Raw genomic sequence first — 57671 nt, 5'->3', positions numbered from 1 at the left:
CAGGCGCAAATCCAATTTCCCAGCTGGCTTTCACACTCGCAAATGGTTTTACGTATGTGGAATATTACTTAAGCCGCGGAATGGATATTAATGCGTTTGCACCAAACCTATCCTTCTTTTTCTCAAACGGGCTTGACCCGGAATATACCGTTATTGGCCGTGTGGCACGCCGCATCTGGTCGACGGTAATGAGGGACAAGTACGGAGCAAATGAGCGCAGCCAGAAGCTGAAATATCATATTCAAACCTCCGGCCGCTCACTTCATGCACAGGAAATTGATTTCAATGATATCCGCACGACACTGCAGGCGTTGATGGCGCTGCAGGATAATTGCAACTCGCTTCACACTAATGCCTATGATGAAGCCATTACCACGCCGACAGAGGAATCGGTCCGACGTGCAATGGCAATTCAAATGATCATTACAAAAGAACATGGCCTCAGTAAAAATGAAAATCCGCTTCAGGGCTCATTTATCGTCGAAGAGCTGACTGATCTTGTTGAGGAAATGGTGCTGCAGGAATTTGACCGCATCGATGACCGCGGCGGTGTTCTCGGGGCGATGGAAACGCAGTATCAACGCGGAAAAATTCAGGAAGAGTCCATGTATTACGAAATGAAAAAGCATACAGGAGAGCTTCCAATCATCGGCGTTAATACGTACCTAAATCCTACCCCGCCATCTGAGGAACAAATGGACAGCATGGAGCTTGCGCGTGCCACCAAAGAAGAAAAAGAAACACAAATAGAAAATTTGAGAAGCTTCCAGAATACACACAAGGACGAAACAGAGGAAGCCTTAAATCGATTAAAGAAATCAGCCGTTTCCGGAGGCAATCTTTTTGCTGAGCTAATGGAAACAGTGAAGGTCGCTAGTCTTGGACAGATTACTCATGCGCTTTATGAAGTAGGCGGACAGTACCGCCGTAATATGTAAACGGGAATTGCCTGACGTAAAAGCATTTGCGTCAGGCGATTCTTTTTCGGTTATACTAGAAATACATAAACCTTAACCGACAGGATGTGGCACGATGGCGAAGACACTTTTTTTATATGGAACACTTATTTTGATGATCGTCATCACCTTTGTCCTCTATAATAGAATGCTTGGCGCAATTCCACTTCTCCTCGTGTCGCTTGTTTTATACTATTTAGCTTACAGAGAAACACAAAAAGAAAAAGAGAAGCAAAATCCGTCGAGAGACTAATTCAGAAATTAAAAGGTCAGGTATGGCATTTTAACGGATACTTTGGTTATAATGGATAATATGCTTTCACATAGGAAATTAGAGGCTTTTACGATAACGGTTTTTACACTTAGAAAATCTGAAGCGTAACAATCACATTTTGATAGAGTCCTTTACGATAATCGGAAGTATACGCTCATATTTGAAAAAAAGGAGTGCAAAGAATGGAACTTAAGAATCTTTCAAAAGAAGAGCTTCGCGAGTATTCTTTCATCGAAATCTCACATCATCTGCTTGTTGACCGTCATGCAACGATGACATTTAACGAGATGCTTGGCGAATGGAAGAAGCTTCTTGGCTTAACAGATAAAGAATTAAAGGCGCGCATGGTGCAATTTTACACAGACCTGAACATGGATGGACGTTTTATCTCTATTGGGGAAGACCAGTGGGGACTTCGTACATGGTACCCGCTTGATCAGGTTGAGGACGAGCATGTAACAAGTGAGATTCAAACCAAGAAAAAATCAAAAGCCAAGTCTAAAAAGAAAAAGCTGGCAGATGAGGATCTTGATTTTGATGATCTTGATGACGAAGAAGACGATCTGGCTTACGATGAGCTCGATGAGGACATTGAGGACATCGATGATCTTGACGATGATGATGAGGATGAAGACTTCGATGAAGAATTAATCGAAGATGATGACTTTGATCTCGATGAAGATGAAGAAGAAGAAGACGAAGATGAAGATTTAGAGGACGAAGAAGACAAATAATTCATTGAAAAACGGCAGGGCGCCAGTTGGTGCTTCTGCCGTTTTTTTATCAGTTTCGATAAAAAAGCAGAATCCTGGAGTGTTTAAATTTGGTAGAACTACATCAAATTTTTAGGATTTGATTGAAGCGGGAGCTTGAGATCCACTTGTGTTAGCAAGTTAGCGAAGGACCCCGCCCCGTATAAAGCATGCCCCTGCAGCGGAAATCAACACGCCACATTAAGGGTTTTTTGAATCCTTAACTTCAAAGGCAATTACCATCCCATTGTTAAGATCTGGATTGCTCTAAAATTCCGACAAATTCCCCCTTTAGAGTTTCTTCTTGACTATTTTTAGAATGATGGTAGTATTTTATTTGGGCTCCTTGAAAAAGGAACAATCGCAGATATTCGCGCTCCCTTGCGTTTTTAAACGTAGGAGGGGGCGCTTTTTGTTTTTTATAAACTCGATTTTTGTCAAATCAGTTTGATACAAAAAGGAATAAAACTCCCGCACTTAAGAAAGGCTTATAGCTTATAAGCCTGATCTAAAAATAGAGTGGCACCATCGAAAGGAGAAAAGAGCATGACAAAGTATATTTTCGTTACAGGCGGAGTAGTGTCATCACTTGGAAAAGGGATCACTGCAGCTTCACTTGGCCGTCTTTTAAAAAACAGAGGGTTAAGTGTTACCATTCAAAAATTTGATCCTTACATCAACGTAGACCCGGGAACGATGAGCCCGTATCAGCACGGAGAGGTTTTCGTTACAGGAGACGGCGCTGAAACAGATCTTGACCTCGGTCACTACGAGCGTTTTATTGATATTAACTTAAATAAATACAGCAACGTAACAACAGGAAAAATCTACTCAACGGTATTAAAGAAAGAACGCCGCGGAGATTATCTTGGCGGAACGGTTCAGGTTATCCCTCATATTACAAACGAGCTTAAAGAACGCGTTTTCCGCGCTGGCCGTGAAACAAATGCTGATGTCGTTATTACTGAAATCGGCGGAACAGTAGGGGATATCGAATCACTTCCTTTCCTTGAAGCGATCCGCCAGATTAAAAGTGATGTGGGCCGTGACAATGTCATGTATATCCACTGTACGCTAGTTCCTTACATTAAAGCCGCTGGTGAAATGAAAACTAAACCGACTCAGCACAGTGTGAAAGAACTGCGCAGTCTTGGTATTCAGCCAAATATCATCGTTGTGCGCACTGAAATGCCAATTTCTCAGGACATGAAGGATAAAATTGCGCTTTTCTGTGACATCGACGAGCGATCCGTTATTGAAGCAGCAGATGCTGATACACTTTATGCTGTTCCTCTTGCACTTCAGGCGCAAAGAATGGACAGCATTGTCTGTGAGCATTTAAAGCTTGATGCACCGGAACCTGACATGACAGAATGGAACGAGCTTGTGAACCGGGTTCGCAATCTTTCCGGCAAAACAAAAATTGCTCTAGTCGGAAAATATGTTGAGCTGCAGGATGCCTACATTTCAGTAGTAGAATCCTTAAGACACGCAGGCTACCAGTTTGATGTTGAGGTAGAAGTGAAATGGCTGAATTCTGAATTGCTGACAGCAGATAATATTGAAGAAGAACTGAATGACGTTGACGGAATTTTAATTCCAGGTGGATTTGGCGATCGCGGAATTGAAGGGAAAATTGAAGCGATCCGTTATGCACGTGAAAAGAAGAAGCCTTTCTTTGGTATTTGCCTCGGCATGCAGCTTGCGTCTGTTGAGTACGCGCGTAATGTGCTTGGCCTGACCCATGCGCATTCAGCAGAGATCATGCCGACTACACCTGACCCAATCATTGACCTTCTTCCTGAGCAAAAGGATATTGAAGACCTTGGCGGAACCCTTCGTCTTGGACTGTATCCATGTAAGCTTGACGGAGGTACAAAAGCACGTGAAGCCTACAGCTCTGAAGTGGTTTATGAGCGGCACCGACACCGCTTTGAATTCAATAATCAATACCGTGAGCAAATGGAGAAGGAAGGGTTCCTATTCTCAGGTACAAGCCCAGACGGACGTTTAGTTGAAATCATTGAGCTTGCTGACCACCCTTGGTTTGTCGCATGTCAGTTCCACCCAGAATTTACATCACGACCAACACGTCCACAGCCATTGTTCAGAGATTTTGTAAAAGCTACATTAGAAAAGTAAATTTAGTGAGTTAAAAAAAGGTCGTTTAAACGACAAAAAAGGACAAGCCGAGGCTTGTCCTTTTTTATTCTTCATCGAGCATTTCGTCGAGTGTAAATTTTATTCCGTGATATAAATACAGAGCAGCCAGCAGAGAAGGAAAGCCATAACGGTTCCCTTCATCATCAGGAAGCAATCCTTTAACTACCTGTGTATTTAAGTTTATGTCTGCACTCTCCATAATATCGCCTTCTGCATCCTTTACCTTTCCGCAAACCACAACAAAAGGAATATTTTTTTCAGCCAGCTTCTGTCCAAGACTAATTGCCTCTGCATCGGTTGAGCGCCTTGCAAAAATAAGTGCGCGATCAGCCTGATCAAGAATCTCCGGCTCGTTAAGCTCAAGAGCACCCTTAAGCGGCTCCTCGCCATAGAGCGCCTCAATGACAGCTCCCTGCATTTCACCAAATCCCTTTAGATAAATATGCCCTTCCCCTGCAATTGCCTGGGCAAGTAAACGTGCAGCATCCTCAATAGCCATTTCCTCCTTGCTGTGAAGACGGGAAAATAAGCCTGTCAGCTGGGTTGTAAACATTTTTAGCACGTGATCAAATCCTTTCCATTAAAAAGTGTAACAGCCTTTTGTCGAATAATGTAATACGGTTTTTGACTCTATTCGCACCAATAAGAAGGAACTGTACATTATTTGTAGAATGTACCATAATACAGAGAGAAAATTAAAATTATTTCTATTAAAAATAAAACAGGAATCAAGCTAAAGAGGTGGAGACTGTGGAAGAAAAGATATTGATCGTTGACGACCAATTCGGTATCCGTATTTTGTTAAATGAGGTGCTGAACAAAGAAGGGTATAAAACATTTCAGGCAGCAAATGGGTATGAGGCTCTTTCTCTACTTAATGAAGATCCCGATCTGGTTTTGCTGGATATGAAGATTCCTGGTATGGACGGCATTGAAATCCTGAAAAGAATGAAGAAGCAGCGCGAGGATATCCGTGTTGTGATCATGACAGCCTACGGTGAGCTGGACATGATCCAGGAAGCGAAAAATTTGGGAGCGCTTACGCATATTGCAAAGCCTTTTGACATCGAGGATATCAGGCAGGTCGTCCGGAAATATTTGCAGCTCTCCTAATCTATAGTAGGAATAGCATGAATTGTGTTTCTTTTCACAACGAAGCAACAACCATAGTCAAATGGTGTTTCTTTTGATATGATACTAGTGAAAATAGTTGCCGGAGTGGATATACCTTTTTATATCCATGATGTACCCTGTGTACTTTACCGCACAATTCTAAGGAGGAGTTACGATTATGCCTTTAGTTTCTATGACAGATATGTTAAACACAGCAAAAGAGCAAGGTTATGCTGTAGGGCAATTTAACCTAAATAACCTTGAGTTTACTCAAGCGATTCTTCAAGCAGCCGAAGAAGAAAAATCACCAGTTATCCTTGGTGTTTCTGAAGGTGCAGCACGATACATGAGCGGTTTTAAAACCGTTGTAAAAATGGTGGAAGGTCTTTTAGAAGACTTAAATATCACAGTTCCAGTTGCCATTCACCTTGACCACGGTTCAAGCTTTGAAAAATGTAAAGAAGCAATCGATGCAGGATTTACTTCTGTAATGATCGACGCTTCTCACGGTCCTTTCGAAGATAACGTTGAGACTACTTCTAAAGTAGTTGAATACGCACACTCTAAAGGTGTATCAGTTGAAGCTGAGCTTGGAGTAGTAGGCGGACAGGAAGATGACGTTATCGCTGATGGCGTAATCTATGCTGATCCAATCGAGTGTAAAGAGCTTGTTGAGCGTACTGGTATTGACACGCTTGCACCTGCACTTGGATCTGTTCACGGCCCTTACAAAGGTGAACCAAACCTTGGCTTTAAAGAAATGGAGCAAATCGGAAGCGAAGCTGGCGTTCCAATCGTACTTCACGGCGGAACTGGAATTCCTACTAAGGATATTCAAAAAGCAATCTCTTACGGTACGGCAAAAATCAATGTAAACACTGAAAACCAAATCGCATCTGCGAAAGCGGTTCGTGAAGTGCTTGCAAACGATTCAGAAGTATACGATCCACGTAAGTATCTTGGACCTGCACGTGAGGCAATCAAGCAAACTGTTGCCGGAAAAATGCGTGAATTCGGTTCTTCAAACAAAGCATAATTTATTCGTCTCACTTTCTTAGTTAAATGAGGAAAAGAGTCAAATGACAAAAGGCTGGCTCAAGGACAGGGTGTTCAACAGAAGGGAAAACCTTTTGTTAAATATGCCTGTTTTGGGTCAGTCCTTTCTTTTAATTATTGAATTTAGAAAATTTGAATAATCACACGAACAGGGAGATGGATTATATGAAATTTTTTATCGATACTGCTAATATGGATGAAATTGTTGAAGCGCACAGCTGGGGGATTATTTCAGGGGTAACGACAAATCCTTCGCTTGTAGCAAAAGAAAATATTTCATTTCATGACCGCCTAAAAGAAATCACCGATCTTGTAGAAGGGTCCGTAAGTGCAGAGGTTATCTCACTTGATGCGGCCGGCATGATCGAAGAGGGTTTAAAGCTTGCTGAAATTGCCCCAAATATCACCGTAAAAGTCCCCATGACACCGGACGGCTTAAAAGCAACTGCAGCATTCGCCAAAAAAGGAATCAAGACAAATGTCACACTGATTTTTAATGCAAACCAGGCGCTGATTGCTGCAAGAGCCGGAGCTTCCTATGTGTCACCTTTCCTTGGAAGATTAGACGATATCGGTCATGACGGCATGGATCTAATCCAAACGATCTCGACTATTTTTGAACTTCACAGCATTGATACTGAAATCATTGCTGCGTCGATTCGTCATCCTCAACACGTAACCCAGGCAGCGCTGAATGGTGCACATATTGCCACCTGTCCGCAAAAAGTATTGAAGCAATTATTTAGTCATCCTCTGACCGATGCAGGGATTGAAGCATTCTTAAACGATTGGAACAAACAGAGATAAAAAATTTACCTATTCTCACATTTCTTTCACATGATTAGAAAGAAGAGTGCGCACACTAACATAAAAGTCATCTGAGATCAGGTGCCACAAAAAGCGCTGTAAAAAGAACTGATAATACAGCGCTTTTCGTGGAATAGGGGAAGGAGCATCTACGATGGAAAAGCTTAAGATTGAAGGGGGCCACCCTCTGACAGGAAGAATAAAAGTGAGTGGAGCAAAAAACAGTGCAGTGGCGCTTATTCCAGCAACTATTTTAGCTGACTCACCTACTGTAATAGAAGGATTGCCCGATATTTCTGATGTACAAACCTTAAAGGAATTACTGGAGGAAATCGGGGGGAGTGTGGAATTTCACGACGGAGAAATGCATGTTTCACCTGAAGGAATGGTCGCCATGCCATTGCCAAACGGCCGGGTTAAAAAGCTGCGCGCCTCCTACTATTTAATGGGAGCCATGCTTGGACGGTTTAAAAAAGCAGCGATTGGCCTTCCGGGAGGGTGTTATTTGGGTCCCCGTCCGATCGATCAGCATATTAAGGGTTTTGAAGCGCTCGGAGCAAAGGTAACAAATGAGCAGGGAGCCATTTATCTTCGTGCAGATGAATTGATTGGCGCCCGCATCTATCTGGATGTAGCAAGTGTTGGTGCAACCATTAACATCATGCTTGCAGCCGTTCGTGCAAAAGGGCAGACGATTATTGAAAATGCAGCGAAAGAGCCTGAAATTATTGATGTTGCGACGCTGTTAAACAATATGGGTGCCAAAATTAAGGGTGCTGGAACCAATGTCATTCGTATTGAAGGGGTAGAGTCATTAAGCGGAACTCGTCACACCATTATTCCTGACCGCATCGAAGCAGGTACATACATGATTTTAGGTGCAGCTGCAGGCGGCGGAATTACTGTTGAAAACGTTATTCCGTTTCACATGGAATCCCTCACCTCCAAGCTTCGTGAAATGGGCGTGCCGATTGAAGTCGGTGACGAGGAGATTTACATCGGCAAAGCGGACAAACTTAATTCAGTGGATGTTAAAACGCTTGTTTACCCGGGCTTCCCAACCGATCTTCAGCAGCCATTAACCACCCTGCTGACAAAAGCAGAAGGGACAGCTCTCATCACAGATACCATTTATACAGCACGCTTTAAGCATATCGATGAATTAAGAAGAATGAATGCCAATATTAAAACCGAAGGAAGTTCAGCAATTATTTATGGTCCGGCAACACTTCAGGGCACGCGGGTAAAGGCTTCTGATTTACGGGCCGGTGCAGCTCTTGTTATTGCAGGAGTGATGGCAGAAGGCATTACAGAAGTAACTGGACTTGAGCATATCGATCGAGGCTATAGCGATCTGATTGAAAAATTAACGGGTCTTGGCGCTGTTATTTGGCGGGAAGAGATGTCTGAGTCAGAGCTTGAGCAGGTTAAAAATCAATAATTGTTAAGTAGTAGCCGTACTAGAGGTTAAATGCTTAAAGAAAAAGCCAAGCCTTGTCATGCGGAAAATTTACCCGCAGGAAATAGGTAAATAATTCATTTATATTTCATTCAGTATGCCAAAAAGCCTGATCTAATCGTATTTCAGGGGGCTGAGAGCTTCGAGTTTGTAGGATCTATACAATCGGGGCTCTTTTCATTTTCGATTAGGAATTGCTTGTAAACAAAATAACAGGTAAAATAGGATTGGCTCAAACGATCTTCAGTTTTTTTCAACGTTTTCCCATTCAACCTCTTTTCTTCTAGCAACATGCCCTTACCCATTAATCATTCAACCAAATAGACAGTATGGCTAGAGAACAGAAAATATAAAAAGTGTGGTGTATTTATGGAAGAGTTAAAAATGTCTTCACTTGATAATATGAAGCTTAAAGAATTATATGAGCTAGCGAAGCAATATCGGGTGTCTTATTATAGTAAACTGACGAAAAAGGAATTAATTTTTTCAATCTTAAAATCTCGTGCAGAACAGGAAGGCTTCTTTTTTATGGAAGGCGTTCTTGAAATTATTCAATCGGAGGGCTTCGGCTTCCTTCGCCCAATCAATTATTCTCCAAGCTCGGAGGATATTTATATTTCAGCATCCCAAATCCGCCGCTTTGATCTTCGTAATGGAGACAAGGTGTCAGGAAAAGTACGTCCGCCTAAAGAAAACGAACGCTACTTCGGTCTTTTGCATGTTGAAGCAGTAAATGGCGACGACCCTGAGACGTCAAAGGAAAGAGTCCACTTTCCTGCCTTAACACCGCTTTATCCTGACCGCCAGATCAAGCTTGAAACAGAGCCTAAATCACTTTCTACTAGAATTATGGATCTTGTTTCGCCTGTAGGATTTGGACAGCGGGGATTAATCGTAGCACCGCCGAAAGCCGGTAAAACGATGCTCCTTAAAGAAATTGCCAATTCGGTAACAACGAACCATCCTGAAGCGGAGCTGATTGTTCTTTTGATCGATGAGCGCCCTGAGGAAGTAACAGATATTGAACGCTCCGTGCAGGCTGATGTTGTCAGCTCCACTTTTGATGAGGTGCCTGAAAACCATATTAAAGTGGCAGAGCTTGTCCTTGAACGCGCCATGCGTCTTGTTGAGCACAAGCGTGACGTAATCATCCTGATGGACAGCATTACCCGTCTGGCAAGAGCTTATAACCTTGTGATTCCGCCAAGCGGCCGTACACTCTCCGGAGGGATTGACCCGGCAGCCTTCCACCGTCCTAAGCGCTTCTTTGGAGCAGCCCGTAATATTGAAGAAGGGGGAAGCCTGACAATTTTGGCAACAGCCCTTGTTGATACAGGCTCCCGTATGGATGAAGTCATTTATGAGGAATTTAAAGGGACCGGAAACATGGAGCTTCACCTTGACCGTGCCCTTGCAGAACGCCGCATCTTCCCGGCTATTGATATCCGCCGGAGCGGTACACGTAAAGAAGAGCTACTTGTACCGGCAGGCCATCTGGACAAGCTATGGGCGATTCGCCGTGCGCTGTCTGATTCACATGACTTTGCTGATCGTTTCCTTCGCAAGCTTCGTCAGTCAAAAACGAATAATGAATTTTTTGAGAATCTGACAGAGGAAATGAAAACGCACCAAAACGGCTCAAGAAATAAATAAGCTGACACATATTGATTAACATCTGAGAGCCTGCTATAATGTAAGCATTGTGCTTGTATAGCACTTTAAGGCATGATACTATTAGTAATGTACTTACTCTGTTCCAGATGGTTCAGGGCGGAAGGAGATGAAATAGATGAGAGCAGCAATTCATCCAAATTACAAACTTGCAAAGGTTTCTTGTACTTGCGGTAATGAATTTGAAACTGGTTCTGTGAAAGAAGACATTCGCGTAGAGGTTTGTTCTGAGTGTCACCCATTCTACACAGGCCGTCAGAAATTCGCAGCAGCGGATGGCCGTGTTGATCGTTTCAACAAAAAATACGGTCTTAAGCAACAGTAATAACAGAACAGGCAAGATTATCTTGCCTGTTTTTTTACGGCTAAAATAGGGTAAAGTAAGACGGAAATTGTCAAATCATGACCTTTTTTGCTCTTGTCCCATTTTGCTTAATGACGTAAAATAAATGGCATATCACAAATGATAAAACGAATGACTCCGATGCCTAATGAGTGACAAGGAGATCATTCTTTTCTTTTTTACATAGACAGGGATAAATGGATCAATACTTTATAAAACGTAAGAGGGCCCTGTTCCCTTTATAGAGGCAAAACAAAAGCAACTGCAGGAAGGAGCTGGGTTTCCGGTGTACGTTATGAAACAAACAGGTTGGGTTGAGGTAATATGCGGAAGCATGTTTTCAGGGAAATCGGAGGAGCTGATCAGGCGTGTGCGCCGTGCACAATTTGCCAGACAGCATATCATGGTATTTAAGCCAAAGCTTGATGACCGATATAGTGAGGAAGCAATTGTTTCTCATAATGGAGCGTCCGTCATTGCCGTACCGGTTGAATCATCAGCTGAAATACTTGGTCAGGTAACCGCTCAGGCTGACTTAATTGCAATAGATGAAGTACAATTCTTTGATAATGGTATTGTCGACGTCGTCACACAGCTTGCTGACCGTGGCTACCGCGTTGTCGTTGCGGGACTTGACCAGGATTTTAAAGGGGAGCCATTCGGCCCCGTTCCTCATTTAATGGCCCTGGCTGAGCAAGTAACAAAGCTTCAGGCGGTGTGTGCAGTATGCGGCTCACCTGCCAGCAGAACCCAGCGCCTCATTGAAGGACGCCCGGCAGGCTACGACGACCCCGTCATTCTTGTAGGCGCATCAGAAGCGTACGAGCCCCGCTGCCGCCACCACCACGAGGTTCCAACCGGCGTCACGGTTACCGCTGAAAAAAGCACAACAAAATAAAGCAAATAAACAGAGGGCATTCCGTATTTGCGGGATGCCTTTTTTGTGTATCCAATTATAAAAGTATAAGAAAACACGTACATTTTTGGTTAGGAAAAAACATAAGGGTTTGTTTCATATTATTATATTCGATTTTCACTATCTTATATTTCATAAGGTTTGAAAACGCTTTAACATATAACATAAGAATAAAAAATTTATAGCTCCTGTTCAGTGTAGATAAAAAACATAAGTCCTTGAATGTTTTTCAAGCTCCTGTAATGAATGTCAAACTCTAACGAAAGAAGTGTGATGAAAATGAAAAAGTTCCCACCGATCAGTGCAAAAATCCCTTCCATGCTCCATGGGGCAGACTACAATCCTGAGCAGTGGCTAAGCTATCCGGAGGTTCTAGAAGAGGATATCCGTCTGATGAAGCTTGCCAAGTGTAATGTCATGTCAGTCGGTATTTTTTCCTGGGTTTCCTTGGAGCCTGAAGAAGGGGTACATACCTTTGACTGGCTGGATCGTGTCCTTGATACATTCCAAGAAAACGGAATCTATGCATTTTTAGCTACACCGAGCGGGGCGAGACCTGCGTGGATGTCAGAAAAATACCCTGAAGTCCTGCGGGTAAACGCAAACCGGTCAAGAAACCTGCACGGGGCACGGCATAATCATTGCTTTTCTTCTCCTGTTTACAGAGAAAAGGTTAAGGCAATCAATACGAAATTAGCCCAAAGATATGCTGAGCATCCGGCCGTGATCGGCTGGCATATCTCAAATGAGTATGGCGGTGACTGCCATTGTGATTATTGCCTGGAGGCATTCAGAGGCTGGGTAAAGGATAAATATGGTACGCTTGAAGAATTAAATCATGCCTGGTGGACGACATTTTGGAGTCATACGTTAACCGAGTGGTCACAAATCGAATCTCCTGCCCTTCACGGCGAAAATGCTGTTCATGGAATGAATTTGGACTGGAAGCGCTTCGTAACGGATCAAACCGTTGATTTCCTGAAGCACGAGACGGCTCCGATAAAGGAGAAAAGCAATCTTCCTGTAACAACGAATTTTATGGAGGCCTTTGAAGGACTTAATTACTGGAAATTTACTGATATCATCGATGTCGTGTCGTGGGATGCCTATCCGACCTGGCATGACAAAAAAGACGACAGCGAGCAGGCAGCCTGGTTTTCACTGCTGCATGACCTGAAGCGATCGTTAAAAGGCGGAAAGCCATTTATGCTGATGGAAAGCACGCCGAGCTCTACAAACTGGCAGGACGTAAGTAAGCTCAAAAGGCCGGGAATGCACGCATTATCCTCTATCCAGGCGGTGGCTCACGGCTCCGACACCGTACAGTATTTTCAGTGGCGTAAAAGCCGGGGTTCAAGTGAAAAGCTTCATGGTGCCGTAGTGGATCATTACGGAAAAGAGGATACCAGAGTGTTTCAGGAGGTTGCAGGAATAGGCGACACGCTCCAAAGGCTTGATGAAATAGTAGGGACCACGGTAATACCTGAGGTTGCGATCATTTTTGACTGGGAAAACCGCTGGGCAATGAAGGACGCCCAGGGACCAAGAAATATAGGCATTCATTATGAGGAACAAATCAGGCGTCATTACCGCCCGCTATGGGATATGGGGGTTCCTGTAGATATTATTGATATGGACTGTGATCTTTCAAAATACAAGCTGGTGATCGCACCGATGCTTTATATGGTGAGACCGGGTGTAGGAGAACGCATTGAACAATTCGTTCAGGAAGGCGGGGTTTTTGTTACGACGTACTGGTCTGGCATCGTAAATGAAAATGATCTTTGCTTCCTTGGAGGCTTCCCGGGACCGCTCCGTAAAACCCTTGGCATCTGGTCAGAAGAAATTGATAGTCTGCATGAAGGGGAAGTGAATCTTGTTAAAATGGAAGAAGACCATTCACTTGGATTGAGCGGTGAATTTGAAACACATGAGCTTTGCGACCTGATTCATCTTGAAGGAGCCATTTCACTAGCCTCCTATCAGAAGGATTTCTACGCAGGCCGGCCGGCTTTGACCGTAAACCATTTTGGCAAAGGGAAAGCTTATTATGAAGCCTCACGAAACAAAGAACCATTTTACACGGAGTTTCTTGGTGCATTAGTTGAGGAAAACAACATTCAAAAAGTAACGAAATCATCTCTTCCGCACGGAGTTACAGCACAAAAACGCTCAGATGGGGAAAGTGATTTTATCTTCGTAATGAACTTTTCACCAGACACTCAAACCATTAAGATTGAAGAAGAGTTTACGGATCTAATCGAAGGTAATGCAGTACCTGAATCCGTTGTCCTGCAGCCTTATGGATTTAAAATACTTAAAACGGGTCTTTCAAATGAACAGGTATAAATTCTAAAACCAAACAGAAATGGAGTGAAAAGGGATGGAGGAAATAAAGAAAAGATATGTCTTCACATCGCTTGAAAAAACACTTCCATTATTTATTGAAAGCATTGGATACAATCCTTACGAACTAAGCTTCTCAAGACCTGATGGCTATCCATATTTTCACTGGCTTCAAACGGTAGAAGGAGAAGGCACGGTTACCTTTTCGGGTCAAAATAGTACCTTAAAAGCTGGGAATGGTGTTCTTTTAATGCCATTTACCCCGCACTCCTATTCTCCTTCAAATGATAAATGGTCCACGATGTATCTAACCTTTGGCGGTGCCGCCGTGGATGCCATTCTTGATTCACTGGAGATTAATTACTCTGCGCTTTATGCAGAAACAAACAAAGATCTATTTGCGGCTCTAGTGGAGAATATGATTATCAACGTGGAGAAAATGCCTGAGTTTTCAGGACTTGAATTCTCAAATGACCTCTATCATTTCATTATCAAGCTGAAAAAATACGGCAAGATAAACAATCAGCCTTCACTGTCACAGTACTATGCTAAAATCAGCCCGGTTGTGAACTGGATCGAGCGGAAATATGCCGACAACATTGGTCTACCGGAAATGGCTGAGCAGGGGAAAATGAGTCCGCAGTATTTAAATACTTTGTTCCGTGACACATTTGGGATCAGCCCTTATTCATTTCTGATCCAAATAAGAATAAGAGAATCAAAAAAGCACCTCATATCTAATTACAACGCTTCACTGAAAGAGATTTCAAAGCTTGTTGGCTTTAATGATGTCAGTCATTTTGTCGCCACCTTCAGGAAAAAAGAAGGAATGACGCCGGCGAAATACAGAAGTCTTCATCAATCTCAAAAAATCGAAATTTATTAATAGGGGTGAATGAAATGGCTCTCACACAGGAGTTAGTCACTGAATTTGATAAACTATTTCCTCCTTCCAAAAAAAATAAACGTCTATTTTTTGCTCCAGGCAGAGTGAACTTAATAGGGGAGCACACGGACTACAATGGCGGATTTGTTTTCCCGGCGGCTCTCACCATTGGAACACATATGGTGATTCGGGAGCGGGATGACGAAACGATTAACGCGATCAGCAATAATTTTGACCAGCCAGTTTCGTTTACATTGTCAGAGCTCGACTTTGATTCCGATGATCAATGGGGCAATTACCCTAAAGGGGTCGTAAAGGAGCTTTTAACCAAAGGGGTAAAAGTAAAGGGCGCCGATATTTTATATGAAGGAACGATTCCAAATGGAGCCGGACTTTCCTCCTCCGCCTCCATTGGTATGGTCACCGCCTATGCTCTCGCCAAATTGGGCAGCGCCAGCCTTTCCCGTGTGGAGCTCGCTCAATTATGCAAGAGGATGGAAAATGAATTTATCGGTGTAAACAGTGGAATTATGGATCAATACGCGATCGGTCTATGTAAGCAAAATCATGCAATTTATTTGAACACATCCACAATGGAAGCAGAGGATGTTCCTTTAGAGCTCGGCAACTATAAAATCGTCATAACGAATACAAACAAAAGAAGAACCCTCTCTGATTCTAAATACAACGAACGGCGTTCTCAGTGCGAGGAGGCCCTGAAAAATATTCAGCAAAAGCGGCCAGACATCCAAAGCCTGAGTAATCTAGATGTCCAGGATCTGCCCGAAATTGAAGAAACACTTCAAAATAACCTTCTTTTCCAACGGACGAAACATGTCATCACTGAAAACGACCGCTCCCGCCAAGCAAAAAAAGCACTCCAGGATGGCGACCTTTCGTTATTTGGTGAACTCATGATCGGTTCCCATCAATCATTAAAGAACGATTACGAAGTCACAGGACAAGAGCTTGATGCACTGTTTCAAACCCAAAGAGAAGCAGAGGGATGCATCGGAACCAGAATGACCGGCGCAGGATTTGGAGGCTGCACAGTAAGTCTGGTCCTCGAAGACAGCATCCAAGCCTTTCAAAAAGAAGTACACAGCCAATACAAAAAACAAACCGGATTAACCCCTGATTTTTACATTTGTGAAGCAGGAAAGGGAGTGCATGAGCAGGAGATTGGTGCAGTGAATGAATATACTGGAACAGAAAAATAGGGAAACAAGAGTTTTACCCTGACGCCTGTCTAAGAACAGACCACCAGAAATGGTGGTTTTACGTTGTTACTTAGTGAATCCACTCGTTTTCAGACCAATTTGTTTTCCTGTTTCGTGTTTCAGTCCATTTTCTTTCCTTGTGACGCATGTGTAAGGGACTAATCTGTCCAAAACATTTTTTAATCTGTTGGAAATCATCAATAAACTGTCTGCTTCCCCCGTTAATCTGTGCGGGCTTATATGTTCTATCAAAAGGGATTGTAAGCTTCAGAAAAATTCGCTCATAACAAACTATTTTTTGAAGCCCCAAATAAATTCTCCAGTAGTTGATTGAAACGTAAGGGGGCGACTCCAGCGGGATAAAGCGGGAGCTTGAGATCCACTTGCGTTAGCAAGTTAGCTCAAGCCCCGCCCCGCGGAAAGCGTCCCCCTGAAGTGGAAATCAACACAACTCCTTTAGAAAAATTCACCCATTCCTCCCAAAACAGTCTCTAAGCAATACTACCCATAATTTACAAATCCCTTACTAAAAAGTAAAGAAATTCGGTCCTATTAGATTATTCATAATCTAGCAAATCTCTCTATAATTAGAAGAGTATGACTATTCTATACATAAAGGAGCTGTTTGCCTTGAAGAAGGCTTTGCAACAAGCAGGAAAAAAAGTATTAGCTGCCACAATGGCAGTAGCCTTGATCGCCACACCATTCGGAAACCCAGCAGACGCTGCACCAAAGCACAAGGAAGACAAGCATGACGTCGAGCTCAGAATCCTCGGAACAACAGACATCCATGCCCATCTTAACAACTATGACTATTACAAGGACGCAGAAACCAATGAATTCAGCCTTGTCAAAACAGCAACCCTCATCAAACAGGCACGAGAAGAATCAAAAAACTCATTATTATTCGATAACGGCGATCTAATTCAGGGCAACCCATTAGGCGACTTCAAAGCAAAAGTGGAACCGCTCCAGCCGGGAGAAATTCACCCGGTATTTAAGGCAATGGATGTGTTGGATTACGACGCAGCCACTGTCGGAAACCATGAATTCAATTACGGTCTTGATTTTCTTGATGAAGTGTTGAACGATGCTCCATTTCCATACGTAAGTGCAAATGTATTTAAGGACGACGGAAAGAAAAATAATAAACATTATTTTGAGCCTTATAAAGTAATTAAGAAAAAAATGACGGATAAAAAAGGCACAAACCAGGTGATCCGTATTGGCGTAACAGGCGTTGTTACACCGCAGATCATGCAGTGGGACAAGGCTCATTTAGAAGGAAAAGTAGTAACCAGGGATATTGTGAAATCGGTCGAAGAAGTTATTCCTAAAATGAAAAAAGAAGGAGCGGATGTAATCGTTGTCCTTTCTCACTCAGGAATTGGCGATGCGGAGTACACAGAAATGGAAGAAAACGCAACCTACAACCTGACACAAGTAGATGGTGTCGATGCCATTATCACCGGTCACAGCCATCTTAGCTTTCCAGGTGAATTTGCAGACCTTCCAGGTGTTGATACTGAAAAAGGAACGATCAACGGCGTACCGGTCGTTATGCCTGGAAACTGGGGAAATAAGCTTGGTGTAATGGACCTGACTCTTTCAAAAGTAAAGGGTGACTGGAAAGTAAAAGACGCTCAATCAAGCCTTCGCTCAATCTACTCCCAAACAGAAGGAAGCCTTGTGGATGCGGATCCTGAAGTGAGAGAAGCAGTGCGTGAAGCACATGAAGGAACCGTCAATTATGTGAGACAGGCAGTCGGAACCACAACTGCCGACATTCACAGCTACTTTGCATTGGTTCAGGACGATCCATCCATTCAGATCGTAACAAATGCACAGAAGTGGTATATCGAAAAACAGCTGCAGGGTACAGCAGATGAGAACACGCCTGTGCTTTCAGCAGGAGCGCCATTTAAAGCAGGCGGTAGAAACGGAGCAAGCTACTACACCTATATTCCTCAAGGGGAAATAGCGATTAAAAACGTTTCTGATTTATACCTGTATCCAAACACAGTAGCAACAGTAAAAGTAACAGGTGCTGATGTTCAGGAGTGGCTTGAAATGTCAGCAGGTCAATTCCGTCAGATTAACCCGGGAGCATCAGACGGACAGGAGTTAATCAATGGAGATTTTCCGACCTACAACTATGATGTGATTGACGGTGTTACGTATGAAATTGATGTAACTGAACCTGCTAAATACAACAAAGACGGTGCGGTCGTAAATGCCGAAGCAAACCGCATTAAAAATTTAGCGTATAACGGGGAGCCGATTGATCCGGCACAGGAATTTATCGTCGTAACAAACAATTACCGTGCAAGCGGAAACTTCCCGGGTGTCCGGAACAACACTGCAGTTGAAATGTATCCGGATGAAAATCGCCAGGCAATCATTGATTACATCGTTGAGCTTGGAACGATTGATCCTTCAGCGGATGGCAACTGGACCTTTGCACCGGTTGAGGGCTCAGTAAATGTAACCTTTGATTCAGCGAGAGAGGCTGTAAATGCCATTTCAGAGGACAGTGCAATTCAGTACGAAGGTGAGGCTGCCAACGGGTTTGCCAAATACAGGCTAGCGCTGCCTCAGTCAGAATAAATAACACCAGCTCCATTCTATAAAATGGGAAAAGATCCCTTTTTATACAATTGGGGCTTTTTCTATGGCTTTCATATTCTTATATCTTACTATTGAATCTAAAAAAACCTATATATCAATGGTTTCGAACGCTACATGATAAATATAAGAAAGATATTTATTATAATGATGGAGAAAAATGGTTAGAAAACAGACTTGGAGGTGTAAGAGAAAGAGATGTAAAATTCATTTTAAATGGGGGATATTTGTTTCGACATACTGGTCTGGGATCGTTAATGAAACACATATTTGCTTTTTAGAAGGGGTTTCAACCGGAGAAGAGCCTTGGGCTCGGGTCGAAGAAATTGATGTCATCTATGACGGCCAGACAATTGAAGTGGAGGTTACTGAAAAAACTCACTTGGTTGAATAGTTCTTATGAAGCTCATGAGCTTTGTGAAAAGTCGATAGCTTAGTAAGAAGGGATTTTATGCATGGTGTCCAGCCTTGACTGAAAAAACTAAGCATTGGATAAAAAGAGGAGTAAAAAATACGCCAATGCCTAATGGTGTGAAACATTTAATGAGAACTTCAAAAATTTAAAACGGGCTACATGATAAATAGAGAATAGAGCAAAACTGTAAAATGGAGAAAGTTAAGAACAAATTATTTTAAAACGTGAGTTGAGCTGAGCGGAAGGTGACTACTCCTGCAAAGTATGACGGCAAGCTGAAACTTCGCTCGATGGAGGCTAAAGCTATAAAAAAAAGTCCTCCTGAAGTGCAGTGAACCGGATTTGAGTGGCTGAGATTAAATTTGCACTATACTTATTGCGAATGGAGGTTGAGGAGTGAAGGACAAATTAAAAAAACGATTCGTTTTTTCATCGCTGGATCGCACGCTCCCATTGTTTATCGAAAGCATAGGATATAATCCTTTTGAAGAGAACTTTACGAGGAAGAGAGGATACCCCTATTTCCATTGGCTTCAGTCGGTTGAGGGTGAAGGAAAGATACTGTTTTCAGGTCAGGAGGTGCCCCTTCAACCTGGGAATGGGGTACTGCTTACTCCTTTCACACCGCACTCTTATTATCCTCTTCAACCACAGTGGACAACCATGTATTTAACCTTTGGAGGAACTGCTTCAAAACAAATCCTAACCTCTTTAGAAATAAATAAGTCCGCCCTTTATACGGAATCAACAGAGGGTCTTTTATATCTTGTAATGAAGGAAATGATTGATAATATTGAAGGCAATAGAGATTGCTCTAGCCTCGATTTATCAAAGGATTTATATAATTTTATTTTAGTATTAAAAAAATACGGTAAAATAAATAATCAGCCCTCTTTATCTCAATACTATGAAAAGATAAATCCTGTTGTTAACTGGATCGAGAAAAAATTCGCTGAAAACATTGGGCTGCCTGATATGGCTGAAGAAGGTAATGTGAGTCCCCAATACTTAAATACTTTATTTCAGGAAACCTTTGGAATCAGCCCATATTCATTTTTGATCCAAATTAGAATCAGAGAATCAAAAAGAGTGTTAATTTCTAATAAAGACGCTTCTCTTAAAGAAGTGGCTAAAGCAGTAGGATTTAATGATGTCAGTCATTTCGTGGCAACATTTCGAAAAAAAGAAGGGATGACACCCAAGAAATATAGAAGCTTACATATTAACTATTATTAATAATAACGATCCGAAACCCACATTTTCACTGGTGTGGGTTTCATTTTTTTATATTGGATGCGTGTTATTTCATATTTATTGAAAATTCAAACAATGATACGCTTTTACTAGATTAACAAAAAAGTAAGTTTAAGAGATAAAATGTAAGCGCTTTATACTTAATGAATTGTGAAAAATGTGATTTATGAAAGAAAGGGTGAGTTTTTATGCTGGTATTTTAAAGAGAAAGAGGTGCTTTTATTCAAAGCTACGCAGTAACTTAATTAAATTAATTAAGTTAGATTAAACCAAAAAAATCAAAATGGAGGAAACAGGATGAAATTACGAGTTTTATTATCTGGACTATTTATTGTGCTAATCTTAACGGGTTGTTCGTCGGATTCGGGATCAGGATCTAACGCAGGAGAGGATGGAGAAATTTCTGGAGAGATTACAGTGGCTGCTTGGAATTTAGCAGCAGATTCTTTATCTGAGACAGCAGAAAATTTTATGGAGGAGTACCCGGATGCAACAGTGACGATAGAGTATACGACAAGCGATTATAACAGCATTATTCCTCCATTAACAGCAGGTAGGGGAGCTCCTGACATTGTTCAGGTACAACAAAGAGACTTTCCGAATTTTATGGAAGTATTTGACGGACAGTTTATTGATATAACAGATCGGCTGGGGGATCGTAAAAGTGAGTTTGCAGAAGTGGCAATGAACCTAGTGGAAAAAGAAGACACCGTTTATGCCATGCCATGGGATATCGGCCCTGTTGGAATGTACTATCGAAAAGATATGTTTGAAGATGCAGGTATTGATCCTAACGAAATTACGACGTGGGATAAATATATCGAGGCAGGTCAGAAATTACAAAGCGAATTAGATGGAGTGAAAATGTCTTCACATTCTCTAACAAATGATGATATTGCTGAAACGTACAGGATGTTAATGAACCAATTGGGCGGTCAATATTACGATGAGAATGGAAATATTCAGTTAGTTAGAGAAGAAAATATTCAGGCAATGGATATGTTTAAAAAAATGGTGGATGCAGATCTTTTTTTACAAGCTCCTACTTGGGATGACAGAATCCGTGCATTCTCAAATAATCAAATTGCTACTGTTCTTTTCCCGGTTTGGTATGCGGGAACGATCAAGACGCAAGCTAGTGATCAACAGGGACTATGGGGCCTTATGCCGATGCCGGCATTTACTGAAGGCGGACCAAATCAGTCTCATTCCGGCGGCTCTGTCCTCGCTATCTCATCTCAGACAGAGAATGAAGCATTGGCTTGGGAATTCCTTGAATACACGTTAATGACAAATGAAGGTCAAGATGTCCAAATGGAATACGGGTTGTTCCCATCATGGCAGCCATACTATGAAACTGAGAAATTTTCAGAAGAAGATGAGTTTTTTGAAATTGCACTATCAGAATTTTTTGGTGAATTGTCTACTGATATTCCACCGATTGATTACGGTTCCCATTTCCTTGACGTAAACTCAGCCATGGCTGATGCCATAGGAGAAGTAGTAATAGATGGGAAGGATATTGAAGCCGCATTGAGAGATGCAGAGAAAAAAGTATCAAACGAAACAGGTCTGGAAATAGCAAATTGATCTAATATGGTACCTCAGATTTTTCTGAGGTACCACTCTTGGAGGTGATGTAGTGTCCAGAACGAATGCTTTTGCGCTTCTTAAATCAAAAGGAAAAAAGAGTACGAAAAATAAAAGTGTGTTTAATATAAGCCCCTACTTGTTTGTAGCTCCATTTTTTTTAATATTTTCTGTTTTTATGCTGTATCCGGTTATTTATTCTCTTGTGCTGAGCTTTAGTGAATGGAGAGCTGGAGAAACGACTTTTGTAGGACTGGCTAATTACAGACAGCTTTTTGGGGACAGTATTTTTTGGCAATCCCTAAGAACCACCGGCTTAATATTAATTGTTCAAGTACCGGTTATGCTTGTTCTTGCTACCGCAATGGCCTCAGTTCTCAACTCAGATATGTTAAAAGCAAGAGGGTTGTTCCGTCTTGGATTTTTTCTTCCGGCTTTAATCGACTTAGTTACCTATGCTTTAGTGTTTTCACTAATATTTAATGAAGGTTATGGCTTAATAAATCAAGGACTTAGTTTATTGGGGATTGGAGCAGTTCCCTGGTTCTCTGATGGCACATGGGCAAAAATTCTTATTATTATAGCCGTCACCTGGCGATGGACAGGGTATAACGCCATCATTATTCTGTCAGGTCTGCAGACAATCCCAAAAGAACTTTATGAATCAGCAAGCATTGATGGCGCTGGTACATTAACGAGCTTCTTTAAGATAACCATCCCTTTATTAAAGCCGGTTTTGTTATTTTGCGGAATACTTTCGACAATTGGTACCTTGCAGCTATTTGCTGAACCGTTTGTATTAACAAGCGGGGGACCAAGAGGCGAAACAAATACGGTCATTTTATATATCTATGAAAAAGCGTTCAGTTCATTTAACTTTGGTTTAGCTTCAGCAGGAGCCTATGTTGTAACGACGATCATTGCAATCCTTGCCTATTTCCAAATCCGCTTATCCAGAGGAGGTGAAGTGTAAACATGTATCAGCAAAAGGAGTTTAATAAACTGATGCTTTATGTTTTCGCTCTGATTGGGGTTACCATTTCGGTTTTTCCGTTTTATTGGATGTTTACAGCTTCTACTCTTCAGGAGAGCCAGATCTTTAAAGTGCCTCCAACTCTTGTTCCAAGCAGTAATTTTGCTGACAATCTGGCAAGATTGCAGGATTCTTGGCCAATATGGAGAGCATTATTTAATAGTTTGTTAGTTTCAGGTATTACGACAGTTAGTACCGTCTTTTTTTCGGCTCTGGCAGGCTACGCTTTTGCTAAATATACCTTTAAAGGGAGAGAACCTTTATTTTACAGCGTGCTGCTCATTATGATGGTTCCTACCCAAATAATGCTTGTGCCGATGTTTATCATTATGATGAATTTGGATTGGATGGATAGTTACTTAGCATTAATCATTCCATTCTTAGTAACACCTTTTGGCGTTTTTTTAATGAGACAGCAAATGATTTCCTTCCCCAATGAATTGATTGAATCAGCAAAGATGGATGGATGCAGGGATTTTGGGATTTTCTTTCGAATTGTATTGCCGACGATGAAGCCTGCATGTGCAGCCCTTGCTATTGTGACATTTATGCAGCAATGGGGGAATTTCATCTGGCCGTTGGTTGTAGTCAGTTCAAAAGAGATGTATACATTGCCTCTTCTCTTATCTATGATGGTTCAACCCGGCCAGATCGTTCAATATGGGACGGTAATGGTAGGCTCAGTAATAGGGTTATTACCGATGCTTATTTTATTCCTAGTGTTTCAAAAACACTTTGTTTCAGGTGTCTTTGGCGGATCAGTTAAGGGCTAGTATTGCTATAGTTCAACGTAATAGAAAGGAATGGTAAAAATGGATTTAATAAATGATTGGGAAAATATAGAGGTGCTTCATAAAAATCGATTGCCTGAGCGTTCATATTTTATTCCGTATCAAAATACACAATCTGCCATGACCAATCAAAGAGGAAATTCAGAGAATGTTAAATCACTAAATGGTTTATGGAAATTTCATTATGCTGAATCGCCAAGCGAAGCACCGGAGGGTTTTTTTCAGGATACAGAGAAAGTAAGAGAATGGGATGACATTATAGTGCCTTCCTGCTGGCAAATGAAGGGATATGGGAGGCCGCATTACACAAATAAACAATATCCATTTCCGGTTGATCCTCCAAGAGTACCAACGGAAAATCCTACAGGCTCTTACCAACGGACATTTTATATCGGAGAGAATGACTTAAACAATAAAACAATAATCAGATTTGAAGGAGTAGATAGCGCCTTTCATTTGTGGATTAATGGCAGTGAGGTCGGATACAGTCAGGGTAGCAGGGTACCTGCGGAATTCGATATCACCTCGTTTATTCAGAAAGGAAAAAACACTGTTTCTGTAAGGGTTTACCAGTGGTCGGATGCAAGTTACATAGAGGATCAGGATATGTGGTGGCTGAGCGGGATTTTTCGGGATGTGTATCTACTAATGCAGCAAGAATTCCATATAAGGGATTTTAAAGTTAATACAATTTTAGATGAAAATTACCAGGATGCAACGTTGAAAGTGGATACCTATCTAGAAGGGGATGCAACTGAGCATGTTCTACTTGAATACACCCTGTACGATCAAAAAAATAATATGATTGAAAAAGTAAATAAGCATATTGCTAATACCGGCAGCAGCAAGAGTGAATCAATTGAAATTTTCGTAAAAAACCCAAGTAAGTGGTCAGCTGAAAACCCTTCTTTGTATCACCTGAACATCATTTTGAAAACCACTGAGGATAAAATTGTAGAAGTAATACCAGTAAAAGTGGGTTTTCGTTCAGTAGAGCTGAAAAATGGCCTTCTTATTTTCAATGGGGTACCGATCATGCTTAAAGGAGTTAACCGGCATGATCATCATCCTGATTTCGGACGGACTGTTTCATATGAAAATATGGAAGCTGATATAAGGTTAATGAAACAGTTCAATATTAATGCTGTCAGAACAGCACATTACCCAAATGATCCGCTCTTTTATGATCTTTGCGACGAATATGGGCTGTACGTCATTGATGAAGCTGACCTCGAATGCCATGGATTTGAGAATATAGGAGAACCAAATAAAATAAGTGATGATAAAAATTGGGAGGCTGCTTATCTTGACAGGATGAAAAGAATGGTCGAAAGAGACAAGAATCACCCATCTATTTTTATGTGGTCACTGGGAAATGAATCAGGTTATGGCCGGAATCATCAAGCGATGTATGAATGGGCCAAACAGAATGATCCTGCTCGGCTTATCCATTACGAAGGGGAATGCCGGGCAATTATGAATAAAGGAAAACTTGAAGAGATAAAGGAACCGGAGAGCTCTGACGTTTTTACAACGATGTACACTGATATTGACACGCTGGAGCAGCTGGGAAAAAAAGAAGCGCTTAAAAAGCCTCATATATTATGTGAGTATGCTCACGCTATGGGGAACAGCCCGGGAAACTTAAAAGAATATTGGGATCTCTTTTATAAGTATGATCGCTTACAGGGAGGGTTTGTTTGGGAATGGTGTGACCATGGTTTGCGAACAACTGCAGAAAATGGGAAACAATACTTTGCCTATGGCGGTGATTTTGGTGATTACCCAAATGACTCCAATTTTGTGATGGATGGTTTAACGATGTCCGACCATACTCCCTCCCCGTCCTTATACGAATACAAGAAAGTACTTGAACCGGTTCAGATGAAAGGAATTGATTTGGAGAAAGGCATCTTTGAACTAAAAAACCGATATGATTTTCTTTCGTTAGACTATTTACAATTAGTCTGGAAAATAACGAATGATAAAAAGATTATTGACAGTGGAAGAATGACACTTCCGGAGATTGCCGCCGGAGAAAGTTCAACAATTGAACTTAACTACTCGCTATCCAGTCCTCAGAATCAGACCGTTGATTATTTATTGGATGTATCCTTTGTATTAGCAAAGCCTGTTACTTGGGCAGATGAAAATTATGAGATTGCCTGGGAACAATTCCAGTTAACTAAAGATGCCGGGCCAACAATTCCTAAGCATTCGACCCCTGAACTAATCGGAGTGCACGAAGAAAATAACAGACTTAAAATTAGCGGTGAGGATTTCGACATTGCATTTAATACCACCACTGGTACTGTTGAGCACTGGATATATAAAGGGGTCGATGTTATCGAAAAGGGGCCCAGGTTTAACGGATGGCGAGCGCTCATCGATAATGATCATTATACTACCGGTAAATGGAAGCCTCAAAGCAACAAAGATTTTTGGGGAAAATACGGACTTAATTGCTTGCAGCATCGATTAGATTCGCTGCATTATCAATTGGCTGAAGATAAGCATCATGTCCAAATAAACATTCTCTCCCGCATTGCACCTCCAAAACTGGCATGGGGAATTAACGTGATGTATTCATATACAGTTTATGGGGATGGAGAGGTGAATATGGAAATTACGGGCGAGTTTAGTGGAGAGAAACCGGAAACGATACCGAGAATCGGAACACGGTTTTCACTTCCTAAAGAATTCAGCCAGGTGGTGTGGAAAGGAAGGGGGCCTGGTGATTCCTATGCTGATAGTAAATTAGCGAATCGTTTTGGGATTTGGGAGCGCGATTTAACAGACTTATACACGGAGTATGCTTTCCCGCAGGAAAACGGAAATAGGCATGAGGTAGCTTGGGCTTCGTTTACCAACCAGTCCGGTACGGGGCTTTTAGTGAAGGGGTTTCCTTCATTTGATTTTAGTGCTCATGAATTTTCAATTGAGCAGCTGGACAAAGCGTCGCATGCATATAAATTATTGAAAGAAGACAAGATTACATTGAACATTGACTATAAACAGCATGGACTTGGATCAGCTAGCTGCGGACCGGATGTGCTTGATAAGTACAAATTAAAAACAAATAACTTTACTTATAAAATCAGTTTAAGGCCGTACTCAAAAAATGAAATAGCTCCTGAGACTTTAGCCAAACATACTAAGGGTTGGTAAACAACCTGAAGAAATCCTCCAGGGAATTAAGGAGATGGTATATTGGCAAACTCTCAAATAACAGGAAGTTTTAAATGGATGAAATCCATTAATAAATCCATAATATTAAATACAATACGTGTTCATAGCCCGATATCAAGGTCGGAAATTGCAAAGAAAACAAGCTTAACTCCTCCTACCGTAACCAATATCGTGGCGGAATTAATTAAGTCTAAAATTGTGAGAGAATTTGATGTAGGTGTATCAAGCGGAGGACGAAAACCGATTTTGCTGACTATCAATGAAAGAGATTTATTTATTGTAGGCATAGATGTTGGTGACAAATCTGTGCGAGCATCCCTCACAAACTTAAATGCAAAAAATCTTTTTAAGATGGAAGTAAGCATGCCCTATCCTTTAACAAACCAGGTTTTGTTAGAGACGCTTCACCAAATCGCTGAGCAAATCATTATATTAAATAAAATTGAAAGATCAAAGGTGCTTGGAATAGGGATAGGAATGCATGGGATTGTAGACTATAAAAATGGGGTTGCAATCTTTGCCCCAAACTTTAATTTAAAGAATATCCCGATCAAATCTTATATAGAAAACCATATGGAAATCCCCGTTTATGTGGAAAATGACGCTCGAGCCTTAGCTTTAGGAGAAACATGGTTCGGAAAAGGGCAGGGAATTGAGAATTTAATTTGCATTAATATAGGCGTAGGGATAGGTGCGGGTATTATCTACAATAACGAATTATTCCGCGGTGAATATAATATAGCAGGAGAGTTTGGTCACATGATTATTGATCTTAATGGGAAGCTTTGTTCCTGTGGAAGCTACGGTTGTCTTCAGACAGTTGCAGGAGGAGGAGTTTTAACCGAAAAGGTGGTCAATGGTCTCAAGCTTGGAAGAAAAACGCTTATTATAGAAAAGCTAAACGGGAATATGGAGAATATAACAGGGGAGCTTATTCATCAATGTGCTCTCCAAGGAGACGAATACAGTATTAAAATATTAGCAGAGACAGGGAGATATATCGGGGTTGGTGTCACAAATTTAATTAATCTCATTAATCCTGCACGTATTATTATAGGAGGAGGCGTATCAAAATCGGATGAGTTTATTTTAGGACCGATTAGAGAAGTCGTTCAACAGCGGGCCCTGACTGAAGAAGCGAGGAATACAGAAATTGTGAAATCTGAACTTGGTGAAGATGGAACGGTCATTGGAGCGGTTACTCTCGTATTAAAAGATATATTCAGTACAATGGTTTCGGCTAGATAGATGGTAAAACAAATGGGATAAGCGGATGCCCGTTCAAATTTCTTTGGGCGGGCATACCGTTATGCTTAAAAGCTCATTTCCGCTAAAAACATTGTCTGACCAATAGCCATCGGCTATACTATCTAGAGAGGTGAAGTGAAATGTTCGATCGATTACAGGCGGTAGAAGACCGTTATGATAAATTAAATGAATTACTTAGTGATCCGGAAATCGTGAATGATACAAAAAAACTGCGAGAGTACTCTAAAGAGCAGTCTGACATGACTGAAACCGTTGAAACCTATCGCCAATATAAAGAAGTTTTTCAGCAGCACAAAGAAGCAAGGGAGATGCTGAATGAAAAGCTTGACGCAGATATGCGTGAGATGGTGAAAGAGGAAGTAAACGAGCTGTCAAAAGAAATTGAAGCGCTTGAAGATAAGCTTCATATCCTGCTTATTCCAAAGGATCCGAATGATGATAAAAACGTAATTATGGAGATTCGAGGCGCAGCGGGCGGAGATGAGGCCGCTTTATTTGCAGGCGATCTTTACCGGATGTACAGCCGATATGCGGAATCCCGCGGCTGGAAAATCGAAGTTATTGAAGCAAGTACCACAGGAGTGGGCGGCTACAAGGAGATCATTTTTATGATTAACGGAAGCGGTGCTTATTCCCATATGAAGTTTGAGAACGGAGCACACCGTGTGCAGCGGGTGCCGGAAACAGAGTCCGGCGGCCGAATTCACACGTCAACTGCAACCGTTGCGTGTCTTCCTGAGACAGAGGATGTGGAAATTGAAATCCACGATAAAGATATCCGAGTGGATACTTTTGCATCAAGCGGACCAGGAGGGCAATCGGTTAATACGACGATGTCAGCCGTACGTTTAACGCACGTTCCAACAGGAATTGTTGCGTCCATTCAGGATGAAAAATCACAGATCAAAAATAAAGAAAAAGCGATGAAGCTTTTGCGCGCGCGTGTTTACGACAAATTCCAGCAGGAAGCACAGGCAGAATATGACGCTGTACGTAAGTCTGCTGTTGGTTCTGGGGATCGCTCTGAGCGGATCCGTACGTATAACTTCCCGCAAAACCGTGTAACCGATCACCGCATCGGTCTTACGATTCAAAAGCTCGATCAGATTCTTCAAGGGAAGATGGATGAAGTGATTGAAGCGCTGATTATGGAAGAGCAATCAGCAAGAATGGAGGCCATGAATAGTGGCGACAATCTATAAACTTTACGAGGCCCTTAATTGGGCTTCTTCTTATTTAGAGGAGTTTAACCGCGAGCCGTTTGCAGCTGAGCTTTTACTGCGCCATGTGCTTGACATGAACCGCACAGAGCTTTATATGAACCTGAGAGAAGAGCTGGCAGAACAGGATGTTAAGCGCTTTAAAGAGCTTGTCACAGCGCACACAACAGGTATTCCCGTTCAGCATCTCATCGGCTCTGAACAATTTTATGGCAGAAAATTCACGGTCAATCAGCATGTATTAATCCCGCGGCCGGAAACTGAGGAATTACTCTATTATGCGCTTGAGCGGTGCGATGCTTTATTTAATAAGGATCAGCCCATCAACTGCCTGGATATTGGAACAGGCAGCGGAATCATCGCCATTACGCTTAAGCTTGAACGTCCATCCTGGCAGGTAACAGGAGTCGATATTTCCCCTGATGCCCTGTCAACAGCGAGGAAAAATGCCGAGGAGTTAAAGGCTGAGGTTCACTTTTTAGAAAGTGATCTTCTTCAAGCAATTAAAAAGGGAACGAAAATCGATGTGATGATTTCCAATCCTCCATACATTCCGCATAAGGACAGGGAAAGCATGTCCGAAGTGGTAGTGGACCATGAGCCGCATGAAGCGTTGTTTGCCGATGAAGAGGGGTTAATTTTATACCGGAAGATGTGCGAGCAGCTGCCGGCCTATATGAACCGCCCTGGATTAATTGGCTTTGAAGTGGGAGCAGGACAAGGTAAGCTCGTAGAAGCCTTTTTAAAAAAGTCATTTCCAAAGGATGAAACTGAGATTGTCTATGATATAAACGGCAAGGATCGGATGGTATTTTGTCGACTTCTGCCTCATGTTTAAAAAAGAGTAAGTCTGTCCACAATGACGTGTAACAAAGCATGTGGAGGAACTTACGATGAAAACAAAGTGGCTGATTGCAACGATTCTATCAGGTTCATTACTCGTACCGGCTCATACCGCAGAGGCTTCGGCGGATCTTGATATCCGTTTTAGAGTGCTTGCTCACAGTGACGAGGTGCAGGATCAGGAGATTAAGGAATCCATCTACACACTCGTCCAGGGGCAGATTCTTCAAACGCTGTCAGGAGATCGCCTGTGGAACAGGGATGAGCTGAGTGATCAGCTTGAAAGTAAGGTCGGGGAGTGGGAAGAGCTTGTACAGCAGGAGATTTTAGATCAAGGCTTTTCTTATTCAGCAACGGTCCGCTTTGAAAAACATCTTTTTCCTGAAAAGATTACAGAAGAAGGCATTAGTCCTGAAGGGATTTTTGATACAGTACTTGTCACCCTCGGCGAAGGAAAAGGAAAGAACTGGTGGTGCTCGATTTTTCCTGAGCTCTGTGGACAAATCCTGATTAAAGAAGCAAAAGCCGCTGATAAATCAGAAAAAGAGGAGTGCCAGCCTGACTTATCCCCAAAAAAGGATTTAAAGGATGATTCAGTTAAGGTGGATTCCCTAATTGTTACCTGGTTTAAAAAAAGCTGGGGATTAATTTCGAAATAGGTGGATAAGTCAGAAAAAAAGCTAATTATACACAAAGTTGTGCACAATCTGAGTAAAGTTATACACACTTTGTGGACAAGTAGTTCCGGTTTGTGAATTTATAAAAGTATAATATACTAATAATTTGAGAGGTTCTCCTTATTTTATAAGAAAAAGAACAAATTTTGGGGATAAAATAGTTTAAAGAATAAAATATTTTAGGAGTGGATTCACATGATCACCTCTATGTGGAGTGTGGATAAAAATGTGGATAAAGATTTTGATTATCCACAGATAAAAAAAGCAGCGCAGTTATTGCGTGATGGAAATACAGTTGCCTTTCCTACAGAAACAGTATATGGACTTGGAGCCGATGCAACGAGCGATCAGGCCGTTCAAGGGATTTTTAATGCAAAAGGAAGACCCTCAGATAATCCCCTCATTGTGCATATCTCCTCTGCAAGCCAGCTCACCGAACTCGTTTTGCATGTGGATCATACGGCAAAAGCCCTGATTGAGCACTTTTGGCCGGGTCCATTAACGCTTATTTTCAAAAAAAAGCCGGGTGTATTTTCTGAAATGGTTACTGCAGGTCTTGATACTGTTGGCATCCGAATGCCAAATCACCCCGTAGCGCTTGCGGTAATTGAGGAAGCAGGCAAGCCGGTTGCTGCCCCAAGCGCCAATAGAAGCGGAAAACCAAGCCCAACATCCGCTCAACACGTCTACCATGATTTAAATGGACGGATTGCGGCTATTATCGACGGCGGTGAAACAGGAGTAGGGGTTGAATCAACGGTGCTTGACTGTACGGTGACACCTCCGATGATCCTGAGGCCGGGGGGCGTTTCCGCAGAGGAAATAAGAGACTGGATTGGAGAAGTCGTAGTTGACCCGTCTCTTGAAGATTGGGATGAAAAACCTAAATCCCCCGGGATGAAGTATACACATTATGCGCCGACAGCTCCTCTTTTTGTCACAAAGGGCTCGCATCAATGGCTGCAGGAAACGATTGCTGCCTATCAGCAGGATGGGAAAAAAGTAGGGCTGCTTGCGCCAATCGAAACGATCAACCATATTAAAGCTGATTTTCTAGTGGCCTGCGGAACCGAGGATGACCTCTCTACAACCGCGCACTCCCTTTATGAAAGCATTCGTGCGTTTGATGAGGAAGCGGTCGATATTATCCTTGCTCAAAGCGTGGAGCTTAGAGGAATCGGTGTAGCCATTATGAACAGGCTGGTTAAAGCAGCGGGGCATAAATGGCTGATTGAACATCAGGATGACAGGAGTCTCTAATATAGAGGCTCTTTTCTGATTCTCCCTAAATTGGTTCTTCCTTTCCTTTTTAAAGCATAAAGTCAATGGAGAAGTAAGGGATAGGAGAGGGGGATTTTGTGGACCTCATTGTATGGCTTGCCATCGGTCTTGGAATGGATGCTTTTTCTGCCAGCATAGCCATTGGTGCACAAGGGGTAAGCGGTGCAAAAAAATGGAGCGGCAGTATGCTTGTGGGGCTGTTCCATATTATTATGCCGATCATCGGGATTCTAATTGGAAGTGCACTATCGCACACGATCAGCTGGGTCGGAATTGCTCTTTTGGTTGCCGTCGGTCTACAGATGATACGGTCCGGTATGGTCGGACGAACTGTACCGGTCATGATTATGACATGGGTCAGATGGGTGGTATTCGCCCTTGGTGTCAGTGTGGACAGTCTGTCAGTCGGGGTCACTCTCGGCACCAATCAATCAGAAACATGGATTGCCGTTTTATTATTCGGATTTTTTGCCAGTGTCATGACCTTAATTGGTCTTCAAATAGGACAAGTATTGAAGCATACGGTCGGCCGCTACAGTGAAGTAATCGGAGGAAGTATATTAATCGGCATCGCGATCAGAATGTTTGTGAGTTAATCCGGGAGGCCGGCTGACAGAAGCAGAGTCAGCGGGCTTTTTTTTCGTTGTCGAAAATATAAAGGAAAACATTGTAACTAATAAATAAAGGTACCGTCTAATGGGAAAAGGAGGGAATCGTCATGGGAAAAGTCTTTTCTGGATTTATTGCTTTAATCATTTTTATTATGGCCGGATGTACTGCAAGCGGCACTCAGTTTGGCCCCCCAAAAGCCATGCTTAAAATTGGAACGGAGACGTACGAAACGACACTAGGCTCATACTGCTGGTCAGGAAACGGCCATGGCGTCTGTGCAGACGCAGCAGGACCGGAGGACGCCTTAGAAAACGAGCCGGGAATACAAGTTCCTGCTGGGGAAGAGATCGTCATCGAGCTCCAAACTGACCTCATGCCAGACAGAACGGAATTAACCCAAAACAACAAAAATGTTCAGTCAGCAAGCTTTCAATTTGAAGCGCCTGAAGTCCCGGGTATTTATTATTACTCGTGGGGAATGTGGTGGATGAGCGATAAAGAAAATGATGTGACCGGGGATGTGTTTTATCTGTTTAAGCTTGAGGTGATTGGGGATGAAGGAGTTTAACCCATTGATTGGGAGATATGGTGGAGTAGTAAAAAAATCCACAATGGCAGACACCTCTTATCAATTTAAAATTGAAGTAAAAGGGACAGAAGGTGTAGGTCTAAATTTAGACTGTGCTCACAAAATAAGTGATTCGGCTCGTAAATCTGAAATTGTGCTCACAAATTTGAACCTGGTACATAAATATCTCCATATCCAGTCATAACTAGAGAAATCACACGATTAATTACCGTTTCCGATTGACGAACTAACGCCTCCTGATCAAAAACCAATATCCATGAGAAACGTTAGGTGAGCGGAGCGGAAGGTGGCGACTCCAGCGGGATGAAGCGGGAGCTTGAGATCCACTTGCTTAAAGCAAGTTAGCTCAAGCCCCGCCCCGCGGAAAGCGTCCGCCTGAAGCGCAGTGAACTGGGTTAGAAGGTTGAGATATTTGTCCCAGCCTCCCTTTAAATTATCTAAATTCAACGTGGCTCAGAACAGTCTCCCCATTTTGAACACTAATTTCAATCGTATTAGAGCCTTTTTTCAGATCCAGGGAATAGGTGTTTACAGAAAGTGTTTCTGTTGAGCCGTCGTTTTCTGCGAGATACAGACGGAAATCGGTCCCATCAGTTGATCCGTTTAGCATAACCTCTCGATTGTTCTTGCCGTAAAAATACAGTGTATAGCTGCCGTCTTTCGGAGCCGTGAAGTCGAATTGGACGGATTCGCCAGAAGTTAAACGAATAAGATCATCCTCCTCGCGAGCTGCCTCCGTTTCCATATCAGCTGCATGAATACGATAAATGACAGCCGGGTCGCCTGAAGGCAAAGGAAGAGGCTCATCGAGTGCAACCGGCTCGCCAAAGTCAGGGAAGCCTTCATCATCAAAGGTGAAGGGCTGCATTCTGACATTTCGCGTCCAGCCAGAGCCTTCCGCTTTTGCAGCATGATAAACAATCCAGTCTTCAGTATCATCAGGTGATTTGGTGAAGGAGGCGTGGCCTGGTCCAAATACGCCATTTCCACTTTCAAATACAGGTGTTTCTTTTTTCGTCCAAGAAGCAGGATCAAGCAGGTCAGCATCCTTTTGAGCAGTCAGAATTCCCAGATTGTAAAAATCACTCCAGCTGCCGCTTCCTGAGTAGACGATATGTATTTTATCGTCATGCATCAGAATTTGAGGGCCTTCATTTATGGAAGGAGAACCGCCTCTTGTTTCCCATTCGTATTCAGGACGGGATAATTCAACCCGGTCGCTGTTAATGGTTGCCGGATCTGACATGCTGGCAATATAAGTATACTGGCTGACATTTTCATCGCCTTCCCAGCCGGACCATACATAATAAAGATCCTTACCCTGTTCAATTACCGTGCCGTCAATTCCCCATTTATCTGTAGGATCAGTAATTTGTCCGCGATCAATGTAGTCTGAAAATGGATCCTCGGTCTCTGATTCCAGAACATACATCCGGTGACCAGTTCCTGGACCGTTGGCCGCGTAATAGACATACCATTTTCCATCTAAGAAATGAATTTCAGGCGCCCAGATATTTTGACTGTTTGGGGTTCCGGACTGAGGCGTCCAGATGACCTTGGATTCTGCTTCTGTGAGGGAGGTGGGGCTGTCCGTTTTCCAAATGGTAACATTCCCGCCCGTTGTATGAGTGTAGACGTAGTAATCATCATGCTTAACCATCCACGGATCTGCTCCATCCGGCAGAACCGGGTTATAAAAATCATCTGCTCCTTCATTTGCTGAGTTAGAATTCAAAGCAAACACCACTCCTCCAATAAATATGGCAGCTAAAAGAACCCCGACTGCGATATAGCTTCGTTTCACGAAATCTACCTCCAGTTAATGTAGTCCGGTTTTTCTTTTATCACAATAGTATTATTGATCTCCTCAACCGGTAAAAAGAGGGGACGTTCATTGCCGTGCGGAGTATCAGGATAATGAGTGCAGATGTGGAGCGCACCGGAAAAATCGTGGAACAGACTTGGGTGTCCGGCATTGAAGTTCATAAGGAGCTCCTCATCGTGGGTCCATGGTCCGGTCATGTCACCGCTTTTTGACCGGGCAATTGCGACAGTATAGCCGCTTTTTCCATCCGGTCTGAGCTCAGGCTTTGAATAACTCGACCACAGCATCAGTAGTTCGCCATCCTTTGTTGTGTAAAAAAATGGAGCATCTGTAAGATAGCCGTCTTTTTCAATGCGGGGATCCCCGAATTTTTCAATCCATGGCATTTTTGCTGCATTTAAGATTTCAAACGGCTTCCCGATCCGCTGGGTTAAATCCTCACTTAAGCGCTGCGCCATGATCTTTCCTTCATATTCAGTAGTCCATTCATGACAGAAAACGATCCAGTTCTGCCCTTCCTTATCCCTGTGATAAGTGCCATCGAGACACTCCCATTCAGGCGGTGTTGCAGGTTCGTTCACCAAGGGCTCATAAGGTCCTTCCGGCTGATCTGCTACAAGGATTCCAGTGCCTCTGTGAACACCGATGCCTCCTTTAAAGGTGGCAAACATATAAAAGCGGCCGTTTAGTTCAAAAACTTCAGGAGCCCAATAATGACGGACGCCCCAGAAGCCTTTTTGAGGATGAAAGGCGCAATAGGGACCCTCCCATTCCTCAAGGTCGCTGCTGATATATACTTCAAATTGAGGCTCAATATCTCCCTGTCCATCAGCGAAGGTAGTACCGAATAAGTAGTACGTTTCCTCTGAGCGGGAAGTGAAAACAAAGGAGTCGCGCATATGAATTTCTTCTCTATGCCATCTCTTTGCTTTCCTGAAACTTTCTTTTGGCATCTGTTTCACCTCATTTTGAGTTTATTTAATTCCTGAGTTTGTAACGCCTTTAACGAAGTATTTATTCGCCCAAATAAAGATTAATAGCGCAGGAACGGTAGCGATGACAGTAGAAGCCATCATAGCGCCAGGGTTAACAAAGTTCGATCCCTGGATCAGTGTCGCAACACCAAGTGTGAGTGTTTTCATCTCATTGGAGTTGATGACAAGGGAAGGCCATAAATAGTCGTTGTAAATAGCCAGGAATGTAATAACGCCAAGAGTAGTCACAACCGGACGAATGGTTGGGAAGATCACCTTAAACAGCACCTGCCATTGTGAAGCGCCGTCAATATAAGCCGCTTCCTCAAGCTCTCTAGGAAAGCTTCTGAGAAAGTTGTAGATCAAAAAGACGCCCAGCGTACCTGCTGAATAAGGGAGAATTAATGGGGCGTATGTATCGATCAGGCCAAAATTGCGGAATAGATAAAAGGCAGGGAAAAGAGTGACAATCCCAGGGATGGTAAGTGCGATCACAACGATACCCAGGAAGAGCTTTTTACCGGCAACATTTAAACGTGCAAGAGCATAGGCAGCAAGAACATCGACAAAAATAACAAGCGTTGTACCAAGAGCTGTTACGAGTGCAGTGTTAAGGGACCAGAGGATCATCTTAGCGTCAGATGTGCCATTGAAAATATTAATATAGTTAATTAGTGTCCAGTTTTTAGGCAGCAGGGCAGAGCTTGACATGGATTCTCCAAGTGTTTTAAAGGAGGTGAAAATCATCCAGACAAGCGGCATGATAAACATGACAGCCAGGATTGATGCAACTGCAACTAAAATGATTGTTTTGATTTTTTTTGCTCTCATTTTTTCATCGTCTCCTTGCCATCGACTTGATAAGGAAGTGGGGCATTTACAAGGGCCGGATCTTCTGATTTTTTACTGCGGCCTTTTCGTTTCCTTTTAGGACCGTCACTGTTGATTTTCAGGTTTGCCCAGTATTGAAGTCCGGTAACAACCGTCATAATAACACCCATCACAATCGCCATTGCAGAACCGATCCCAAGCTGGTTACCGCTGAAGACCGTGTGGTTAATGTTCATAATAAGGGAGGTTGTGGAACGTGCTGGACCTCCATTTGTAATAAGCATCGTTTGTCCATACAGGTTAAAGGATGCAATAACGGTTGTGATAATAACGAAAAAAGCAACATTGCGGATTTCAGGAAGCGTCACATAGAGAAACTTTTTAAAGGAATTTGCTCCATCAAGGTCAGCCGCTTCGTATAAAGCGCCGTCAACCTCGTCTAAAGCATTTACAAATAGCAGCATATTGAAACCAATTGTCCACCAAACGGTTGAGATTAATACAACAAACCATGCATAAGGCTGTTCGGTTAACCAGTTAACGGGACTGTTGGTAATATTCATTGTCATAAGGAGGTTATTCACAAAACCGCCGTTTGCATTAAACAGCCATAGGAAAATGGCTGATACAGCTGTTACTGAGATGGCGTATGAAAGAAAGAAAATGGTTCTGAAAAACACCTTTAATTTACTTGGAAGATTATCAATCAGCAAGGCAAGTCCTAAGCTGATCAGCACTAGCGGCGGCACAGAAATAGCCATAAAAACAAATGTATTTTTTAGTGCATTCATAAACTGAGTGTGATAAACAGAGCCTGTGTCAAAAATAGTTTTATAGTTTTCAAGTCCGACAAAGCCTAAGTTACCCATGGAAAGCTTATAATCATTCAAGCTTATCCATATTCCATAAAGGACAGGAGCAAGCCAGAAGATTAGAAAACAGGCAAGAAATGGTGCGATAAACAGCAGTGCTTTGTATTTTGTGCTTTTTGAATGATACATCCCTAGACCCTCCTTAATAAAGGAGCGTAAACAGCCGGAGCTGCTTACGCTTTATAACTCTTTGTTATTGACCTGAAAATTGTCGTGCTTCTTCAGTTGCCATCTCAAGCTCAGTCATTAAAGCTTCTTTTGTCAAACCAGCTTCACTTACAAGCTTCGAGAAAACAATTTCGTTCATGTAGCGCATTTGCTCGCCGTAGTTGTATACATGCGGCATAGATACATAATCATCAAGCTGTTCTAAGTTTTGAGCAGCAAGCTCATATGTTTCCGGATCTTCAGAAACTAAGTCAAGTGTGGCAAGGTGAGTTGGAGTCTGGCCGGATTCTGCCCAGTTTACTAGATTTTCAGGCTCATATAGGAAGCCAAGGAATGCTTCAACGCCTTCTTTAACTGCTCCATCCTGAACATTTGAAGGTACAGCAAGGATGTGGGCGTTACCTGCAGTTGCAGTGCCATCGCCAATCTGTGGAATGGAACCAATTCCAAGATTGTCTCCGTATTGTTCTTTAGCAGCCTGGAAGTACCAAGGACCAGTCAATGCTATTGCCGCCTGCTTGCCGCCGCCTTCAGGATTTTTCATAAACGTTTGGAACTCTCCGTCAAGTCCTAATTGTGCTGGAGAGATCTCGTCCTCAAACACCATGTCGTGGAAAATCATAAGTGCATCAGCGAAATCTTCCTGAGCGAAGTTTAAGTAACCGTCCTGCTCAAGATCAATATCGTTTTGTGCAGCAATCATATTAATGTAGAATTCTACAAGGCCTGAACCTGGAATTCCTAACGCATAAAGATTAGGGTCACTGCTTTGAGCCTCATTATTTAACGTTACAAGATCTTCATAAGTAGCAGGTGCTTCTGACACAACTTCTTCATTGAAGAACATTGTCAATGGGTGAATATCCAATGGGAAACCGTACAATTCATCATTTACTGTAGAAGCCGCAAGTCCTGCAGGGTGGAATTCATCTTCAGAAAGTCCTGCACCCTCAAGGAATGAAGAAACCGGCTGAATCATTTGATCCTGAATATACGTTTCAAGATTTGATTCATGCATGATTACAAGGTCGTACTGGCTTGATTTAAACTTCGTATAGTGGTCAGGCTCCTGAGACTGAACAACCTCAAATTCATCCTGGGACTCATTGAAATCATCTACGATCTTTGTCATGTATGACCCGTCGCCGCCTGTAAATCCATTAATAAACTTAATTTGTGTAGTGCCATTTGAGCCGGTTGATTCTTCTGATTCGTCGTCTCCGCATGCAGCCATGCTAAATGCAAGAACAGAAGTAGCTAAAACAAGTCCCCATTTCTTCTTGTACATTCTTGAGCTCCCCTTTTTATAATGTAGTTGTAATCGCTTTCAACTTGATTGTAGAATGTATTGGGTAAAAAAACAAGTCTTTTTTACTTAAAATACTAAAAAAATTAACTGTTAATACTAGTCATGTTATTTATTTCATTATATTAAGAGTAAAAAAAGATTGTGGCACCCTATGAAAGTAAGTGGTTAAGTGTAGTTTTATGGAGAAAAAAGTACTTATAAGCTGAAATTAAAGTAAATAATATAGATAAAGACTAAATTAAATATTTTTATTTTAGTAAAATTATAATTGACTTTAACTAAAAACAACACGTAAAATAGAGTTGCAACCGTTTACAATTTAATTTTGATAGAAAAGCTGTAAGGAGGGTGAGCGATGAAACTCGAATCGTTAACGAATTCATTCATAAATTACTTTCAAACGAGTCCCGACCAATACTTTTTTGCTCCTGGACGAATTAATTTAATAGGTGAACACACAGATTATAATGGAGGAAAAGTATTCCCTCTGGCGATTACAAGCGGTACATACGCACTGGCTCGTAAAAGGGAGGACCGGAAAATCAGAATGGTTTCTCTTAATTTCGAGGATCAGGGAGTCGTGGAGGTTTCACTTGACGCTCTTGAATACAATACAGGAAACGAATGGGTGAATTATCCAAACGGGGTAACGAAGCTGATGGTCGAGAAAGGCAGCGAAATAGAAAACGGCTTTGATGTCTTATTTTACGGCAATATTCCAAATGGAGCGGGGCTTTCTTCTTCTGCTTCCATTGAGATGGCCACAGGCGTGATGCTTCAGGGACTGTTTCAAATTGACATGGACCGTGTGGAACTGATCAAGCTTTGCCAGCAGGTAGAGAATGAATTTATCGGCGTAAACAGCGGGATCATGGATCAATTTGCAATCGGCATGGGGAAAGAAGGCCAGGCAATCTGGCTTGACTGTGAAACATTAGCTTACGAATATGCTCCACTTGAATTAATTGAAGAGCAGATCGTCATTATCAATACAAACAAACGCCGTGAGCTTGCTTCCTCTAAATACAATGAAAGAAGAAGCGAATGTGAAGCGGCACTTAAGGAATTACAGCCTTACATTCAAGCTGAAGCGCTTGGGGAGATTTCCTCAGAGACGTTTGAATCAATTAAGCAGCATTTATCCTCTGAAACGCTCGTAAAAAGAGCAAAACATGTCATTTATGAAAATGAACGAACAGAAAAAGCGCTGCATCAATTAAAAGCAGGCAACCTGAAAGCAGTCGGTGAGCTAATGAATGATTCCCACCGCTCCTTGAAAAATGATTACGAGGTGACAGGAAAAGAGCTCGATACCATTGTCGAGTTTGCCTGGGAGCAGGAAGGCGTAATCGGCGCAAGAATGACTGGTGCCGGCTTTGGCGGCTGTGCAATCGCAATCGTTAAAACAAATCATATTCCGGCATTTATAGACTATGTTGGAGCTCATTATACAAAGGAATGCGGACTTGAAGCTGCGTTTTACACCGCGAGTGTTGGAGAAGGCGCTCACGAAATTTTGAAAGAAAAGGTGTAAACAGGATAAAATAGGTTCAGGCACGTAAATAATGAGAGGAGCATGACGATGATATTTGTTACGACAGAGGAAATTGCTGAGCACAACGGAAGTAAAGTAATAGAGTACAAGCTTAGAAATGAAAACGGTATGGAGCTTTCAATCCTGAACTATGGCTGCATTATTACAAAATGGACAGCAAAGGACCGGGAAGGAAACTATCAAAACATCGTTCTCGGGTTTGATGAATTTGATAAATACCTTACGCAGTCGCCTTATTTTGGGGCTGTGATCGGCCGTGTGGCAGGGCGGATTTCAGATGCTGCCTTTAAGCTTAACGGTGAAACCTATCAACTGGAAGCCAATCAGGAAAAAAGCTGCCTTCACGGCGGAGAAAAAGGTTTTGACAAGGTCGTATGGGAGGGGCGCGTTGCGGAGAACCAGGACCTGATCTTTACCCGCACAAGCCCTCATATGGAAGGAGGGTTTCCTGGGAATCTCGATGTGACGGTAACCTATCGTCTGCTTGAGGACGATACGGTTGAAATTGAATACGAAGGAACAACTGATCAGGATACGATCATCAATATGACCAATCATTCCTACTTCAATTTAAACGGTGATTTCAATAAATCGGTCGTGAACCATGAGCTCATGCTTAAAGCGGGACGATACCTTCCGTTAAAAGAAGATTTAATTCCAACCGGCGAGCTAGCTCCTGTTGACGGGACCGCATTTGATTTCCGTGAGCCGAAAACATTAAAAGAAGGCTTTGATACGAACGAAAGACAGCTTGAGATCGGCGGAGGCGGATTTGACCATCCCCTTATGCTTGATACCAATTTTGATCAGGAAATCGTCTTATCAGAGTGTGATTCAGGACGAAGGCTGACAATAGAAACTGACCAAAAAGGTCTTGTGCTTTATACAGGAAACCAGATGGATTCAAATATGACCATCAGAGGCTATAACACGCAAAAGCATATGGCGCTATGCCTCGAAACGCAAAATCTGCCAAACGCAATAAACGAACCGCTATTCCCATCCATCGTGCTGAAGCCTGCTGAAACCTATAAGGCGAAGACGAGGTACATATGGACGGTTTGCTAGTCCGTACTACTATGATGAGCTGCTAAAGTATATAAAAGAGGAGTGTTTTAGATGTTACGAACGGAATATCCCCGCCCGCAATTACAGCGAAAAGAGTGGAAAAGCTTAAATGGTGAATGGAATTTTACATTTGATGACAGCAATATCGGAATGAAGGAGCAGTGGTATCAAAACCCTGCTGCACTCACTGATAAAATCAATGTTCCGTTTGCCTATCAGACAGAGCTGAGCGGTATTCATGATTCTTCCTTCCATGATGTTGTTTGGTACCAGCGCGATTTTGAGGTGCCTCAAGAGTGGACAGGAAAACGAATCATGCTTCATTTCGGAGCAGTGGACTATTATGCAAAGGTTTTTGTCAACGGCCAGCTTGTTGGTGAAAACGAAGGAGGCCACACACCTTTTTCCTTTGATATCACCCATGCTTTAAAGTTTGGCAAGGCTTCTGTCACTGTAAGAGCGGAGGATCCGTCCCGTGACGAAACAATCCCGCGCGGCAAGCAGTTCTGGAAAGAAGAAATTGAATCAATCTGGTACACAAACACAACAGGCATCTGGCAGCCGGTATGGCTTGAGCCTGTTTCGCAAACAGCCGTCGAAAAGCTCAGAATGACGCCTGACCTCGACCAGGGAGATATCGAAATTGAGCTTGAGGTTTCCCCTGAAGCCGTCAATAAAATGCTCCAAATTAAAATTGAGTACAAGGGTGAGCTGATCAGCCAGGATTCCTTCCTTTTAGTAGAAACGTATTTAAAAAGAAGAATTAATGTGTTTGGACGTCACATTTTCCACACAGGCTTTCACCATGAAGGCATGACATGGTCACCTGAGGCTCCGAATCTATTTGATATCACGTTTGAAATAAAAGATGGACAAGACATTACTGATTCTGTTGCTTCTTACTTTGGTATGAGAAAGGTTCATACAGAGGACGGCATGGTGTACCTCAACAACAAGCCTTATTACCAGAAGCTTGTACTCGATCAGGGCTACTGGAGAGAGGGGCTTCTGACAGCATCAAATGATGAGGACTTTAAAAAGGATATTGAGCTGTCTAAGGAAATGGGCTTTAACGGCTGCAGAAAGCACCAAAAGGTAGAGGATCCACGTTTCCTTTACTGGGCTGATCAGCTTGGCTATCTTGTCTGGGGCGAATGTGCAGCATCTGCTTTTTATTCAGAGCGCGCAGCAAGCCGTCTGACAGAAGAGTGGACAAGAATTATTGACCGTGATTACAATCACCCTTCCATAGTGGCATGGGTGCCGTTAAATGAGAGCTGGGGCGTTGAAAAGATTCGCTCCAACCGCAAGCAGCAGCATCATTCCCAGGCCATGTACCACCATATTCATTCAATCGACGGCACACGTCCTGTCATTTCAAATGATGGCTGGGAGCAGACCGTAACAGATATTTGTGCAATTCATAACTACAACCATGGCACAGATGAAGAAAAGAACAAAAGTGCCGTATTTAAAGAAACACTCGAAACAAAAGAAGCATTGCTTTCAGCTCAGCCTGCAAAACGAAAGGTCTACGCCAACGGCTTTGAGCATCAGGGCGAGCCGATCATCCTTACAGAGTTTGGCGGAATCGGCTTTGCAGTCGGCGAAGACAATGGCTGGGGCTATACTTCTGTTAAAAACGAGGAAGAGTTTGTGGAAGATTACAGCAGAATCATGGACGCTGTCTACCACTCAAAAGCGCTGCACGGCTATTGCTATACGCAGCTTACAGATGTGGAGCAGGAGATTAACGGAATTCTGACATATGACCGTGAGCCGAAATGTGATCTTAAGCTGATCAAAAAAATTAACGACCAGTGGCATAACGAAATTAAATAAAAGCTGAAAAAGGGAGGGTCCAGAGATGACGATACTTGTCACAGGAGGAGCAGGCTATATTGGGAGCCATGCTGTTCTTACGCTAAAGCGTCAAAAGAAGGACGTTGTCATTATCGACAGTCTGCAAACAGGCCATAGAGGAGCCCTTGATCAAGATATTCCTTATTATGAAGGGGATCTTCGCGACAGTGAATTTTTAGATCATGTGTTTTCCGCTCATAAAATTGATGCAGTCATTCATTTTGCTGCCAATTCACTTGTAGGGGAAAGTGTAACCGATCCGCTGAAGTACTATGACAATAATGTCGGCGGCGCGACCTCACTTCTTCAGGCAATGAACCGTCATGACGTAAAAAAAATCGTCTTCAGTTCAACCGCTGCAACCTACGGCGAGCCTGAGACGGATTTAATTGATGAAAATGATCCAACCATTCCAACCAATCCGTACGGTGAAACAAAGCTCGCTATTGAAAAAATGCTCAAATGGGCTGGAGGCGCCTATGGACTTCATTCCATCTCCCTGCGTTACTTCAATGTCGCAGGAGCTGATCTCGACGGAGAAAAAGGGGAGGACCACAACCCGGAAACGCATTTAATTCCGATTGTCCTCCAGGTAGCACTTGGCCAGAGGGAGAAAATCAGCGTCTTCGGCAATGACTACCCTACACCTGACGGCACCTGCATCCGTGATTATATCCATGTGCAGGATCTGGTGGATGCGCATTTGCTTGCCCTTGAAAAACTGGATAAAGATCCGCAAACCGCTGTTTATAATCTTGGGAATGGCCAGGGCTTCAGCGTGATGGAAGTGATTGAAGCAGCACGTAAGGTAACTGGTCACGATATCCCTGCAGCGATTGAAAAGAGAAGAGCTGGAGATCCGGCTAAGCTTGTCGCATCCTCAGCAAGAGCAACAAAAGAGCTCGGCTGGAAGCCAAATTATCCGGAGCTTGAAAGAATCATTCAAACTGCCTGGGATTGGCATCGCGCTCATCCGGAGGGCTACGCCTCAACCAAGTAAGAGAGCGAAAGGAGGGTTCCTATGTTTATTTCCACTCAACTAGAGCGATTAATTCAATTCGGCCTTCAAAAAAAGCTGATTGACAAGGTGGATACAGACTATGTACGTAACCGCCTGATGAATCTGCTGAAGCTTGACGCCATTGAAGAAACAGAAGCTCCACTTGAAGAATTGGACTACCCTGTCGAAATTTTAAATAAGATCGTTGACTGGGCTTCTCAAAAAGAGGAGCTTGGTATTTCTACGATAACTGACCGTGATCAGCTTGACGCAGCATTAATGGACTGCTTTTTGCCGAGACCTTCTGAGGTAAACAAAGCATTCCAAAATCTTTATCTGACATCACCTGACGCGGCAACAGATTATTTTTATAAGCTTTCCCAGTACGTGAACTATATCCGTACGGACCGTATTGCGAAAAATGAGCACTGGTACAGCGAGACGGAATATGGGAATCTTGAAATTACGATAAATTTATCCAAGCCTGAAAAAGATCCTGCCACAATTGCAGCAGAGAAAAAAGCGAAATCTGTCAGCTACCCGCTCTGTCTGCTGTGCAAGGAAAATGTAGGGTATGCCGGGCGAATTAACCACCCGGCCCGTCATAACCACCGGATTATCCCGGTAGCGTTCACGGGTGAAAGCTGGTTCCTTCAGTACTCGCCTTATGTGTATTACAACGAGCATGCAATCGTCTTTTCAGCTGAGCACCGCCCAATGAAAATTTCAAAGCACGGCTTTAGCAGACTGCTGCAGTTTGTTGAGCAGTTCCCTCATTACTTTGTCGGCTCCAATGCGGATCTGCCGATTGTAGGCGGCTCAATTTTAAGTCATGATCACTTCCAGGGAGGACGTCATGACTTTCCAATGGCCATAGCGCCTACTGAGGAGACCTTTACGATAAAGGGCTATGAGGATATTGAAGCAGGTATTGTGAAATGGGCCATGTCAGTCATACGGTTGAGAGGGGAAAACAAAGAGCGTCTCGTTGAGCTTGGAGACGAGATCCTATCCTCATGGAAGGCCTACAGTGACGAGTCAGTCGGCGTTCATGCTTTTACAGGCGATGATACACCGCACAACACGATTACGCCAATCGCCCGAAAAAGAGACGGTAAATTCGAGCTTGATCTGGTTCTCAGAAACAACCGGACAAGTGAGGAGCATCCATTTGGCATCTTTCATCCGCATGATGATGTTCATCATATTAAAAAGGAAAACATCGGGCTGATTGAGGTTATGGGGCTTGCCGTTTTACCCGGCCGCTTAAAAGAAGAGCTGGCTGTCCTTGGTGACTACATCACTGACGGAAAGTTTGCTCTGGCAAAAGAAGATGAGAGAACCGCAAAGCACGCAGACTGGGCTGAAAAAATCGTTGCATCTGAACCGGTTCTAACGAAAGATACGATTCAAGAGGTGCTGAGAAAGCATGTAGGCTTCGTTTTCTCCAGAGTCCTTGAGGATGCAGGTGTCTTTAAACGGGATACAGAGGGACAGGAAGCATTCGTGCGCTTTATGAAGCAATTGAACGAATAACACTATTATGAGGGAGTCATTGGCTCCCTTTTACTTAATTTTTTACTAAAAATATATTGACTTTTTGGAATTTATTAACTAAAGTCAAATTAATAGAATGTAAGCGATTTCTGTTTAGCGGAAGTGTAAAAAACGCTAAACAAACAAAGGGATTTAGCTTTATATGACCCAGATAAACAAGGTGTTGAAAGGGTAGTATCCTATAAAGCTAACATGGTAAAGTGGAAGTAACTAAAACCGACTCACACGGCCCTTCTTCAATTTGTCCAAGGATAATAAACAGTCAGGTGGTTAGGAAAATGGCAACATTAAAAGATATAGCAGCAAAAGCAGGTGTCTCTCTTGCGACCGTTTCACGCGTTTTAAATGAAGATGCGAGTCTTTCTGTGACAAATGAAACGAGGGAAAAGATCCAGCTGATCGCCCAGGAGCTGAATTACCGTACAATTAAACGGAAATCACAGCAGTCGAAAAAGAAAACTGCGAAAATCGGCTTGGTGTACTGGTATTCAGAAGAGCAGGAGCTCGCTGACCCATACTATCTTTCCATCCGACTGGGGATCGAAAAAGCATGCCTGGAGCGCGGCATTGAGCTTGTTAAATTTTATAAAAATGCACAGACCTTTCATCTGACCAAACAGGATGAGCTTGAAGGCTTAATCGCTGTAGGGAAATTCAGCGCGCAGGACATTATTAACTTTAAAACCTGGGCGGAAAAAATTGTCCTTGTCGACTTTTCGCCTCTAGAAGAAATCGATGCCATTGTTGTTGATTTTAGAAAAGCGATGATTGAAGTGCTTGAACATTTAATCGGGCTCGGCCATGAAAAAATCGGCTACATCGGCGGACACGAATACATCCAGGCCAATCAGCCGATCAAGGATGAGCGGGAAGCCACCTTCCATGAATACCTGACTTTACTTAATAAATTCAACAAAAACTATATCTGGACAGGGAAATTTACTGCAGAAGATGGCTACATCCTGATGAAGGAAGCCTTAAAGCTAAAGAACGGACCTACTGCTTATATCCTTGGAAGTGACTCCATGGCCATCGGAGCAATGAGAGCACTCCACGAAGAAGGCGTCCTCGTCCCGAGACAGGTCTCAATCGTCGGCTTCAATGATATCGAAATGTCCAAATACCTGCAGCCATCTCTTACCACCGTCCAGGTCCACACCGAATTCATGGGTGAAGCAGCGCTCGACCTGCTGTTTGATCAAATCAGAACGCAGCGCACCATTGCCAAAAAAGTCGTCATCCCAACCAAGCTCCTCATCAGAGAAAGCAGCGGAGCGGTCGGAAAAATTGCAAAACAAACCACAGGGGTACCGGGCTAACCGGTATCTCTTTTTTATTTCAATAATAAGGGTAGGAGACTGAATAGCAAAAAAAGCAGGCGGAGTTGACCTGCTTTCAACGCTGCATTGTAAAATTAAGAGGTGATTTCAGTTGTGAAATCCGGTGAGGCCTCTCTATACCGCTTAGGTGTTATTCCCATGAGCTTACTAAAGACAGTTGAAAAATGAGAAGGGTTTTTAAAACCAACTTCAAAAGCAATCGCAGTAAAAGAATGATCAGTGGATGTTATAAGTCGTTTAGCTTCCTGGATTCTTTTGCAGCGCAAATAATGAGAAGGGGACATTTTTGCTTGTTTTGAGAATACCTTGAGCAAATAAAATTTATTAACAAATAATTCGTTGCTTATTTTTTCTAACGTTACATCCTCTTTATAATGATCCTCAATATAGCGGCAAGCCTGAATAAATAGCTCCTCCTTGGAGGATAAATACTCTGTTTCATCAGGTCTGCAGCGTTTACACGGCCGGTAGCCGCACTCGATCGGTTCAATTTTATTTAAGAAAATATCGATATTTTGCTGATTGGGTAATTTCGATTTGCAAGAAGGGCGACAGAAAATCCCTGTCGTTTTAACGGCATAATAAAATAGACCATCATACGCTGAATCACAATGTTTAATCGCCTTCCAATATTCACTGTTCAATAAAATCACCTCTACCACTAGTTTAGCATATTGCTGCAGCCGGTCTCTCCAGTAAAAATTAGAGAGCAATTATCGAACAGTTAATCCGAAAAATGATCTTTATACTAAATAAAAACGGTTAGGAGGCATGACGATGGGCGTCTATCAGGGATACTATTCATCACCTTTAGGAATGATAGAAATTAAAAGCACCAATGAGGGGGTAACGAGCGTTCAATTTGTGGAGGATGTATCTGAAAACTTTATAAATACACATATAGAAGAATGTATCCAGCAGCTGGAGGAGTATTTTAACAGGAAGAGAACAAGCTTTTCTTTAAATTTATGTCCCAGTCTGACAGCTTTTCAACAAAACGTTCTACATCAATTATCGGTTATTTCCTATGGAAAAACACAAAGCTATTCTCAACTTGCAGCCTCCATTGGACAGCCTGCCTCAACACGAGCAGTGGCAAATGCAATCGGTAAAAACCCAATAGCGATCATTATTCCCTGTCATAGAGTGATAGGGAAAAATAAGGATTTACGTGGTTATGCATGGGGGAAATGGAGAAAAGAAAAATTAATAGCGCTTGAGCAAATAAGTTAAAGTAAGGTAGCAAAGCCCTAGAAGAATAAAAAGAGACTGAGACAAATGTGTGTCTTAAACTCGTTTACCCGGTTCCCTGCGCTTTAGGGGGACGCTTTCCGCGGGGCGGGGCTTGAGCTAACTTGCTTTCAGCAAGTGGATCTCAAGCTCCCGCTTCCTCCCGCAGGAGTCGCCCCCTTCCGCTCCTGTCACCTCACGTTTCTAAAATTAAAGTTATGTCTCAGTCGTATATAAATATAATTATTGATATGCTTTTAAAAGAACAAGGAAGTCTTCTATATTAATATTTTCCTTGATGTGATTTAATCATTTCTAAATCTAAAGCACCGAAGAAATTCCTCACCCAGTAGATTGAATCGTTCCATTGGAGCGGAAATCAACCCTCCTTAGAAGATTTATCTTGAAAATATATAAAGAGGTGACGAAAGTGAGCGGAGACAAAGAAACGCCTGAAGAAAGAAGAGAAAAAATGAGAATGAAGGAACTGAAACATACCTCTAGCAGCATCCAGGGAAGCAACCTCTCCGACTTGGTCAACAGCCTCGGCTGGAAAGGAACAGGGATCCTCATCCTTGTTCTCATAGCAGGCGTCATAATCGCCTCGCTGTTCCTTTGGTAAACCCTCATAATTGAGAGGGTTTTTCTGCGTCACAACGTAGAACATCCTCTTAATGGGGATAGATCAAAATTACCCTTGTTTCTCTAAAATCAAATAATCCTTTGTTTTAATAACAGCAATATTATGTTCATCAGCAAAATCAATTAAATCCTCAAAAATCGTTTCAGGGTAAAAATTTACAATTCGCAAATTCAATCCCTTCGTCGTTTGAACAACCACACATTTCGTACTCCAGCCTGTCCGTTTAAAATGCAGGGATGCAATTTGATTAGTGTAAATATCTCTTTTAAAGATTTTCATTTTGAAGATGAGTATCTCAAAAGATAATAAACCCTTCGCTATTTTTAACTTAAACCGAATGAACAAACCCATTAGAATAAAAGTAATAAGGAGAAACTGCAAATACATCATTCCCGCTGAATCAATTACAAATAATAAAGCTGAATTAATCACGAGTAAAAACAATAAAAGCCCTTTTTGAGTATGTGCTTCAAATAGCAATCTGCCGCCCCCCTAGAAGTGATAAACTGGTAATTTTGATTGAGTTGTTAATAATATGATTTTATCTTAAAACAACATTTCAAAAGCAAACCTTTGAACTAATTACATATTTTACCCGACATTTCCTTCCTTATCTCTCATAAAAATTGCTAATCTGTCCGGAATCTATTTAGTCTATCGACTTTGCCAGAGAAACTGTCCAAAATCCTCGCTAATCTATCCGCTTGGTCCAGTAATCTGTCCTGCCTTATATGTTCCGCCTTTCAACATTCCCGTTTCAAGAACCAAAAAAATTCCCCACTCAGTTGATTGCAGTGGAGGGAGGGGACTCCGGAGGGATATAGCGGGAAAGCTGAGATCCACTTGCGAAGCAAGTTAGCTCAGCTCCCGCCCCTCGGAAAGCCTCCTCCCGGAACGGAAATCAGCCTTTTTGTAGGGTTTTTACTGTCTATTCCTCTTTGTTTTAAATCCCCAAAATCATGACCAAAATAATAAAACACAAACCAAGTCTTAAAAAAGAAAACCCATAACAAATATGCTATAATTAATCCCATATTGGTTCATTTTGTTAAACACAAACCGGGAGGAAAAAGGATGAAGATCTTATTTGTTTGCACGGGAAATACCTGCAGAAGTCCCATGGCAGAAGCGATACTACGACATAAAGGGAAGGACTCACTCGAGGTCCGTTCAGCGGGATTATTTGCCATGGAAGGCGGACAAGCATCCCAATTTACCCAGGAAGTCCTAAACGAAAATGGCATTAAACACGACCATCGCTCACACAGTGTAACGCAGGCGGACGTACATTGGGCAGATTATATCTTTGCCATGACCAGCGCCCACAAAGCAATGCTGATGGAGCAATTCCCATTTGCAATGGACCGCATTTTCACCGTAAAAGAATTCGCGAACGCTAGAGGCCTGGACGTATCAGATCCATTCGGCGGCTCGGTTGAAGTATATAAACACACGTATAATGAGCTTAATCAGCTCATCGATGCGCTGATTGAAAATATCGAAAAACAAATTCAGGGAAGCTAATTTAGTTTAGTTTAGCCGGTGGGAGGTAACGAAGATGAAAGTAGCATTGGCGTCAGATCACGGGGGCATCAACCTTCGCAAAGAAATAGCAGATTTATTAACTGAGCTTGGCATTGAATTTCAGGATTTTGGCTGTGACTGTGAAGATTCAGTTGACTACCCGGACTACGCACTGCCGGTAGCTAAAAAGGTTGCTGAAGGTGAATTTGACCGCGGTATTTTAATCTGCGGCACCGGTATTGGCATGAGCATTGCCGCAAACAAAGTAAAAGGCATCCGATGCGCTCTTGTACATGATACATTCAGTGCAAAAGCAACACGTGGCCACAATAACTCAAATATGCTGGCAATGGGTGAGCGGGTAATCGGAGCCGGCCTGGCAAGAGATATTGCACAAATTTGGCTGACGACTGAATTTGAAGAAGGCAGACACGCAAACCGTATTGGAAAAATCGCAGACTACGAAACACAACTATAAATCGAAACGAGGGATTTTTGTTGCAGCAGCAATTAAAATCGATCTTACACGAATACCAGGAGCAGGCTAATTTAAAGCCTGGACAGCTTTTTGTTATTGGATGCTCAACCTCAGAAGTCGCTGGAAAGAAAATCGGCACATCCGGAACAGATGATGTTGCCTCTTTATTATATGAAGGCTTTAAAGAGTTTGCAGATGAGTACGATCTAAGACTGGCCTTTCAGGGCTGTGAGCATATAAACCGCGCACTCGTTATGGAGCGACAAAGTGCTGAAGCTCTTGGCTATGATGAAGTAGCGGTAGTTCCTGTTAGAAAAGCAGGCGGTGCAATGGCCTCTTTTGCCTACCGTTCAATGAACGATCCTTTTATGGTCGAACAGGTTCGGGCACATGGGGGCATCGATATTGGGGATACCTTTATTGGCATGCATTTAAAGCAGGTGGCAGTCCCGGTTCGTGTATCCGTCAGATCACTCGGTGAAGCGCATATCACACTTGCGCGCACCAGACCAAAATTAGTAGGCGGTTCTCGGGCAGTTTACGAATAACCAAAAGCGCATGAGCATTGTTGAGCTCATGTGCTTTTTTATGTAAATAGATTTAAACCAGAATTCTTCGCCTTATCCTGTTCCATTAATTTATAAGCAGGCTGTCAAAAAAGAAAACCCTTACAATAGAGGTTTCTTGAAAGTCAGGTTCCACGCTCATGGAAAACATGATAAGATGAATATGATTTTTTGACCAATGACGGGAACCGTCCCGAAGACATGAGGGGGAGCACAATGAGTAAGATTCAACAGCAGGATCAGGCATTGTTCGAAGCGATGCAAAATGAATTGAAGCGTCAGCGCACGAAAATCGAGTTGATCGCTTCTGAAAATTTTGTAAGTGAAGCAGTCATGGAAGCGCAAGGATCGGTTTTAACCAACAAGTATGCAGAGGGATATCCTGGCCGCCGCTATTACGGAGGCTGTGAACACGTAGATGTGGCAGAGGATCTGGCAAGAGACCGTGCGAAAGAAATTTTCGGCGCGGAGCATGCGAACGTACAGCCGCACTCAGGCGCACAGGCCAATATGGCTGTTTATTTCACCATCCTTGAGCCGGGAGATACGGTATTAGGCATGAACCTATCCCACGGTGGTCATTTAACGCACGGAAGTCCAGTAAACTTTAGTGGACAGCTTTATAACTTCGTAGATTACGGTGTATCTGAAAATGATGAGCGAGTTGATTACGAAGATGTTCGCCAAAAAGCACTTGAAAGCAAGCCGAAGCTGATCGTAGCAGGAGCGAGCGCTTATTCCCGGACACTTGATTTCGCGAAGTTCCGTGAAATTGCAGATGAAGTAGGGGCCTACTTAATGGTTGATATGGCCCATATTGCAGGACTTGTAGCTGCAGGTCTTCACCCAAGCCCGGTGCCTCATGCTCATTTTGTTACGACAACTACGCATAAAACACTTCGCGGACCTCGCGGAGGAATGATTTTATGTAAAGAGGAATTTGCGAAGAAAATTGACAAGTCGATTTTCCCTGGCATCCAGGGCGGTCCTTTAATGCATGTAATTGCAGCAAAAGCAGTGGCATTTGGTGAAGTACTTCAGCCTTCCTTCAATGACTACGCTGAACAAATCATTAAAAATGCTAAGGCTATGGCAGAAGCATTCAAAAAAGAAGGAATCGATATTGTTTCAGATGGAACAGACAACCATCTTGTGCTGGTAAATCTTCGCTCACTTAATCTTACAGGCAAGGTAGCAGAAAAAGTGCTTGATGATATTGGCATTACAGTAAATAAAAATACAATTCCATTTGACCCTGAAAGCCCATTTGTTACTAGCGGTATCCGTATCGGAACACCTGCTGTAACGTCTCGCGGATTTAAGGAAGCCGAAATGGAAGAAATCGCATCCATTATCGCGTTTGCATTGAAAAACCATGAAGACGAAGCGAAATTGCAGGAATCAGCTCAGCGCGTTGAAGGAATCACCAGCCGCTTTGCTCTTTATGAATAAGTAAATACGATAGATAAAGAGATTAGGGCATCGGTGACTGAAAAGTTTTACATCTCATTACTATAAGTTTAAAAAACGAGAGGTGAACGTAGTGGAAGGTGCCACTCCAACGGGATGAAGCGGGAGCTTGAGATCCACTTGCTGAAAGCAAGTTAGCTCAAGCCCCGCAGAAAGCGTCCACCTGAAGCGCAGTGAACTGAATAAAAATGGCTGAGACACACATTTGTCTCAGCCGTTTTTTATTGAAATAGAAGCGACCCTTTCTAAATTGACATATCGGAAAATCTAGATATAATGAGAGGCATGGAACCAATCGATATCTTTAAAGCATTATCTAACGAAACGCGACTCAGCATTTTGCAGTGGTTAAAGGAGCCGGAGAAACATTTCCCTAAGCAAGGCGCTCACCTGCCCAAGGAGGTAAGTGTAAAAGGGGGAGTATGTGTAGGGGATATCCAGGAAAAAGCCAACGTTTCTCAATCTACGGTCTCCCAGTACTTGAATACGATGCAAAAAGCCGGATTGCTGGAATCGGTGCGTTATGGCCAGTGGACGTATTACAGACGAAATGAAGAGGTTATTTCTAAGTTAGCAAGTTATTTCAAAACAGAAATCTAACTTGTAGGATTTCTGTTTTTTCTTTTTTATTTATATCGATTATTCTAGATATACTAATATGTAGATTTAGGGAGGTTTATTCTATGCGTTATATTGCTTACCTGGCTGCTTTACTTGGAGGAGCTGCACTTAGTCTTGAAGGGGCTATTTATGGGGAGCTTGGAAAAACGATAGGAAAGCTTGAAACGAGCTTTTATAACTTTTTTGTGGGTTCGATTATTCTCGCAGTACTATGGCTCTTTTTTGGAAAGGGCAGGCTGTCCTACACACTAGAAGCACCAAAATGGAAGCTTCTTGGAGGAGTCCTTGGGGTTGTTTATCTTACCACAATTGTAATAAGTGTTCCATTTGTTGGAGTAGGGATCACAATGGTCGCTGTGATCATCGGTCAGTTAGCCATGAGTATCATCATTGAACATTATGGCTGGCTCGGGAGTCAGGTAGCAAAAATAAATAAAGAAAAAATACTAGCTGTTATTTCGATGATTATAGCACTTGTTTTAGTTTACTAGGAGGCTTTTAAAATGGGATTTCTAATGATTCTTTCCACCTTAATCGGCGGACTCACTTTAAGTGCACAATCAGCGATCAACGGTACCTTCAGTAGAAAAGCAGGGACGATTGAAACCACGCTTTTAACGTTTTTAACAGGTACGCTCTTCCTGTCAATTGTTATCCTGTTCTTTGGGAAGGGAAATGTTCTTGCAATTTTAGAAGTGCCAAGATGGCAGTTAAGTGCTGTTTTCTTAGGTGTACTGTTTTTACTTTTTATTGTTATGGCCGTACCGAGAATTGGCGTAATTGCAACGAATATAACGATCATCATCGGCCAGCTTGTTCTCGGCATTGTCATCGACCATTTTGGCTGGTTTAATAGCCTGGTTATCCCTATTGATGCAAAACGTGCAGCTGCACTGGTTTTTATGGCTAGTGCTCTTTACTTTATTTATAAAGGAAACAAGCGGTCGATGGAACAGGCACAGGGATAACGGCTACTGTTTCCATAATCCCGTGGTGTAACTTACTTTAAATGAGCAGCGAAACGGAACAAAAGAGCCTGGAACATAACGAAGAGTTGATAAAACTGAGGTGAACGGAGCGGAAGGGGGCGACTCCAGCGGGACGAAGCGGGAGCTTAAGATCCACTTGCGCAGCAAGTTAGCTTAAGCCCCGCCCTGCGGAAAGCGTACCCCTGAAGCGCAGTGAACCGGGCTTAAGAGGCTGAGACATATAAAGTTTCAGCTTCTTTTTTATGCCCTCAGCCGACGAAACCCTCATCAATAAGCCGGGAGTCAGCTTGTCATTTCCACCGAAGTATGGTAACTTTCGTAAGGATTTGTTTTATAATAAATAGAAGCAGAAAAGTTCTTTACATAAAAGGAGTGGCAGAAGTGGGAAAAGTGTATGTATTTGACCATCCATTAATTCAGCATAAGCTGACGCATATTCGCGATGAGAAGACAGGAACAAAGGATTTTCGCGAGCTTGTGGATGAAGTGGCAACGCTTATGGCTTTTGAAATTACGCGCGACCTTCCATTAGAGGAAATTGATATTAACACACCAGTAAGCGAAGCAAAAGGAAAGATTCTTTCTGGTAAAAAGCTTGCGATTGTACCGATTTTACGTGCAGGGATCGGAATGGTAGACGGCATCCTTAAGCTGATTCCAGCTGCTAAAGTAGGCCACGTAGGTCTTTACCGTGATCCTGAAACACTAAAACCGATTGAATACTACGTTAAGCTTCCATCTGATGTGGAGGAGCGCGACTTCATCCTGGTGGATCCAATGCTTGCAACAGGCGGATCTGCAGTGGAAGCAATTAATTCCCTTAAAAAACGCGGTGCAAAGAATATTAAATTCCTTTGTCTCGTAGCAGCTCCTGAGGGCGTTGAAGAAATTCAAAAGGAGCATGACGATGTCGATATTTACATTGCCGCGCTTGATGAGAAGCTGAACGAAAAAGGCTATATCGTACCGGGTCTTGGTGATGCGGGCGACAGACTTTTTGGCACTAAATAAACGGAGAAGCCCTGTGAAGATGTGAAGGAGGAAAATCCATGTCCAAGCGCATTAAGGTAATGACGATTTTTGGGACAAGACCCGAAGCCATCAAAATGGCTCCGCTTGTTCTAGAATTAAAAAAGCAAAGTGACGTTTTCGAACCGATTGTCACAGTTACAGCCCAGCACCGTCAAATGCTTGATCAGGTGATGAGTATTTTTAATATTACTCCTGATTATGATTTGAATATTATGAAGGACCGCCAGACATTAATCGACGTGACAACAAGAGGTCTTGAAGGTCTTGACCGGGTTATGAAGGAAACAAAGCCGGATATCGTGCTTGTACATGGCGACACCACCACGACATTTGTTGCCAGTCTTGCAGCCTTTTACAATCAAATTGCTGTGGGTCACGTAGAGGCAGGTCTTCGCACATGGAATAAATATTCTCCGTTTCCTGAAGAGATGAATCGCCAGCTTACTGGTGTTATGGCTGATCTTCACTTTTCACCTACAGATCAGTCAGCAGCCAATTTGATCCGTGAAAATAAACCGGAAGCAAGTATATATATAACAGGTAATACAGCGATTGATGCCCTATCTACCACTGTAAGAGAGGATTATACAAGTGAAATTCTCACAAACCTTGGAATGGACCGGCTGATCCTTTTAACCGCTCACCGTCGTGAGAATCTGGGCGAACCGATGAAGAATATGTTCAGAGCGATCAAGCGAATTGTAGATGAGCACAGCGATGTTCAGGTCGTTTATCCTGTGCATATGAACCCTGCAGTTCGTGAAATTGCTCAGGAAATCCTCGGGGGAGACAGCCGGATTCATTTAATCGAGCCGCTTGATGTGATCGATTTCCATAATTTCGCTTCGAAGGCTTATCTGATTTTAACGGATTCAGGCGGCGTTCAGGAAGAAGCGCCTTCACTTGGTGTACCGGTGCTTGTACTCCGCGATACGACAGAGCGCCCTGAAGGAATCGAGGCAGGAACCCTGAAGCTTGCAGGTACTGAGGAAGAGCAGATTTATTCGATGGCAAAAGAGCTGGTGACAGACCCTTCTGCACACGAAAAAATGTCGAAAGCATCAAATCCATATGGGGATGGAAAAGCCTCTGAACGGATCGCAGAAGCCATCCGTTTTCACTTCAATCAGGTACATGATCGCCCAGCGCCATTTACCGTCGAAAAGTAACCGAAAAGCACCTCCGGAGAACACGTTTCCGGAGGTGCTTTTTTCCAATTTATTTTCAAAGAAGGAAGATGAACAGGGCGAAGTCTTTTGAGAGATTTGAAAATATGTAAATCTGGGAACTCAGTATTGACAAGGGTAAAGGCGTGTTCCCGGGCGTGGAAGAGCCGGCGGAATTGACAGGATAAAAAACGTTTTGTCTAAAATGTGAACTCCTTCACTTCCATTTGTGATGTTGTG

Annotated in this window: 54 protein-coding genes (1 of these 54 only partly in view); 46 read left to right on the top strand and 8 right to left on the bottom strand. The window is 42.7% G+C overall.

All coding sequences use genetic code 11. The features are described 5' to 3' along the window. The 4 genes from icmF to C4B60_RS13975 form a co-directional block, all read left to right on the top strand. Positions 1–938, top strand: partial view of a fused isobutyryl-CoA mutase/GTPase IcmF gene (gene icmF, locus C4B60_RS13985; protein ID WP_104058645.1) — the final stretch only. Its footprint begins 2332 nt before the window's first position; the window shows 938 of its 3270 coding nt (coding positions 2333–3270); its start codon lies off the left edge, out of view; the stop codon is at positions 936–938. A 94-nt stretch (positions 939–1032) separates the two neighbouring features. Then, a complete protein-coding gene (locus C4B60_RS21510) occupies positions 1033–1209 on the top strand; it encodes a hypothetical protein (RefSeq protein WP_167578672.1) in 177 nt (58 codons plus the stop codon). Between the two features lie 203 nt (positions 1210–1412). Next, the gene (gene rpoE / locus C4B60_RS13980; protein ID WP_104058644.1) at positions 1413–1964 is read left to right on the top strand and encodes a DNA-directed RNA polymerase subunit delta; all 552 of its coding nucleotides are present in this window, start codon (positions 1413–1415) and stop codon (positions 1962–1964) included. 564 nt (positions 1965–2528) lie between these two features. Then, a complete protein-coding gene (locus C4B60_RS13975) occupies positions 2529–4124 on the top strand; it encodes a CTP synthase (protein ID WP_104058643.1) in 1596 nt (531 codons plus the stop codon). A gap of 64 nt (positions 4125–4188) precedes the next feature. Here C4B60_RS13975 and C4B60_RS13970 read toward each other — a convergent pair whose 3' ends face one another. Beyond that, on the bottom strand, positions 4189–4707 hold the full coding sequence (locus C4B60_RS13970) for a DUF2529 domain-containing protein (RefSeq protein WP_104058642.1): 519 nt from the start codon (positions 4705–4707) through the stop codon (positions 4189–4191). 188 nt (positions 4708–4895) lie between these two features. On the opposite strand from C4B60_RS13970, the gene C4B60_RS13965 reads away from it, so the two are divergent. From C4B60_RS13965 to C4B60_RS13840, 25 genes are all read left to right on the top strand, one after another. Then, positions 4896–5258, top strand: coding sequence for a response regulator (locus C4B60_RS13965; RefSeq protein WP_104058641.1), 363 nt, complete (start codon positions 4896–4898; stop codon positions 5256–5258). Positions 5259–5436: 178 nt separating this feature from the next. Further along, positions 5437–6294 carry a class II fructose-bisphosphate aldolase gene (locus C4B60_RS13960; protein WP_104058640.1) on the top strand — a complete coding sequence of 286 codons (858 nt, stop codon included), beginning with the start codon at positions 5437–5439 and terminating at the stop codon, positions 6292–6294. Between the two features lie 185 nt (positions 6295–6479). Then, positions 6480–7121, top strand: a complete 642-nt coding sequence (gene fsa / locus C4B60_RS13955) for a fructose-6-phosphate aldolase (protein ID WP_104058639.1) — start codon at positions 6480–6482, stop codon at positions 7119–7121. A gap of 154 nt (positions 7122–7275) precedes the next feature. After that, complete coding sequence (locus tag C4B60_RS13950; RefSeq protein WP_104058638.1) at positions 7276–8562, top strand: UDP-N-acetylglucosamine 1-carboxyvinyltransferase; 1287 nt, start codon at positions 7276–7278, stop codon at positions 8560–8562. Positions 8563–8949: 387 nt separating this feature from the next. Then, positions 8950–10233, top strand: coding sequence for a transcription termination factor Rho (gene rho / locus C4B60_RS13945; RefSeq protein ID WP_104058637.1), 1284 nt, complete (start codon positions 8950–8952; stop codon positions 10231–10233). A 136-nt stretch (positions 10234–10369) separates the two neighbouring features. Then, positions 10370–10576 (top strand): 50S ribosomal protein L31, encoded by a 207-nt coding sequence (rpmE, locus tag C4B60_RS13940; RefSeq protein ID WP_104058636.1) that lies wholly within the window; start codon positions 10370–10372, stop codon positions 10574–10576. Positions 10577–10880: 304 nt separating this feature from the next. Beyond that, the gene (locus C4B60_RS13935; RefSeq protein ID WP_104058635.1) at positions 10881–11492 is read left to right on the top strand and encodes a thymidine kinase; all 612 of its coding nucleotides are present in this window, start codon (positions 10881–10883) and stop codon (positions 11490–11492) included. Positions 11493–11783: 291 nt separating this feature from the next. Continuing rightward, positions 11784–13859 (top strand): beta-galactosidase, encoded by a 2076-nt coding sequence (locus C4B60_RS13930; RefSeq protein WP_425331166.1) that lies wholly within the window; start codon positions 11784–11786, stop codon positions 13857–13859. 34 nt (positions 13860–13893) lie between these two features. Next, entirely contained in the window at positions 13894–14742 is an 849-nt protein-coding gene (locus C4B60_RS13925) for an AraC family transcriptional regulator (protein ID WP_104058633.1), read from the top strand. Positions 14743–14756: 14 nt separating this feature from the next. Further along, positions 14757–15962, top strand: coding sequence for a galactokinase (locus C4B60_RS13920; protein ID WP_104058632.1), 1206 nt, complete (start codon positions 14757–14759; stop codon positions 15960–15962). Positions 15963–16640: 678 nt separating this feature from the next. Continuing rightward, positions 16641–18569, top strand: coding sequence for a bifunctional 2',3'-cyclic-nucleotide 2'-phosphodiesterase/3'-nucleotidase (locus tag C4B60_RS13910; RefSeq protein ID WP_245154004.1), 1929 nt, complete (start codon positions 16641–16643; stop codon positions 18567–18569). Between the two features lie 178 nt (positions 18570–18747). Further along, positions 18748–18981, top strand: coding sequence for a type 1 glutamine amidotransferase family protein (locus C4B60_RS13905; RefSeq protein ID WP_104058629.1), 234 nt, complete (start codon positions 18748–18750; stop codon positions 18979–18981). A gap of 417 nt (positions 18982–19398) precedes the next feature. Further along, positions 19399–20238 (top strand): AraC family transcriptional regulator, encoded by an 840-nt coding sequence (locus C4B60_RS13900; protein ID WP_104058628.1) that lies wholly within the window; start codon positions 19399–19401, stop codon positions 20236–20238. A gap of 315 nt (positions 20239–20553) precedes the next feature. Next, complete coding sequence (locus C4B60_RS13895) at positions 20554–21846, top strand: ABC transporter substrate-binding protein (protein WP_104058627.1); 1293 nt, start codon at positions 20554–20556, stop codon at positions 21844–21846. A 52-nt stretch (positions 21847–21898) separates the two neighbouring features. After that, positions 21899–22819, top strand: a complete 921-nt coding sequence (locus tag C4B60_RS13890) for a carbohydrate ABC transporter permease (RefSeq protein ID WP_245153986.1) — start codon at positions 21899–21901, stop codon at positions 22817–22819. A gap of 2 nt (positions 22820–22821) precedes the next feature. Next, complete coding sequence (locus tag C4B60_RS13885) at positions 22822–23652, top strand: carbohydrate ABC transporter permease (protein WP_104058626.1); 831 nt, start codon at positions 22822–22824, stop codon at positions 23650–23652. 39 nt (positions 23653–23691) lie between these two features. Then, entirely contained in the window at positions 23692–26838 is a 3147-nt protein-coding gene (gene lacZ / locus C4B60_RS13880; protein ID WP_104058625.1) for a beta-galactosidase, LacZ type, read from the top strand. Between the two features lie 42 nt (positions 26839–26880). Continuing rightward, complete coding sequence (locus tag C4B60_RS13875; protein ID WP_245153985.1) at positions 26881–28107, top strand: ROK family transcriptional regulator; 1227 nt, start codon at positions 26881–26883, stop codon at positions 28105–28107. 140 nt (positions 28108–28247) lie between these two features. Continuing rightward, positions 28248–29330, top strand: a complete 1083-nt coding sequence (gene prfA, locus C4B60_RS13870) for a peptide chain release factor 1 (RefSeq protein WP_104058624.1) — start codon at positions 28248–28250, stop codon at positions 29328–29330. Continuing rightward, positions 29314–30186 carry a peptide chain release factor N(5)-glutamine methyltransferase gene (gene prmC, locus C4B60_RS13865; protein WP_342365042.1) on the top strand — a complete coding sequence of 291 codons (873 nt, stop codon included), beginning with the start codon at positions 29314–29316 and terminating at the stop codon, positions 30184–30186. Before prfA ends, prmC begins: the two co-directional genes overlap by 17 nt. Positions 30187–30241: 55 nt before the next feature. Continuing rightward, positions 30242–30850, top strand: a complete 609-nt coding sequence (locus tag C4B60_RS13860) for a stage II sporulation protein R (RefSeq protein ID WP_104058623.1) — start codon at positions 30242–30244, stop codon at positions 30848–30850. A gap of 213 nt (positions 30851–31063) precedes the next feature. Next, positions 31064–32128 (top strand): L-threonylcarbamoyladenylate synthase, encoded by a 1065-nt coding sequence (locus C4B60_RS13855; protein ID WP_104058622.1) that lies wholly within the window; start codon positions 31064–31066, stop codon positions 32126–32128. Between the two features lie 98 nt (positions 32129–32226). Further along, entirely contained in the window at positions 32227–32745 is a 519-nt protein-coding gene (locus C4B60_RS13850; RefSeq protein WP_104058621.1) for a manganese efflux pump MntP, read from the top strand. Positions 32746–32867: 122 nt separating this feature from the next. Beyond that, entirely contained in the window at positions 32868–33329 is a 462-nt protein-coding gene (locus C4B60_RS13845; RefSeq protein ID WP_104058620.1) for a hypothetical protein, read from the top strand. After that, positions 33316–33534 carry a hypothetical protein gene (locus tag C4B60_RS13840; RefSeq protein WP_104058619.1) on the top strand — a complete coding sequence of 73 codons (219 nt, stop codon included), beginning with the start codon at positions 33316–33318 and terminating at the stop codon, positions 33532–33534. The genes C4B60_RS13845 and C4B60_RS13840 overlap by 14 nt, the downstream gene beginning before the upstream one ends. A 249-nt stretch (positions 33535–33783) precedes the next feature. Here C4B60_RS13840 and C4B60_RS13830 read toward each other — a convergent pair whose 3' ends face one another. The 5 genes from C4B60_RS13830 to C4B60_RS13810 form a co-directional block, all read right to left on the bottom strand. Continuing rightward, positions 33784–35154 carry a family 43 glycosylhydrolase gene (locus C4B60_RS13830; protein ID WP_104058617.1) on the bottom strand — a complete coding sequence of 457 codons (1371 nt, stop codon included), beginning with the start codon at positions 35152–35154 and terminating at the stop codon, positions 33784–33786. Between the two features lie 5 nt (positions 35155–35159). Then, positions 35160–36128 (bottom strand): glycoside hydrolase family 43 protein, encoded by a 969-nt coding sequence (locus tag C4B60_RS13825; RefSeq protein ID WP_104058616.1) that lies wholly within the window; start codon positions 36126–36128, stop codon positions 35160–35162. Between the two features lie 21 nt (positions 36129–36149). After that, a complete protein-coding gene (locus tag C4B60_RS13820; RefSeq protein ID WP_104058615.1) occupies positions 36150–36980 on the bottom strand; it encodes a carbohydrate ABC transporter permease in 831 nt (276 codons plus the stop codon). Further along, on the bottom strand, positions 36977–37981 hold the full coding sequence (locus C4B60_RS13815) for a carbohydrate ABC transporter permease (RefSeq protein ID WP_104058614.1): 1005 nt from the start codon (positions 37979–37981) through the stop codon (positions 36977–36979). The genes C4B60_RS13820 and C4B60_RS13815 overlap by 4 nt, the downstream gene beginning before the upstream one ends. A 64-nt stretch (positions 37982–38045) precedes the next feature. Beyond that, positions 38046–39308, bottom strand: coding sequence for an extracellular solute-binding protein (locus tag C4B60_RS13810; RefSeq protein WP_104058613.1), 1263 nt, complete (start codon positions 39306–39308; stop codon positions 38046–38048). Between the two features lie 376 nt (positions 39309–39684). Here C4B60_RS13810 and C4B60_RS13805 point away from each other — a divergent pair, with 376 nt between their 5' ends. The 6 genes from C4B60_RS13805 to C4B60_RS13780 all read left to right on the top strand — a co-directional run bounded on the left by C4B60_RS13805 (position 39685) and on the right by C4B60_RS13780 (position 47691). Then, positions 39685–40863 (top strand): galactokinase, encoded by a 1179-nt coding sequence (locus C4B60_RS13805; RefSeq protein ID WP_104058612.1) that lies wholly within the window; start codon positions 39685–39687, stop codon positions 40861–40863. Positions 40864–40911: 48 nt separating this feature from the next. Beyond that, positions 40912–41952, top strand: coding sequence for an aldose epimerase family protein (locus tag C4B60_RS13800; protein ID WP_167578671.1), 1041 nt, complete (start codon positions 40912–40914; stop codon positions 41950–41952). Between the two features lie 51 nt (positions 41953–42003). Further along, positions 42004–43794: a glycoside hydrolase family 2 protein gene (locus C4B60_RS13795; RefSeq protein ID WP_104058610.1), complete on the top strand. Its 1791-nt coding sequence runs from the start codon at positions 42004–42006 to the stop codon at positions 43792–43794. Between the two features lie 25 nt (positions 43795–43819). Next, entirely contained in the window at positions 43820–44815 is a 996-nt protein-coding gene (gene galE / locus C4B60_RS13790) for a UDP-glucose 4-epimerase GalE (RefSeq protein WP_104058609.1), read from the top strand. Positions 44816–44836: 21 nt separating this feature from the next. Then, entirely contained in the window at positions 44837–46351 is a 1515-nt protein-coding gene (gene galT / locus C4B60_RS13785; protein WP_104058608.1) for a UDP-glucose--hexose-1-phosphate uridylyltransferase, read from the top strand. 299 nt (positions 46352–46650) lie between these two features. Continuing rightward, positions 46651–47691 carry a LacI family DNA-binding transcriptional regulator gene (locus C4B60_RS13780; RefSeq protein ID WP_104058607.1) on the top strand — a complete coding sequence of 347 codons (1041 nt, stop codon included), beginning with the start codon at positions 46651–46653 and terminating at the stop codon, positions 47689–47691. Between the two features lie 95 nt (positions 47692–47786). On the opposite strand, the gene C4B60_RS13775 is transcribed toward C4B60_RS13780, so the two are convergent. After that, a complete protein-coding gene (locus tag C4B60_RS13775) occupies positions 47787–48425 on the bottom strand; it encodes a bifunctional transcriptional activator/DNA repair enzyme AdaA (protein WP_104058606.1) in 639 nt (212 codons plus the stop codon). Positions 48426–48489: 64 nt separating this feature from the next. On the opposite strand from C4B60_RS13775, the gene C4B60_RS13770 reads away from it, so the two are divergent. Together C4B60_RS13770 and C4B60_RS13765 are read left to right on the top strand one after the other, a co-directional pair. Beyond that, complete coding sequence (locus C4B60_RS13770) at positions 48490–48945, top strand: methylated-DNA--[protein]-cysteine S-methyltransferase (RefSeq protein ID WP_167578670.1); 456 nt, start codon at positions 48490–48492, stop codon at positions 48943–48945. Between the two features lie 427 nt (positions 48946–49372). Beyond that, positions 49373–49564, top strand: a complete 192-nt coding sequence (locus C4B60_RS13765; protein ID WP_104058604.1) for a DUF6366 family protein — start codon at positions 49373–49375, stop codon at positions 49562–49564. Positions 49565–49633: 69 nt separating this feature from the next. Here C4B60_RS13765 and C4B60_RS13760 read toward each other — a convergent pair whose 3' ends face one another. Further along, on the bottom strand, positions 49634–50065 hold the full coding sequence (locus tag C4B60_RS13760) for a hypothetical protein (protein WP_104058603.1): 432 nt from the start codon (positions 50063–50065) through the stop codon (positions 49634–49636). Positions 50066–50659: 594 nt separating this feature from the next. On the opposite strand from C4B60_RS13760, the gene C4B60_RS13755 reads away from it, so the two are divergent. The 9 genes from C4B60_RS13755 (at position 50660) to wecB (ending at position 57434) form a co-directional block, all read left to right on the top strand. After that, entirely contained in the window at positions 50660–51109 is a 450-nt protein-coding gene (locus C4B60_RS13755; RefSeq protein ID WP_104058602.1) for a low molecular weight protein arginine phosphatase, read from the top strand. 34 nt (positions 51110–51143) lie between these two features. After that, positions 51144–51587: a ribose 5-phosphate isomerase B gene (rpiB, locus tag C4B60_RS13750; RefSeq protein WP_104058601.1), complete on the top strand. Its 444-nt coding sequence runs from the start codon at positions 51144–51146 to the stop codon at positions 51585–51587. 17 nt (positions 51588–51604) lie between these two features. Then, entirely contained in the window at positions 51605–52135 is a 531-nt protein-coding gene (locus C4B60_RS13745) for a TIGR01440 family protein (RefSeq protein ID WP_209020092.1), read from the top strand. A gap of 234 nt (positions 52136–52369) precedes the next feature. Next, the gene (gene glyA / locus C4B60_RS13740) at positions 52370–53605 is read left to right on the top strand and encodes a serine hydroxymethyltransferase (protein ID WP_104058599.1); all 1236 of its coding nucleotides are present in this window, start codon (positions 52370–52372) and stop codon (positions 53603–53605) included. Positions 53606–53908: 303 nt separating this feature from the next. Continuing rightward, positions 53909–54223 (top strand): ArsR/SmtB family transcription factor, encoded by a 315-nt coding sequence (locus C4B60_RS13735; RefSeq protein ID WP_104058598.1) that lies wholly within the window; start codon positions 53909–53911, stop codon positions 54221–54223. An 83-nt stretch (positions 54224–54306) separates the two neighbouring features. Further along, entirely contained in the window at positions 54307–54735 is a 429-nt protein-coding gene (locus tag C4B60_RS13730) for a DMT family transporter (RefSeq protein WP_104058597.1), read from the top strand. 12 nt (positions 54736–54747) lie between these two features. Continuing rightward, the gene (locus tag C4B60_RS13725; RefSeq protein WP_104058596.1) at positions 54748–55212 is read left to right on the top strand and encodes a DMT family transporter; all 465 of its coding nucleotides are present in this window, start codon (positions 54748–54750) and stop codon (positions 55210–55212) included. 402 nt (positions 55213–55614) lie between these two features. Next, a complete protein-coding gene (gene upp / locus C4B60_RS13720) occupies positions 55615–56244 on the top strand; it encodes a uracil phosphoribosyltransferase (protein ID WP_104058595.1) in 630 nt (209 codons plus the stop codon). A 38-nt stretch (positions 56245–56282) separates the two neighbouring features. Beyond that, the gene (wecB, locus tag C4B60_RS13715; RefSeq protein ID WP_104058594.1) at positions 56283–57434 is read left to right on the top strand and encodes a non-hydrolyzing UDP-N-acetylglucosamine 2-epimerase; all 1152 of its coding nucleotides are present in this window, start codon (positions 56283–56285) and stop codon (positions 57432–57434) included. The last annotated feature ends 237 nt before the right edge of the window (positions 57435–57671 follow it).

The sequence above is a fragment of the Jeotgalibacillus proteolyticus genome, from assembly GCF_002926065.1.
GTDB classification, from domain to species: domain Bacteria; phylum Bacillota; class Bacilli; order Bacillales; family Jeotgalibacillaceae; genus Jeotgalibacillus; species Jeotgalibacillus proteolyticus.
This window is presented reverse-complemented; position numbering and strand designations above follow the sequence as displayed.

Coding starts and splice junctions, on each gene's coding strand:
- C4B60_RS21510 (WP_167578672.1), top strand. CDS start 1,033: ATGGCGAAGACACTTTTTTTATATGGAACACTTATTTTGATGATCGTC.
- rpoE (WP_104058644.1), top strand. CDS start 1,413: ATGGAACTTAAGAATCTTTCAAAAGAAGAGCTTCGCGAGTATTCTTTC.
- C4B60_RS13975 (WP_104058643.1), top strand. CDS start 2,529: ATGACAAAGTATATTTTCGTTACAGGCGGAGTAGTGTCATCACTTGGA.
- C4B60_RS13960 (WP_104058640.1), top strand. CDS start 5,437: ATGCCTTTAGTTTCTATGACAGATATGTTAAACACAGCAAAAGAGCAA.
- fsa (WP_104058639.1), top strand. CDS start 6,480: ATGAAATTTTTTATCGATACTGCTAATATGGATGAAATTGTTGAAGCG.
- C4B60_RS13950 (WP_104058638.1), top strand. CDS start 7,276: ATGGAAAAGCTTAAGATTGAAGGGGGCCACCCTCTGACAGGAAGAATA.
- rho (WP_104058637.1), top strand. CDS start 8,950: ATGGAAGAGTTAAAAATGTCTTCACTTGATAATATGAAGCTTAAAGAA.
- rpmE (WP_104058636.1), top strand. CDS start 10,370: ATGAGAGCAGCAATTCATCCAAATTACAAACTTGCAAAGGTTTCTTGT.
- C4B60_RS13930 (WP_425331166.1), top strand. CDS start 11,784: ATGAAAATGAAAAAGTTCCCACCGATCAGTGCAAAAATCCCTTCCATG.
- C4B60_RS13925 (WP_104058633.1), top strand. CDS start 13,894: ATGGAGGAAATAAAGAAAAGATATGTCTTCACATCGCTTGAAAAAACA.
- C4B60_RS13920 (WP_104058632.1), top strand. CDS start 14,757: ATGGCTCTCACACAGGAGTTAGTCACTGAATTTGATAAACTATTTCCT.
- C4B60_RS13910 (WP_245154004.1), top strand. CDS start 16,641: ATGGCAGTAGCCTTGATCGCCACACCATTCGGAAACCCAGCAGACGCT.
- C4B60_RS13905 (WP_104058629.1), top strand. CDS start 18,748: ATGGTTAGAAAACAGACTTGGAGGTGTAAGAGAAAGAGATGTAAAATT.
- C4B60_RS13895 (WP_104058627.1), top strand. CDS start 20,554: ATGAAATTACGAGTTTTATTATCTGGACTATTTATTGTGCTAATCTTA.
- C4B60_RS13885 (WP_104058626.1), top strand. CDS start 22,822: ATGTATCAGCAAAAGGAGTTTAATAAACTGATGCTTTATGTTTTCGCT.
- lacZ (WP_104058625.1), top strand. CDS start 23,692: ATGGATTTAATAAATGATTGGGAAAATATAGAGGTGCTTCATAAAAAT.
- prfA (WP_104058624.1), top strand. CDS start 28,248: ATGTTCGATCGATTACAGGCGGTAGAAGACCGTTATGATAAATTAAAT.
- C4B60_RS13860 (WP_104058623.1), top strand. CDS start 30,242: ATGAAAACAAAGTGGCTGATTGCAACGATTCTATCAGGTTCATTACTC.
- C4B60_RS13855 (WP_104058622.1), top strand. CDS start 31,064: ATGATCACCTCTATGTGGAGTGTGGATAAAAATGTGGATAAAGATTTT.
- C4B60_RS13845 (WP_104058620.1), top strand. CDS start 32,868: ATGGGAAAAGTCTTTTCTGGATTTATTGCTTTAATCATTTTTATTATG.
- C4B60_RS13840 (WP_104058619.1), top strand. CDS start 33,316: ATGAAGGAGTTTAACCCATTGATTGGGAGATATGGTGGAGTAGTAAAA.
- C4B60_RS13825 (WP_104058616.1), bottom strand. CDS start 36,128: ATGCCAAAAGAAAGTTTCAGGAAAGCAAAGAGATGGCATAGAGAAGAA.
- C4B60_RS13820 (WP_104058615.1), bottom strand. CDS start 36,980: ATGAGAGCAAAAAAAATCAAAACAATCATTTTAGTTGCAGTTGCATCA.
- C4B60_RS13815 (WP_104058614.1), bottom strand. CDS start 37,981: ATGTATCATTCAAAAAGCACAAAATACAAAGCACTGCTGTTTATCGCA.
- C4B60_RS13810 (WP_104058613.1), bottom strand. CDS start 39,308: ATGTACAAGAAGAAATGGGGACTTGTTTTAGCTACTTCTGTTCTTGCA.
- C4B60_RS13805 (WP_104058612.1), top strand. CDS start 39,685: ATGAAACTCGAATCGTTAACGAATTCATTCATAAATTACTTTCAAACG.
- C4B60_RS13800 (WP_167578671.1), top strand. CDS start 40,912: ATGATATTTGTTACGACAGAGGAAATTGCTGAGCACAACGGAAGTAAA.
- C4B60_RS13795 (WP_104058610.1), top strand. CDS start 42,004: ATGTTACGAACGGAATATCCCCGCCCGCAATTACAGCGAAAAGAGTGG.
- galE (WP_104058609.1), top strand. CDS start 43,820: ATGACGATACTTGTCACAGGAGGAGCAGGCTATATTGGGAGCCATGCT.
- galT (WP_104058608.1), top strand. CDS start 44,837: ATGTTTATTTCCACTCAACTAGAGCGATTAATTCAATTCGGCCTTCAA.
- C4B60_RS13780 (WP_104058607.1), top strand. CDS start 46,651: ATGGCAACATTAAAAGATATAGCAGCAAAAGCAGGTGTCTCTCTTGCG.
- C4B60_RS13770 (WP_167578670.1), top strand. CDS start 48,490: ATGGGCGTCTATCAGGGATACTATTCATCACCTTTAGGAATGATAGAA.
- C4B60_RS13755 (WP_104058602.1), top strand. CDS start 50,660: ATGAAGATCTTATTTGTTTGCACGGGAAATACCTGCAGAAGTCCCATG.
- rpiB (WP_104058601.1), top strand. CDS start 51,144: ATGAAAGTAGCATTGGCGTCAGATCACGGGGGCATCAACCTTCGCAAA.
- glyA (WP_104058599.1), top strand. CDS start 52,370: ATGAGTAAGATTCAACAGCAGGATCAGGCATTGTTCGAAGCGATGCAA.
- C4B60_RS13735 (WP_104058598.1), top strand. CDS start 53,909: ATGGAACCAATCGATATCTTTAAAGCATTATCTAACGAAACGCGACTC.
- C4B60_RS13730 (WP_104058597.1), top strand. CDS start 54,307: ATGCGTTATATTGCTTACCTGGCTGCTTTACTTGGAGGAGCTGCACTT.
- C4B60_RS13725 (WP_104058596.1), top strand. CDS start 54,748: ATGGGATTTCTAATGATTCTTTCCACCTTAATCGGCGGACTCACTTTA.
- wecB (WP_104058594.1), top strand. CDS start 56,283: ATGTCCAAGCGCATTAAGGTAATGACGATTTTTGGGACAAGACCCGAA.